The following is a 56,147-nucleotide window of genomic DNA, read 5'->3' as shown; positions in this document are numbered from 1 at the left end:
GGCCGGGGTCGTTCCTCCTCGGGCGGGTGCGGCTGCGCTGCCTACTCCTCCTCGGGCGGCGGCGAGATCGCGGCGCCGAGCCGGATGCGGGTGCCGAACGGATCGGCGATGAGCGAGGTGCGCTCGCCCCACGGCTGGTCGGTCGGTTCCTCCATGACGGATGCCCCCGAGCCGGCGAGCTGGGCCGTCACCCGGTCGACGTCGTCGACGTAGAACCAGAGCAGCACGTTGCCGGGGGGAGGCGGGTTCTCGGCGAGGCCGATGCCGAGCGACGAGGAGCCCACCGCCAGCGACGCGTAGACGACGTCGCCGCCTTCCGGCGGGACGGTGAAGGTGTAGGTGACGACTCCGCCGAGCGCGTCGCGGTAGAACGCGAGCGCCGCGTCGACATCGGGCACCTCGAGGATGGGGAACGCGGATTCGATCATGAGGCCTCCTCGACGCGAGGCTACGCCGCGGGTCGGGATGCCGCTACGGTGGCAGTCGTGAGCGACCAGATCTCGGTGAGCGTCGTCGACGGGCTCGGCCATGTGACGCTCGATCGACCCCAGGCGCTCAACGCCCTGAGCTACGCGATGATCCGTGAGCTCACCGGCGTCTTCGAGGCGTGGCGGCACGACAGCGAGGTCGGCGTGGTCGTGATCGACGGGGCGGGGGAGCGCGGCTTCTCCGCCGGCGGCGACATCCGCGAGCTCTACGGGTACGCCGTCGACGGCAATGCGGGGGAGGCCCGCGAGTTCTTCCGCGCAGAGTACCGCCTCGACGCCATGATCGCGCGCTACCCCAAGCCGGTCGTCGCGATCATGGACGGCATCACCATGGGCGGCGGAATCGGGCTCGCCGGCCACGCGGCGATCCGCATCGTGACCGAGCGCTCGCGCGTCGCGATGCCCGAGACGCGCATCGGCTTCACGCCCGACGTGGGCGGCTCGTGGCTGCTCGCCAAGGCGCCCGGCGAGCTCGGCGTGCACCTCGCCCTCAACTCGCGCACGATGGATGCCGCCGACGCGCTGCACGCCGGCTTCGCCGATTCGTTCGTCCCGTCCGAGCGGCTGCCGCACCTCATCCAGGCCCTCGCCGAGCGCGCCGACCCCGGCAGCCCGGCAGAGATCGTCATGCTGTTCGACGAGACGCCCGGACCGTCGGCGCTCGCGCTCGCTCGCGACTGGGTCGACGCCTGCTACTCCGCGCCGACGGTGCACGAGATCATCGCGCGGCTGCGGGCGTTCGCCGATGGGCGCGCCTTCCCGACGCATCCGCTCGACCCCGCGGCGTCCGCCTACGCAGCGGCGGCCGCCGACGAGCTCGAGACGCTCTCGCCGACGGCGCTCACGGTCACCCTCGAGGCGGTGCGCCGCGCCCGCACGCTGCCGAGCCTCGAGGACGCGCTCGAGCAGGAGTTCCGGCTCGTGTCGTGGTTCATCGAGCAGCACGACCTGCGCGAGGGGATCCGCGCCCAGGTCATCGACAAGGACCGATCGCCGAAGTGGAGCCCGGGCACGCTGGCCGGGGTCGATCCGCACCTCGCGGCCCGGGTCATCGAGGCGCAGGTGCACGAGCCCGTCTGGCCCGATCGCCCCGCGGCCTGACGCCCGCCTCGCACGCCGAAGGCACCGCCCGCCCCAGGGTGTCCCTCGCACGGCGCGCCCCGATCGGCAACCCCTGCCGCAGTTCGCGCGCCCCCGGGTATCCACAGGCCCCATTCGATACGGTGGGCTCGTGAAGACCCACCACCTGCGCACCCACCGAAGCGACGAGAACCTGGTCCGCGAGGGGCAGCTCGCCTGGCAGCTGGCCGGGGTCGCGACCGACCCGGTCGAGCTCGACGACGATGTCGTCGACATGGTCGTCAACCGGGTGATCGACAACGCGGCCGTCGCGGCCGCCTCGCTGGCCCGCAAGCCGGTCGTCTCCGCGCGCAGCCAGGCGCTCGCACATCCGGTGTCGATCGGCGGCGACGGCGCCACGGTCTTCGGCGCGGATGCCGCACGCCGCACGTCGCCCGAGTGGGCCGCGTGGGCCAACGGCGTGGCCGTGCGCGAGCTCGACTTCCACGACACCTTCCTCGCCGCAGAATACTCGCACCCGGGCGACAACATCCCGCCGATCGTGGCCGTGGCCCAGCACCTCGCCGCCGCCCGCGGCCTCACCGGCCGCGACATCGTGCGGGGCATCGCCACGGGCTACGAGATCCAGATCGACCTCGTCAAGGCGATCTCACTCCACAAGCACAAGATCGACCACGTCGCGCACCTCGGCCCGTCGGCTGCCGCCGGCATCGGCACCCTCCTCGGCCTCGACCAGGAGACGATCTTCCAGGCCATCGGCCAGGCCCTGCACACGACCACGGCCACGCGCCAGTCCCGCAAGGGCGAGATCTCCACGTGGAAGGCGCACGCCCCCGCCTTCGCCGGCAAGATGGCCGTCGAGGCGGTCGACCGCGCGATGCGCGGTGAGACCAGCCCCGTGCCGATCTACGAGGGCGAAGACGGCGTCATCGCGTGGCTCCTCGACGGGCCGGACGCCTCCTACGAGGTGACCATCCCCGAAGACGGCGAGTCCAAGCGCGCCATCCTCGACTCCTACACGAAGGAGCACTCGGCCGAGTACCAGGCCCAGGCGTGGATCGACCTCGCCCGCAAGCTCCACGACGAGTACCCGCTGATCCTCGACGACCCCGACCGCATCGAGTCGATCACCCTGCACACCTCGCACCATACGCACTACGTGATCGGCTCGGGCGCGAACGACCCCCAGAAGTACGACCCCGACGCCTCCCGCGAGACGCTCGACCACTCGATCCCGTACATCTTCACGGTCGCGCTGCAGGACGGCACCTGGCACCACGCCGACTCGTACTCGCCCGAGCGCGCGCACCGCGACGACACCGTGGCGCTGTGGAAGAAGGTCTCCACGGTCGAGGATCCCGAGTGGACGCGCCGCTATCACTCCAACGACATCGCCGAGAAGGCCTTCGGCGGCCGCGTGGTCATCAAGCTCAGCGACGGGGGCGAGATCGTCGACGAGATCGCGGTCGCCGACGCACATCCGCTCGGTGCCCGGCCCTTCGCCCGTGAGCAATATGTGCAGAAGTTCCGCACCCTCGCGGAGTGGGTGCTCGAGGAGGCCGAGATCGAGCGGTTCCTCGACCTCGCGCAGCGCCTTCCCGAGCTCGGCCCCGACGAGCTCGGCGGCCTCACCATCACCGCGGCGCCGGGCGCGCTCGTCGGCGTCGACATCCCCACGGGGCTGTTCTAGCCATGGCGCGTGCCGACGGCGCGGGACAGGTCGCGCTCATCACCGGCGCCTCGTCGGGCATCGGCGAGGCCACCGCGGTCGAGCTCACCCGTCGGGGGTTCGTCGTCTACGGCGCTGCGCGCCGGGTCGACCGCATGGCGGCGCTCGCCGGCCGCGGCGTGCACGTCATCGAGATGGATGTGACGGATGACGCGTCGATGACGTCGGGCGTCGAGCAGGTGCTGCGCGAGCAGGGCCGCATCGACGTACTCGTGAACAACGCGGGCTACGGGTCGTACGGCGCCCTCGAGGACGTGCCGCTCGAGGAGGCGCGCCGCCAGTTCGAGGTCAACGTCTTCGGTCTCGCGCGCCTCACCCAGCTCGTGCTCCCGCACCTGCGCGCGCAGCGGAGCGGACGCATCGTGAACGTGTCGTCGATCGGCGGCAAGATGTACGAGCCGCTCGGCGCGTGGTACCACGCCACGAAGTTCGCGGTCGAGGGCCTCAGCGACTCGCTGCGCGTGGAGCTCGAGCCCCACGGCGTGCACGTCATCGTCATCGAGCCCGGTGCGATCCGCACCGAGTGGGGCGGCATCTCCGCGGAGAGCGCGCTGACCCGCTCGGGCGACACCGCGTACTCCGCGCAGGCGCATGCGCTCGCGAGGATCTACGGCGTGGCCGACCGCCCCGGCGTCGGGGCCGACCCGCGCGTCGTCGCTGCGGCGATCGGCAAGGCGGTCACCGTCCGTCGGCCCCGCACCCGCTACGCGGTGCCTACGAGCGCGAAGGCCATCCTGCTCGCGCGTCGGCTCCTCAGCGACCGCGCCTTCGATGCCGTCATCACGCGCGCCTACGGCATGCGCTGACGCCCGTCGAGCGGATGCCGCGTGCGGGGCCTGCTGCGCTCTCCGCCCTGCCCGCTGCATCCGCTCCGCCCTGCGGCATCCGTTCGGCCCTGCGGCATCCGCTCGGCGCTGGGGCATCCGCTCGAAGCTAGGCTGGATCGGAGGAGGCCCACCATGCTCTACGCCCAGACTCCCGCCCACGAGAAGCGCCGGCTGTTCCGCGAGCGCCTCGCCAGCGGGGAGATCATGCGGTTCCCGGGTGCGTTCAACCCGCTCTCGGCGCGGCTGATCGAGCAGAAGGGCTTCGAGGGCGTCTACATCTCGGGCGCGGTGCTCTCGGCCGACCTGGGTCTGCCCGACATCGGCCTGACCACGCTCTCCGAGGTCGCCGGCCGGGCGAAGCAGATCGCGCGCATGACCGAGCTGCCCGCGATCGTCGACGCCGACACCGGCTTCGGCGAGCCGATGAACGTGGCGCGCACCGTGCAGGAGATGGAGGACGCCGGGCTCGCCGGCCTGCACATCGAGGACCAGGTGAACCCGAAGCGCTGCGGGCACCTCGACGGCAAGCAGGTCGTCGACGAGCACACGGCGCTGCAGCGCATCCGCGCCGCCGTCGACGCTCGCCGAGACGACAACTTCCTCATCATGGCGCGCACCGACATCCGGGCCGTCGACGGACTCGACGCCGCCGTCGACCGGGCGAAGAAGCTCGTCGACGCTGGCGCCGACGCGATCTTCCCCGAGGCGATGTCGTCGCTCGAGGAGTTCGGGGCGATCCGTGCCGCCGTCGACGTGCCGCTGCTCGCGAACATGACCGAGTTCGGCAAGAGCGAGCTGTTCACGGTGCGGCAGCTGGCGGACGTCGGCATGAACCTCGTGATCTGGCCCGTGTCGCTGCTGCGCCTCGCGATGGGCGCCGCGGTGCGCGGACTCGACGAGCTCGAGGAGACCGGCTCGCTCAACGGCATGCTCGGGCAGATGCAGCACCGTGCCGACCTCTACGAGCTCATCGACTACGAGGGCTACAACCACTTCGACACGTCGATCTTCAACTTCCGCGTCTCCCGCTGACCCCGCGGCATCCGGGACCGCGCCACCTGCACGGGTTGAGGACGTGTTCGGGGCATCCGGACCCGTGCAAATGCCCCGGACGCGTCCTCAATCGGCCGGAAACCACGGCGAGAATGACGGCCTGCCGTGCCAACCGCGCCGGTGGAGGTTCCTGACGATACGTTCGACGAGTCGGCGCGGCCTTCGCAGGTCGGAGTTCGTGATCTCCATCACGTGGAAGCCGAGCGACTCCAGATCGGACTCCCGGGTGCGATCGCGTCGCCATTGGACCAGATCCGTGCGGTGATGGTCGCCCTGGTACTCCAGCACCTCGGCGAAGTCACGGAACAGGAGGTCGACCCGCGCGACGAGTCGGCCGTGATCGAACACGACCGGGTTCACCGCCGGTCGGGGAAGGCCGCCGAGCACCACGATCGCGCGAAGCTCCGATTCCTTCGGCGACTCCGACGCTCCGTCGATCAGGGAGTGGGCAACATCGAGCTTGGCGCGCTGCCGGTGATCCGGATACCGCTCGACCGCCGAACGGAGGGCGGCGGTGCTCGCGGCTCGCGCCCGAACGGCCCAGTCCGCGGCGGCCACCAACTCGGGCACGGAGAGGATGACGGCGAGATCGCACCAGGTGCGGGCGACCGAGGTGACCGGCACGCCGCCGCGGTCGACGACGTCCTCCTCGTGGAGGCGGAGGCTTCGACCGCGAACGCCACGACGGCGCACGGCGCGTCCGGGGCCGGGCGTCCCGATGTCCAGTTCCGCGCGGGCTCGTGCACGGGCCCGAGGCGGGAGCGGCATGCCGTGCAGCTCCGCCGCGGTGGGTCCGCAGACGAACGCGCCCTCGCGGCACACGAGGAGCGCGCTGCGACAGCGCTCAGCGAGCGATGCTCCCAGGGGCATCCGGATTCCTCTGATCGATCGATCGAGGTCGCCGGCTCTGAGGCGGTCGACACTCACGCCGGCATCGAGCGCATCGGCAGTGGTGAATCCGCGGGCGGCCAGTTCAGGAGGCAGCGGGGTCGGGCGGGGCACGCACCGATGGTCCACCTCCGTACGGTTGACGGCGGTCGTCCGCTCGGCGCTGCGGCGGCGTACGCGACCCGCAGAGCTGTTGAGGGAGGGTGCGCGGCATCGGGGCCGGAGAGCGCACTCCGGAAACGAGTAGGCTGATCCGGCACGGCGACGAAGGGGACGCACTTGGAAGAGCGAGAGATCTACAAGGGCCTGGCCGGCGTGCCGGTCGACTACACGGCGGTCTCGAAGGTCAACCCCGAGACCAACTCGATGCTGTACCGCGGCTACCCGGTGCAGGAGCTCGCGGCATCCGTCACCTTCGAGGAGGTCGCCTACCTGCTCTGGTACGGCGAGCTTCCCGACGACCGTCAACTCGCCGAGTTCGAGGAGCGCGAGCGGTCGCACCGCGGCCTCGACCACGAGGTCAAGCGCATCATCGACGAGCTGCCCCTCACCGCGCACCCGATGGACGTCGTGCGCACTGCGGTCAGCGTGATCGGCGCGAGCGACCCCGAGACGCCCGACGACTCGCCCGAGGCCAACCTCGACAAGGCGATCCGGCTCTTCGCGAAGCTCCCGTCGATCGTCACCTACGACCAGCGCCGCCGGCACGAACTCGAGTTCGTCGAGCCGCGCGACGACCTCGGGTACTCGGCGAACTTCCTCTGGCAGGCGTTCGGCGAGGCGCCGGAGCTCGCGGTGGTGACGGCGTTCGACGTGTCGATGATCCTCTACGCCGAGCACTCGTTCAACGCCTCCACCTTCACCGCGCGCGTCATCACGTCGACCCTCGCCGACCTCTACTCCGCGGTCGTCGGCGCCATCGGCGCACTCAAGGGCCCGCTGCACGGCGGCGCCAACGAGGCGGTCATGCACGCGTTCGACGAGATCGGCATGGGCGAGGGCAGCGCCGAGCGCGCCATCGCCTGGCTCGACGACGCGCTCGCGAACAAGCGCAAGATCATGGGCTTCGGCCACCGCGTCTACAAGAACGGCGACTCGCGGGTGCCGACCATGCGCGATGCGCTCGAGCGCATCGTCGAGCACTACGACCGCCCCGACGTCCTCGACCTCTACGTGGCCCTCGAGACGGCCATGGGCGAGCGCAAGAACATCAAGCCGAACCTCGACTACCCCTCGGCGCCGGTCTACCACCTCATGGGCTGGGACACCGCGACGTTCACGCCGCTCTTCGTCGCCAGCCGCGTCACCGGCTGGACCGCGCACATCATGGAGCAGGCCGCGTCGAACGCGCTCATCCGCCCGCTGTCGGTCTACGACGGTCCCGACGAGCGGCACGTGCCCGCCAAGGGCTGAACGGATCGCACAACAGCAGCTCGCGGCATCCGCCCGCCCGCTGTGGCGACCCGCCAAGGTGGAGGTTCCGTGCGCGGATCCGGCCTACAGTCGTGGACTATGCACATGTTCTTCCGCACGCTGCTGCACGTGCTGTTCCTGTCCCGTCGCAAGCCCGACCTCGGCCACTACGACGTCGCGCGCACGAACTTCATCACGCTGCCGACCGACCTCGACATCAACCGGCACATGAACAACGGCGTGTACTTCTCGATCATGGATGTCGCGCGCTTCGACATGCTCGTGCGCAACGGCGTGTGGCGGGCGTTCCGCGCGAAGGGCTGGTACCCGGTGGTCGCCAGCGAGACGATCACGTTCCGCAAGTCGCTGAGTCTCTGGCAGCGGTTCACGATCGAGTCGAAGGTCGTCGGCTACGACGACAAGGCCGTCTACATGGAGCAGCGCTTCGTGCGCCCCGGCCCCGACGGCGAGGCCGAGGTCTACGCGCAGGGCTTCATCCGGGCGCGGTTCCTCCGCAAGGCCGGCGGCACCGTTCCCGTGTCCGAGCTCATGGCCGAGTTCGGCGCGATCGAGGGCCAGGGCATCCCCGAGTGGATCGAACGGTGGGGCGCGGATGTCGCACTGCCGGCGACGAAGGCCAAGGCGCCGTCGCTCTGGTGACGGCCGGCCCGCGGCATCCGCTGAACTAGGACCGCGCCTTCGCGGGCACGACCACTTCCTTGATGATGAGCAGGATGCCGGCGGCCACCGGGATCGCGACGAGCGCGCCGGGCAGGCCCGCGAGGGTGCCGCCGGCGAGGGCGGCGATGAGCACGATCGAGCCCGGCACCTGCACCGCCTTCGACATGACCCTCGGCGTGAGGATGTACGCCTCGACCTGCATGTAGACGAGCATCGCGGCGAGCACGATGATGCCCGACAGCGGCGAGACGAACAGCGCCAGCACGGTCATGACGATGGTGGTCAGCACCGTTCCGATGAGCGGGATGAGCGTGATGAAGAACGCGGCGACCGCGATCACGAGCGCGTACGGCACCTGCGCGATGGTCAGCACGATGAAGCTGAAGACCGCGTTGAAGAACGCGAGCACCACCATGCCGCTGAGATAGCGGCCGACGTTCTGCATGATCCGCTCGGCGTACCCGACCACGCGCTCGCGGTGCGAGGCCGAGATGAGCGTGTAGATGGCGGCCTTCGAGGAGTCGAGCGTCGCGATGAAGTAGATCGTGAGGATGAAGATGAAGAAGCCGGTCGAGATGCCGCCGACGATCGCCAGTCCCACGTTGAGCGCGCCGCCGCCGATCGTGGCCCACGTGTTCGGGTCGCTGATGAGGCCCACCACCCAGTTGTAGACGGTGCCGATGATGCCGCCGGTGCCCGCCTGGGCGTCCTGGAACCACTCCTGCGACTGCAGGTGCTTGTACATGTCGGGCACCTGCTCGACGAACGTGACCGCCTGCGTGATCACGAGCGGCAGCACGATCCAGAGCATGCCGGCGATCACGAGGATGAACAGGATGATCACGGTGAGGATCGCGACGCCGCGCTTCATCCCGCGCCGCTGGAACCACCGCACGAGCGGGTCGAGGCCGAGCGTGATGAACCCGGCCGCGAACACCGAGAAGAGCACGCCCCCGAGGCTGAGGAGCGTCCACGCAAGGGCGAGGCCGAGGAGCACGCCGATCGTGGCGATGAACGCCCAGACGAGGGGCCGTTCCGACATGAAGTTCCTGCCGCGGCCGCGGTCGGTGCTGCCTGCGCTGCCCGTGCTCTGCTCGCGGGCGCGCCGCTCGATGCTCTTCACGGCGTCAGTCTAGGGGCGCGGATGCCGCGGGCCGCCGAAGCGCGCAGGCCGCCGCCGGGGCTCCCGAGCTCCGTCGCTGCATCCGATCGCCGACGGCCCGCCGTCGTTCGCCGTCGCCGGCCGGCGCGGCGCTCAGCCGTGCGTCTCGGCCGGGACGTGCAGCCCCTTGTAGTGGTCGGCGAACGCCGGGTAGTACGTCTCCCAGTCGGGCAGGGGCCGGCCGGCCTTGGCGGCCATGAGCCGGTCGAGGTAGTAGTCCCAGCCGGGCCCCATCGTCGCGGCATCCGCGGTGTTGGAGAGCCGCTGCCCGAAGGTGAGCGTCGTCATGCCGGCGGCCTCACGCAGGTGTGCGAAGACGCGGATGCCGGTGGGCGCCGGCCCGGAGTCGGCGAGGAAGCGGTGCGGCGGGGCGCACTCGAGGATGCTCACGTTCTGCCACTCGGCGCCGTCGCCCTCGAACGTCATCTGGAAGCGGACGCCGCCCGTCTCGGGCCGCCCCGTGTAGGTGCCGATCCACGCGCGCATGGCGTTGGGATTGGTGAGGGCGTACCAGACCTCCTCGATGGGAGCGTGGAAGAGGCGGTCGAACTGGAGGTAGAGCCCGTCGGGCTTCAACGTGTAGTGGCCGGTCGGTTTCGCGGTCATGGCGCCCCCTGCTCGTCGTGGATCTCAGGCTAAACCCGGCGTGCGGCAAACCACTAGAGTTGCGCCATGGGATCAAGTGGGGGCGCCAAGCGCAAGCCGAATCATCCGTCGGGCGGGCAGTCGTCGAGCACGCGTCAGGCGACGACGACCGCGCAGCATGAGGAGGGCCTGAACATCACCGAGGGCAAGTCGGGCCTCTGGGGCTTCCTCGCCGGCGTCTTCGTCTTCGCGCTGATCGCCGTGCCGCTGTCGGCCTCGTTCGCGTTCGCGACGCATCCCAGCACCCAGCAGCTCTTCGCCGGCCGCCTCGACGAGATGTCGCCGGGCGGCTACATCGCGTTCTGGTGGGTCGTCACGATCTTCCTCGTGGCGCTGCCGTTCCTGGTGGGCTACGCCATCGCCCGGCTCTCGGGCCGCTCGGTCGCGATCGTCGGCGGCATCATCGCCGTCTTCGTCATCGCGATCCTCGTCATGGGGCAGATGTTCATCTTCTGATCGGCCCTCCGGCCGACTTCCCTGACCCGCCTGCGCCGTGCGCCGGCGGGTCAGTCCGTCTCGGCCTCGAGCACGGCCATGGCCGCATTGTGTCCGCCGATGCCGCTGACGGCGCCGCCGCGCACCGCGCCCGAGCCGCAGAGCAGGATGCGCGGATGGCCCGTCGCCACGCCCCATCGGTCGGCCGGCGTGGTGAGCGCGGCGCCGTCCTCGGCCCACGGCCACGACAGCGGTCCGTGGAAGATGTTGCCACCGGGCATGCGGAGCGCCTCCTCGAGGTCGAGGGTGGTCTTCGTCTCGATGCAGGGGCGGCCGGCGGCATCCGTCGCGATCACGTCGACGATCGGCTCGGCGAGCAGCGAGTCGAGCGAGGCGAGCACGGCGGCCTGCAGGCGATCGCGCAGCTCGTCGTTGGAGAACCGCTCGAGCAGCCGGTGCGGCACGTGCAGGCCGAACACCGTGAGGGTGTGGGCGCCCGACGCCGCGAGTTCGGGCGACAGGATCGAGGGGTCGCTCAGCGTGTGGCAGTACACCTCGCAGGGCAGGGGCGAGGGGATGCCGCCGCGCGACGCCGTGGCGAAGGCCGCGTCGAGCTGCGACTCGAGCTCGTTGATGTGGAACGTGCCCGCGAACGCGGCCTCGGGCGCGACCTCGGAGTCACGGAGTCGGGGCAGCCGGGTCAGCAGGAGGTTGACCTTGACCTGCGCGCCCTCGGGCTCGGCGAGGCGGCGCAGCCGCTCGCGCACGACGGGCGGCACCGGCAGCGGGTCGTTCGGGCGGAACGCCGCCTGGTCCCGCGGGGCGATCGTGGCGGCATCCGTCGCGGTGGCGGCCTCCGAGCGGCGTGCGGCGACATCCGTCGCCCCCGAAGCGAGCAGGCGATCGAGCACGACGGGCGCGACGTTGGCCAGGAGCACCTCGGCCTCGACGACGTGCTGAGCGCCGTCGAGCGAGTAGCGGACCCGGCCGTCGGGCTCGACCGCGAGCACCTCGGCGCCGGTCACGAGCTCTGCGCCGGCCCCACGCGCGGCCCGGGCGAGCTCGCCCGTCACCGAGCCCATGCCGCCGACCGGCACGTCCCAGTCGCCCGTGCCGCCGCCGATGACGTGGTACAGGAAACACCGGTTGGCGTCGAGCGACGGGTCGTCGAGGTCGGCGAACGTGCCGATGAGGCCGTCGGTCGCGACGACGCCGCGCACGAGGTCGCTCGCGAACCGCTCATCGATCGTGCGGCCGAGGGGCTGCTCGATCAGGGCCCGCCAGGCCTGGTCGTCACCGACCAGCTCGCGGGCCTCGGCGCGCGTGAGCAGCGGCTCGGTGAGCGTCGGGAAGAGGCGTTCGGCGATCCGGCTGGTCTGGTCGTAGAAGGCGTTCCACGCGTCGGCATCGGCTGCGGCGCCGACTCTGGCGAACGCGGCAGCGGATGCCTCGGGCGTCGCCTCGCGGTCGACGAGCAGGCCGCGCGACGGCTCGGCCGGATCGGGTGTGTACGAGGAGTAGCGGCGCCGCACGAGCCGGACGTCGAGGCCGAGGTCGTCGATGATGCGCTGCGGCAGCAGGCTCACGAGGTAGGAGTAGCGGGAGAGCCGTGCGTCGACCCCGTCGAACGCCTGCGCCGACACGGCGGCGCCGCCGAGGTGGTCGCCGCGCTCGAGGAGCAGCACGGAGCGTCCGGCGCGGGCGAGGTAGGCGGCGGCGGTGAGGCCGTTGTGTCCGCCGCCGAGGATCACGACGTCGTGGGGCATCCCACGAGCGTACGTGATGGTGCGAAGGGCGAGCGGATGCGGCATCCGCTCGCCCTTCGCCCGCTCGATCACCTCGGAAGGCGACTGCCTCAGGCGGCCCGGCGCATCGCCCGCACGCCGAGTCCGAGGCCGATCGCGCAGGTGGCGACCGCGGCGATCACGGCACCGACCACGGCCGGGGCGCCGAAGTCGCCCGCGAGGAGCGCCCGCTCGCCGGCGACGAGGTAGCTGAGCGGGTTCACCGCGGCGGCGACCTTCATCCAGTCGGGGCCGTCCTCGAGCGGCAGCAGCATGCCCGACAGGATCATCAGCGGGAACAGCAGCGTCTGGTGCACCATCCAGAACATCCAGTCGCGGTTCCGGCAGGCCAGCGCCAGCCGGTAGCTGAGGGCGCCGAAGCCGACGCCGAAGATCGCGAGCACGACGAGGCCCGCGACGAGGCCCGGCACGTCGAGCGAGAACCCGAACGGCACCGCGACGAGCACCACGATCGTGCCCTGGATCACGAGCGGCACGACCTCCTTGAGGGCGCGGCCGACGAGCAGGGCGCTGCGGGACAGCGGTGCGACGAGCGTGCGCTCGTGCGAGCCCGTCTGCATCTCGAACAGCAGGTTCGCGCCGGTCGAGGCCGTGCCGAACAGCGCGACCATGACGAGGATGCCCGGCACGAACCACTGCAGCGTGCCGGCGACGTCGCCGCCCGACGCGCCGATCAGCAGGGGACCGAACAGCCCGAGGAAGACGAGCGGCTGCACGAGCGAGAAGATCACGCTGAACGGGTCGCGCACGAGTGGCCGCGATTCGCGCGCGAACACCGTGGCGGTGTCGTGCACGAAGCCGGTCGGGCGAGCGGATGCCGCGGGCCGGCCGGTCTCGGTGACCGTGGCGGATGCGGCGGGGCTGATGGTGTTCATGAGCGGTTCCTTTCGGATCTGAGTTGAGTGCGCGCCGAAGAGCAGGAATATCTGGGCGACGCGCCGGCTGCGCCGGAGGAGTCCGGATGTCGCAACGGCGTGTCTTCCTGCATCTCGGTGGGCGGTGGTGGAATCAGGCGGCGGCGGCGGCGGGCTCGGCGGATGCGGCGGCGGCCTCCTCGCGGAGGCTCCGGCCCGTGAGCGCGAGGAACACGTCGTCGAGTGTGGGCTGGCGGTGGGTGGCGGCGACGACCTCGAGGCCGGCATCGGCGAGTTCCCGGATCCAATGTGGAAGCGCCCGGTCACCGTCCGAGACGGTCAGCGTCACCACCCTGGGGTCGGAGCCCGTCGCGCCGTCGACCGACCCGCCGATCCGCGCGGCCGCGGCCGCGGCATCCGTCGCCGAGGCGAAGGCGAGCGTCACCCGGTCGCCGGCGAGCGACTCCTTGAGCGCCCAGGCGGTGTCGTCGGCGATGACGGCACCGTGGTCCATGACCATCACGCGCTCGGCGAGCTGATCGGCCTCGTCGAGGTAGTGCGTGGTGAGGAAGATCGTGGTGCCCGTCGTGCGACGGAGGTCGACGATGTGCTCCCAGAGGTTGGCCCGGCTGTGCGGGTCGAGCCCCGTCGACGGCTCGTCGAGGAAGAGCAGTTCGGGGCGGTGGATGAGGCCGAGGGCGATGTCGAGCCGGCGCTTCTGGCCGCCCGAGAGCGACTGCACCTGCCGGTTCGCCACCTGGCCGAGCTCGAGCGACTCGACGAGTTCGGCGGCGCGGGCGCGGCGCTCACGGCGACCGAGTCCGTAGAACGCGCCCTGCGCGTGCAGCTCGTCGCGCACCCGCTGCGTGTGCCCGCCCGAACTGCCCTGGCCGACGTAGCCGATCCGGCGGCGCACGCCGGCCGGGTCTCGCCGGATGTCGCAGCCCGCGACGGTCGCCTCGCCCGCGGTGGGCGGCAGCAGCGTCGTCAGCATGCGGAGGGTCGTCGACTTTCCGGCGCCGTTCGGGCCGAGGAAGGCGACGAGCTCTCCGGCTCCGACGGAGAGGTCGACGGAGCGGACGGCCTCGACGACCTGCCCCTTGGAGCGGAACGTCTTGGTGAGGCCTCGGGCGGTGATCATCTCGTTCGTTCGGTTGTGGTTCGTCATGAGGCCAGTCTTCCGAGATATCCGGTCACTTCCTGTCCGCATTGCGGAGATACTTGGGACATGGCCGCGACCACCTCCAGGACGCTCGAACTCCTCTCCCTGCTGCAGAGCCACCGGCACTGGCCGGCGCACGAACTCGTCGACCGCCTCGGCGTCTCGGAGCGCACGCTGCGGCGCGACGTGGAGCGCCTGCGCGAGCTGGGGTACGCCATCGAGTCCATGCGGGGGAGCGCAGGCGGCTACCGACTCGAGGCCGGAACCGGGCTGCCGCCGCTGCTCCTCACCGACGACGAGGGCGTCGCGATCGCCGTCGGCCTGCGCTCGCAGGCGACGGCCGGGCTGCGCGGGGCCGAGCACACCACGCTCAGCGCGCTGGCGAAGATCGAGCAGGTGCTGCCGCCCGCCCTGCGCCGACGCATCGACGCGCTGCAGTCGCACGCCACCGTGGGCGCGGGCACGCGCGAGTCATCCGGCCGCCCGGCGCCCGAGATCGACACCGAGCTGCTCGGGCTGCTGGCGCTCGGGTGCCGTGACGCCGAACGACTGCGATTCAGCTACACGGATGCCGCGGGCGAGTCGACCTCGCGCGTCGTCGAGCCCTACCGGCTCGTGCCCGTGGCCCGGCGCTGGTACCTGCTCGCGTGGGATCGCCAGCGCGAGGACTGGCGCACCTTCCGGCTCGACCGCATCAGCGACGTCTTCCAGACGAGGGTGCGGTTCGAGCCGCGGCCGATGACCGACGAGGCGGCACGCCGACGGGTGGAGACCGCGCTGCGGTATCGCGACCGCAGCGTCCGTGCGCGCGTGATCGTCGACCTGCCGCGAGCCGAGTTGATGGAGCACCTCGGGCCGTATGGCCGCGACGTGGTGGCCGACGGTCCCGCCCGCTGCGTCTGGCCGCTCGAGGCGGACGGGCCCCAAGCCCTCGCGATGGCGCTCGTCTGGCTGCCGCCGGGGGCGGGCTATCGCGTGGAGGGGCCGCCCGAGCTGCTCGACTTCCTCACGGCGCACAGCGCCCGGCTCGTCGCCGCGGTCGAACCGACCGCCTGAGCCCCGATCGGGGTTGCGGATGCCGGTGATGCGGCGTTCCCTTGGCGCATGGACATCGCATTCGTGGCCGGCTTCGGCCCCATCGGCACCGCCGACTCCTCGTCGGCCGACTTCTGGCGCGGCGCGCTCGGCATCCCGTTGAGCGAGGACGAGGGGTACTTCCACACCGAGGAGTTGCCGGGCGTCAACGCGTTCGCGATCTGGCCGCTCAGCCAGGCGGCCCAGGCCACGTTCGGCACGACCGAGTGGCCGACCGATCGCCCCGTGCCGCAGGCATGGATCGAGTTCGACGTCGAGACGCCCACGGCCGTGGCTGAGGCGGTCGAGGAACTGCGCGCCGGAGGGCATGAGATCCTCGTCGGCGCGCACGAAGAGCCGTGGGGGCAGACGACGTCGCGCCTCCTGAGCCCCGAGGGCCTGCTCGTGGGCGTGAGCTACACGCCCTGGATGCACGAGCCGGCAGAGGTGGGCAACGCCGTGCTCGGCTACGACCCGGAGGTCGACGCGTTCGGCGCCGGAGGGCCGGGACCGGTGTAGCCCCCGCTACCCGTCGGCGCGTTCGAGGGTGCCGACCTTGCGGCCGGCCGGGCCGTATACGGTCATCGTCGACCCGTCCACCTTCGCGGTGTCGAGCCCTGCGAGCCACGTGTCGACCTCGGCGCACATCATCATGGTGGACGCCACGTTCGAGAACGTCACCGTGTCGCCCTCCTGCGTCCACCCGCCGTTGAGCTGATTGCAGCCGTCGGTGCCGGTGAGCGTGCCGTCCTTCGCGAGCACGAGCGACGGCTGCGTGGAGTCGTCCACGTCTCCCCACTCGCCCACCGCGCTCTCGCTGCTCGAGCCCTTGGCGCTCGCCGAGGCCGAGGCGCTCGCGCGGCCGCCGCCCGCCGCGACGACCCCGGCGCAGCCGGACAGCGCGAGCGCCGCCGCGAGGAGGATGGTTCCGGCCAGGGTGGTGGTGCGCAGCATCCGTCGCATGCGGCACATCGTACGCCCGGGTCGCTCAGCGTCCCGCCGGAATCGCCGAGGCGCGGGCGGCGCGGGCGAGGGCGTCGCGACAGGCCACGACGCCCGGTCGGTCGGCGGCAGCGAGCCTCGTCGAGCTGAAGACCTCGCGCTCGGGACGCCCGGGCAGGTCGACGAGCGTGACGCTCGGCGCCTCGCCCGCCCACACGAGGTCGGGCAGGAGCCCGACGGCGTTGCCCGAGCGGATGAGCCGGATGTGGGCCATCAGGTCGGCCGTCTCGAAGCGCACGTCGGGCTCGAAGCCCGCCTCCCGGCAGAGCTGCTCGGCCCATTCGCGCGACGCCGTGCCCTGGGGCTCGAGCACCCACGGGAGGCGCGCCGCGGCGTCGAGGGTCTGGGCGGGCGGCCGCGCCGGATGCGGCGGGAGGGCCAGCCGGATCGCGTCGGAGGCGAGGTGCACCCGATCGAGGTCGTCGCGGTGCGCGCGCGTGTGACCCGGGTATTGCTCGGCGATGACGAGGTCGAAGTCGCGAGCCGAGACCTCGAAGAGGCCGGCGTCGGGCTCGCGCTCCGTGACCTCCACGCGCAGGGCGGGATGCTCGGTGCGGAGGAGGGTGAGCGCCTGCGGCACCATGGCGTGCGCGGCCGACTGGAACACGGCGATGCGCACCGTGCCGCCGACGGCGGTGAGCGAGCGGGCGACATCCGCCTCGGCCTCCTCCAGCCGGTCGAGCACGGCCCGGGCGTGGCCGACGAGCAGCTGGGCCTGCGGGGTGAGCTGCACGCGCCGGCCGACCTGCTCGAGCAGCGGCACGCCGGCCTCCTTCTCGAGCTGGCTGAGCTGCTGCGACACCGACGAGGGGCTGTACGAGAGGGCGTCGGCCACGGCGGCGAGGGTGCCGCGCTGGCTGAGCTCCACGAGCAGTCGCAGCCGTCGAACGTCGAGCATGCCGTGGGCCTCCGTCTCGGTCAGGAATCATTCGACTTTACCGAATAGTATCCGTCAGATTCATTCGCTGTACTGAACGGATGCCGCGTCGCATACTGAACGCGACAGGCGCGCGCACCCGCCCGGCGCGCCCGAAGCAAAGGACACTAGCCTCGTGACCATGTCGAACGCCGCCACGGATCTGACGCCGAGCACCGACCACGTCGTCGCCCTCGTACGCCGCTGGCTCGCCGAGAGCGCCGACCACCCCGTCGATCCTGCCGCCGAGCGGCTGGCCGGCGTGCTGAAGGACCCCAACGGACTCGCCTTCACGGTCGGCTTCGTCGACGGCGTGATGCGCCCCGAGGACCTGGGCGTCGCCGGCCGCAACCTCGAGCACGTCGCGAAGCTCACCCCGAAGTTCCTGCCGTGGTACCTCCGCGGCGCCGTGCGCCTCGGCGGCTTCGTCGCGCCCGCGTTCCCGTGGCTCGTCATCCCCATCGCCCGCCGCGTGCTGCGCGCCATGGTCGGCCACCTCGTGCTCGACGCCACCCCGGCCAAGCTCGGTCCCGCCATCGCGAAGCTCCGCGAATCCGGCAACCGCCTGAACCTCAACCTCCTCGGCGAGGCCGTGCTCGGCGAGGACGAGGCCGACCGTCGCCTGCGCGGCACCTACGAGTTCCTCGCCCGCGACGACGTCGACTACGTGTCGATCAAGGTGTCGAGCGTCGTCAGCCAGCTCTCGATGTGGTCGTTCGACGAGGCCGTCGCCAAGGTCGTCTCCAAGCTCACCCCCCTCTACGAGCTCGCCGCGAAGGGCGAGGCGAAGGGCCGGCCGAAGTTCATCAACCTCGACATGGAGGAGTACCGCGACCTCGACCTCACGATCGCGGTGTTCACCACCCTGCTCGACCAGCCGCAGCTGCGCGGCCTCGAGGCCGGCATCGTGCTGCAGACCTACCTGCCCGACGCGCTCGGGGCGATGCAGGAGCTCACCGCGTGGGCCACCGCGCGCCGCCAGGCGGGTGGCGCGCCGATCAAGGTGCGCGTGGTGAAGGGCGCCAACCTCGCCATGGAGCACGTCGACGCGGCGATCCACGACTGGCCCGTCGCCACCTACGCCACCAAGCAGGACTCCGACACCAACTACAAGCGCGTGCTGCACTGGTCGATGACGCCCGAGCGCACCGACGCGGTGAAGCTCGGCATCGCCGGCCACAACCTCTTCGACGTCGCCCACGCCTGGCTCACCGCCCGGGAGCGCGGGGTCGAGTCGCGCGTCGAGTTCGAGATGCTCCTCGGCATGGCCACCGGCCAGGCCGAGGCCGTGCGCCGCGACGTCGGCAACCTCCTCCTCTACACGCCCGTCGTTAACCCGAGCGAGTTCGACGTGGCGATCGCCTACCTGATCCGCCGCCTCGAGGAGAACGCGAGCCAGGACAACTTCATGTCCGCCGTGTTCGAGCTCGCGAACGACCGCGGCCTGTTCCAGCGCGAGCAGGACCGCTACCTCCGCTCGCTCGCCGCGCTCGAGGCGGACGACGGTCGCACGCCCGCGCCGAACCGCACCCAGAACCGACGTACCGAGTGGACCGACGAGGCGCTCGCTGCCGCCATGGCGGTTCCGGATGCCCCGGCGCCGGGCACCGAGCACGAGGACGCGTCCCTCACCAGTACCGTGCTCGAGATCACGCGAGGCTCGGGCGGGCTCGATCTCGTCGCGCCGACGGATGCCGCGGCATCCGCTGCCCAGACCGCGCCGGCCGGACCCGGCGTCACCCCCGGCTTCCGCAACGAGCCCGACACCGACCCCGCGCTCGCCGCGAACCGCGAGTGGGGCCGCCGCATCCTCGCCCGGGTGCCCGAGTCGCGCCTCGGCCTCGACACCATCGCCGCCGCGCGCATCGACGACGAGGCCGCGCTCGAGCGCGTCGTCCAGACCGCCGCCGATCGCGGCCGCGCATGGGGCGAGCTGCCGGGCGCCGAGCGCGCCGCCGTGCTGCACCGCGCGGGCATCGCGCTCGCCGCGAACCGCGACCGCCTCATCGAGGTGATGGCGGCCGAGACGGGCAAGACCATCGCCGAGGCCGACCCCGAGATCAGCGAGGCGATCGACTTCGCCCACTACTACGCCGAGCGGGCCCGCGAGCTCGACCACGTGCAGGGCGCCGTGTTCGTTCCGCCGAAGCTCACCGTGGTCACCCCGCCGTGGAACTTCCCCGTCGCCATCCCCGCGGGCGGCGTGCTGGCCGCGCTCGCCGCGGGCTCGGGCGTCGTCATCAAGCCCGCGAAGCTGGCCCAGCGCTCGGGCGCCGTGATGGTCGAGGCGCTGTGGGAGGCGGGCATCCCCCGCGACCTGCTCGCCCTCGTCGACATCGGAGAACGCGAGCTCGGACGTCAGCTCGTCGCGCACCCCGCCGTCGACCGCGTCATCCTCACGGGCGCGTACGAGACCGCGCAGCTGTTCCGCTCGTTCCGCCCCGACCTGCCGCTCCTCGCCGAGACCAGCGGCAAGAACGCGATCATCGTGACGCCGTCGGCCGACCTCGACCTCGCGGCATCCGACGTCGTGAAGAGCGCCTTCGGCCACGCCGGCCAGAAGTGCTCGGCCGCGTCGCTCGTGATCCTCGTCGGTTCCGTGGCCAAGTCGGAGCGGTTCCGCCGCCAGCTCGTCGACGCCGCCACCTCGCTCCGGGTGGGCTACCCCGAGCACCCGCAGAGCCAGATGGGTCCGATCATCGAGCCCGCGAACGGCAAGCTGCTGCACGCGCTCACCCAGCTCGGCATCGGGGAGGAGTGGCTCGTCGAGCCGAAGCAGCTCGACGCGACGGGCCGCCTCTGGTCGCCGGGCATCCGCGCCGGCGTCGCTCCCGGCTCGTACTTCCACCTCACCGAGTTCTTCGGCCCGGTGCTCGGCGTCATGCACGCGAAGGACCTCGACGAGGCCATCCGGCTGCAGAACGCCGTCGACTACGGCCTCACCGCCGGCCTGCACTCGCTCGACTCCGACGAGGTCGCCACCTGGCTCGACCGGGTCGAGGCCGGCAACCTCTACGTCAACCGCGGCATCACCGGCGCCATCGTGCAGCGCCAGCCCTTCGGGGGCTGGAAGCGCTCGGCCGTCGGCGCCGGCGCGAAGGCGGGCGGACCGAACTACCTGTTCGGCCTCGGCGAGTGGATGCCCGAGCACGGCACCTCGTCGAGCACGCTCCACCTGCGCGGACTCGAGAAGCGCGTCTCGGAGCTCATCGAGGCGTCGCAGCCTGCGCTCGACTACGAGTCATTCGACCTGCTGCGCCGCTCGGCCCTCTCGGACGAGGTCGCCTGGGCCGAGGAGTACGGCGTGGTGAAGGACGTCTCGGGCGTCGGCGTCGAGCGGAACCTGTTCCGCTACCGGGCCCTGCCCGTCGCCGTGCGCATCGGCGAGGCGGCGACCCTCGGCGAGGGGCTGCGCGTCATCGCCGCGGGCCTGCTCGCGAAGGCGCCGCTCACCGTGTCCACCTCGGTCGAGCTGCCGAAGGCCGTGCGCACCATCCTCGGCGCCCGCGACATCCGCGTCGTCCGCGAAGGCGACGGCGAATGGCTCGCCCGCGTCGCGAAGCAGGGCGTCGGGGCATCCCGCGTGCGCCTCGTGGGCGGAGACGCCTCGGCACTCGCGCGCGCGCTCGGCGGAACTCCGGATGTCGCGGTGTGGTCGCACCCCGTGACGCCGTCGGGCCGGGTCGAGCTGCTGCCGTTCCTGCACGAGCAGGCGATCTCGATCACGAACCACCGGTTCGGCAACCCGACGACGATCTCCGACGGCGTGATCTAGGGCGTCCCGCGCCCGCGCGCGCCCGCGCCGCCCGCGCCCGCGGGCTGGAATCCCGGTTGCGCGGTGGAATCCACGACGAACGGGATTCCACCGCCAATCGGGGATTCCGCCGCGGGCGGGTGGTGCGTGCCGGGGCGGGCGGTGGGCGCCGGGCGCGCGGGGTGCCCGTGGGCGCTGGCCGGGTGGGTGCCGGGCTCGTGGGCGCGCGCTGGGCGGATCAGCGGCCGCGGTTGAGGCGGCGCACCGGCCGCGGGGCGCGGCCCCCGAGGAACGACTCTCCGGGCGAGACGAGGAACCCGTTGCGGAGCGCCTCGCGCCCGATGAGCATGCGGAAGCCCATCTCGTCGCGGTTGGTGAGCGTGATCTCGGCGCTCATCATGCGGCCGTGCAGCGTCACGTCCATGAGCACGACGACGCGCTCCTCGGTATGACCAGACGAGCTGCGCACCGTTCGACGGTCGTGCACGGGGCACTCGACGACCACGGCGTCCTCGTCGCTGTCCTGCCAGGGACGCACGCCGAAGCGCACCGCATCGGCGCCGTCGTCGCGCCGGAACTCCTCGACGTCGAACGCGTGCAGCGACGAGGTGCGCGCGCCGGTGTCGATCTTGGCCTTGATCCAGGGGACGCCCGCGCCGGGCAGGGTCACCCATTCGCGCCATCCGACGATGGTGCTTGAATAGGGGGGCTCTGTCACTCGACCATCTTCTCAGGGGCTCAACGATGAAACTTGCGATCCTCTCGCGCGCCCCGCAGGCGTACTCCACGCAGCGGCTGCGCACGGCGGCGCAGCAGCGCGGCCACGACGTGAAGGTCCTGAACACGTTGCGCTTCGGCATCGACCTGTCGGGCCTGGAGCCCGACCTGCAGTACCGCGGTCGCCGGCTGAGCGACTACGACGCGATCCTGCCGCGCATCGGCAACTCGATCACCTACTTCGGCACTGCCGTGGTGCGCCAGTTCGAGCAGATGGACGTCTACACGCCCAACACCGCGAACGGCATCACCAACGCGCGCGACAAGCTCCGCGCCAACCAGATCCTCTCGCGGCACAACATCGGCATGCCCGCGACCGCCTTCGTGCGCAACCGCGCCGACGTGCGCCCTGCGATCGAGCAGGTGGGCGGGGCGCCGGTCGTCATCAAGCTGCTCGAGGGCACGCAGGGCATCGGCGTCATCCTGGCTCCCGAGGTGAAGGTCGCCGAGGCCATCATCGAGACCCTGCACTCCACGAAGCAGAACGTGCTCATCCAGCGGTTCATCAAGGAGAGCCGCGGCCGCGACATCCGTGCCCTCGTGGTCGGCGACCGCGTCGTCGCGGCCATGCGGCGGGTGGCCAGCGGCGATGAATTCCGTTCGAACGTGCACCGCGGCGGCACCGTCGAGCCGGTCGAGCTCGCACCCGAGTACGAGCAGGCGGCGGTGCGCTCGGCGCAGATCATGGGACTGAAGGTCGCGGGCGTCGACATGCTCGAGGGCAACGAGGGGCCCCTCGTCATGGAGGTCAACTCGTCGCCGGGCCTGCAGGGCATCGAGACGGCCACCAAGCTCGACGTGGCGGGCGCCATCATCGACTACATCGCGAACCAGGTGGCGTTCCCCGAGATCGACGTGCGCCAGCGGCTCACCGTCTCGACGGGGTACGGCGTCGCCGAGCTCCTCGTGCACGGCAACGCCGACCTCGTGGGCACGACCCTCGGCGAGTCGGGCCTGTGGGAGCGCGACATCACGGTGCTCACGCTCCACCGCGGCACGACGGTCATCCCCAACCCGCGCAAGGGCGTGGTGCTCGAGGGCGAGGACCGGCTGCTCTGCTTCGGCCGCCTCGAGGAGATGCGTTCGATGATTCCTGAGCGGCGGCGACGTCGGGCGAAGGTCCGCAAGCTTCCGAAGGAGCCGATCCCCGAGGCGAGCTGACGGCCCGGGCGGGCCGACGGCAGTCGAGCGGATGCCGCGGGTCGGCGCCTCGTCGTCGAGCGGCCGCTGCGCGAGGTAACGTCGTGCGGTGCGCATCGCGATCGTCGGGGGAGTGCTGCTGGCGGTCGGGGCCGTGGCGGCGCTCGCCGGCGCGCTCACGCCCGAGGCGATCGCCGAGCTCGCCTCGCGCGTGCTGCCGATCCTCGGGTTCGTGGTGGCGGTCACCGTCGTGGCCGAGCTCGCCGCCGAGGCCGGCCTCTTCCGGGTGATCGCCGAGCGGCTCGCGGCACTCGCCCGGGGCCGGGCGATCGTGCTCTGGCTGCTCGTGCTGGTGCTTGCGACGGCCTCGACGATCTTCCTCTCGCTCGACACCACGGCCGTGCTGCTCACACCGGTCGTCGTGGCGCTCGCGGCCCACGCGCGCATCTCACCGATCCCGTTCGCGCTCACCACGGTGTGGATCGCGAACACGGGCTCGCTGTTGCTGCCCGTCTCGAACCTGACGAATCTCCTCGCCGCGGAGCAGCTCGACCTGCATCCCGTGCAGTTCGCCGCGCTGGCCGCCGCACCCGCGGCGGTGGCGATCGCCATCACCGCCCTCGTCATCTTCGCGACGCGGCCGCGACAACTGCTCGCCCGGTTCGAGCCCGAGACGGCGAGCCCACCCGACGACCGCGTGCTCTTCGGGGTCGCCGTGGCCACGCTCGCGCTGCTCGTGCCGCTGCTGGTCTCGGGTGTCGAGGTCTGGATCCCCGCGACCGTCGCCGCGGTCGTGCTCGTGATCGCGTTCGCCCTGCGGCGCCCGTCGGTGCTGCGGTTCCAGCTCGTGCCCTGGCAGCTCGTGGTGTTCGCGTCGGGACTCTTCCTCGCGGTCGAGGCGCTGCACGCGGTGCGAGCGACCGACGTGCTCGCCGTCATCGCGGGCACGGGTGACTCGCCGCTCGACCTGCTGCGCCTCGCGGGTGCGGGCGCGGTGTCGGCGAACCTCGCGAACAACCTGCCGGCCTACCTGGCGCTCGAGCCCTTCGCCGATGACCCCGTGCGGCTCATGGCGCTGCTCATCGGAGTGAACGCCGGCGCGATCATCACCCCGTGGGGCTCGCTCGCGACGCTGCTCTGGCATTCGCGCCTGGTGTCGACCGGCGTCGAGATCTCGTGGCCGAAGTTCATGCTGCTGGGACTCGTCGCCGCACCGCTGGTCGTCGTGTCGGCGACACTCGCGCTCGCCGCCACTGCCTGAGCCCGCGCGGCGGGCCGACCGCGCCGCCGGGCGCGCCTGCAGCCGGCCGCGCGTCAGCGCTCGATGCGGAGGGCGGCCGTGACGAGCGCGATCGCCTCGGCCTCGCCGAGGCCGAGGTGCCGCACCCGATCGGCGTAGGCGATGGCCGCGAGCTGCGCCTCGCGTGTCGCCGGGTCCCCCGTCGCGGAGACGAACGTGCCCGCGCGGCCACGGCCCTCGAGCACGTGGTCGTCCTCGAGGGCGCGATAGGCCTTCGCCACGGTGTTCACGGCGAGGTCGAGCTCCGCCGCGAGGGCGCGAACGGTCGGCATCCGAGCGCCGGGTGCGAGGGACCCGTCGGAGACCGCGTCGACGACCTGGCGGCGCAACTGCTCGAAGGGCGGGGCGGATGCGGCGGGGTCGATCGACAGCTTCATCCGTGCTGCTCCGCGCCCGCGGCATCCGTCATCGTCAGTCCCGGTTGCGGTTCACGAGGCGTGACAGCACGATCGCGCTGCGCGTGTGGTCGACGTTGGGGGCGATGCGCACGCGTTCGAGGGCGTCTTCGAGGGAGGTGATGTCGCGGGCGCGCATGTGCACGATCGCGTCGGCGCTGCCCGTGACCGTGCCGGCGTAGACCACCTCGGGCACTCCCTGGAGGATGCGCTGCAGCTCGTCGGGCGCGACCGTGCCCCGACAGAACAGCTCGACGTAGGCCTCGGTGCTCATGCCGTCGACGGTCGGATCGACCTGGATGGTGAACGACCGGATGACGCCGTCGGCGACGAGGCGGTCGACCCGCCGCTTGACCGCCGAGGCGGAGAGCCCCACGGAGGACCCGATGTCGCCGTAGCCCGCTCGCGCGTTCTGGCGGAGCAGGTCGAGGATGGCGCGATCGAGGTTGTCCATGCCGGGAGTCTACGCTCATTCGTTGCGTTGTCACAGTGGTGGACGCAGGTTTCATGCGTACGGGGCAACGCTTTCCATGCGCTGCCTAGGCTCGATGCATGACCTCTGCTTCTCCCGTGCGCCTCGGACTCCAGCTGCAACCCCAGCACGCCCACTATCCCGCCATGCGTGACGCGGTGCTTCGCGCCGAGGACCTCGGTGTCGACATCGTCTTCAACTGGGACCACTTCTTCCCGCTCACCGGCGACCGCGACGGACTCCACTTCGAGGCCTGGACCATGCTCGGCGCGTGGGCCGAGCAGACCGAGCGCATTGAATTCGGCACGCTCGTGAGTTGCAACTCTTACCGGAACGCCGACCTGCAGGCCGACATGGCCCGCACGCTCGACCACATCAGCGCGAAGGGCGGCGAGGGCCGGTTCATCTTCGGTACCGGGTCGGGCTGGTTCGAGCGCGACTACGACGAGTACGGCTACGACTTCGGCACGCCCGGCACCCGCCTGAACGCGCTCGCCGCCGCGCTGCCCCGCATCGAGGAGCGCTGGACGAAGCTGAACCCGCCGCCCACCCGCAAGATCCCCGTCATGATCGGCGGCAAGGGCGAGCAGAAGACCCTGAAGATCGTCGCGCGCCACGCCGACATCTGGCACTCGTTCGTGTCGCCCGCCGACCTGCCGCACAAGCTGAGCGTGCTCGCGCAGTGGGGCGAGGAGGTCGGCCGCGACGTGTCGGAGATCACCGTGTCGAACGAGCTCACCCGCGGCCGGGTCGACGTCGAGTACGCCGACGCCCTGTACGACGCCGGCGTGCGCCTCTTCACGCTCGGCCTCAGCGGGCCCGACTACGACTTCGCGACCGTGCCCGAGTGGCTCGCCTGGCGCGACGCCAAGAACGGGTAGCGGATGCCGCTACCGCGGCTGTTCGATATAGCCGAGCAGCCCGAGGTGGAGTGACCCGTCGGGGTACCAGAGCGCGACGATCGACGCCGTGGTGCCGCCGTCCGGGGTGGCCCGCGCGCCGTCGCTGAGCAGGAGGCCATCAGTGGGGAACCGGCCGTCGTCGGTGCAGGTGGCGCTGTACCCGGGCTCGGGGCTCGTCGGGATGAGCAGGCAGAGGTCGGCGCCGTGCCGTGCCGCGAAGACCTCGACGCCATCGGGCCGGGTGGCGAGCAGGCGGGTGTCGACCGGGTCGCCCCCGAAGGAGACCGGCATGCGTCCCATGCCGGCCATCTGGGGGAGGTCTTCGGGTGTCGCCGGGCGATCGAACACCGTGGCGGCAGGCGTCTCGAGCGCGACCGGCTTCGCGGCGAGCACGTCGGCCTGCAGCAACGGCTCGGGGTTCACCGTCGGTGCGGCGACGGGGCCACCCGTCTCGGCGCTTCCCGCGAGCCGGTCGAGCTGAGTTCCGGCGACCACGCCGAGCGCCAGGGCAGCCGCGCCGACGACGACGCCGACGCGCACGGCCACGCGCCGGCCGCCCTTGGGCACGGCGGCGTCGGCCGGTTCGTCGTCGGATGCCGCAACGCCCACGCTCTCGACGGGCCGCGGAACCGTGTCCGCTCCGTGGGCCTCCGCACTCGTGATCCCGAACTCGGCCTCGCGCAGCGACCGCAGTTCGACGGCGGCGCGCCGGCGTTCCTCCTCGGTCGACCCGGCGCCGAACGCGATGCGCTCCAGCCGCGCGATGTCGTCGACCTGCATCGGGCTCACCCCCTGGGAACCGTGACCTGCACGCTGCCGTCGGCGTGCCAGGTCGACGAGAGCAGCCCGACGCCCTCGACGTAGAGCGAGCTCTCGAGGCGGCCGTGCTCGAACATGCCGCCGTTCGTGCACGACGCGCCGCTCGCGCCCACGGGGTGCGTGATGACCACGCAGACGTCCTTCGTGGCGTCGGGCGACGCCATCGCCCCGTAGACGGCGGCGCCGTCGGGCGTCGAGGTGAGCAGTCGAAGCGTCGCGGGGTCGTACCGGTGCGGCGGAAGCGCGACGGCCGGCACGTCGGTGACAGCGGCCGGTCGGTCGAACACCTCGTAGGCCGTCGAGGCGATGACCGGGACGGAGGTGACCTCGCCCATTCCCAGCGTGATCGAGGCGGCACCGCCGAGGGCGACGTCGGCGGCCGAGGGCTCCGAGACGGTCGTGCGTGCACCCGCCTGCCACCCCACCGCGACGCCCACGACGAGTGTGGCGGCCCCGACCGCGATAGCCCACTTCAGCGACCTCGCCGCCGAAGTGACCGACGCCGCCCGGGGCACCGCGACGGCACCCGTGGTCACCGGAGGCACCGCGACGGGGCGCGTCGAGGCGGGGCCCGCGGCATCCGCTCGCTCGACCTCGTCAGCGGCTCGCGCCAGCTCGCGCCGCACCGCGTCGAGCTCCGCCAGCGCCGCCGTGCGCTCGGCTTCGCTCGCAACGGCGCCGTAGGCCGTGCGCTGCAGTCGGCGCATCCGCTCGTCGTGGTCGGGATCGTCCAAGAGCGGCCTCCGTCGGTCAGGGCCCGCCGGGAATCAGGCCCTGCAACAGGATGGACCACCGGTGGTGGCGTCGGCAAGGGGTTCCACGCGCACGGTCGCGGCTCCGCCGCGGCATCCGCGCACGAAACTGTCGGAAGCGGTGCGAACGAGCACGAAGATTGCGCACGACGCCGCGAAGTGCGAGCGCTCCGAGCCGCACACTGGGAGTGGCGTCCTGATGGCGGCGCCACCCGAAGCGCCGCCATCAGGGTTCGAAAGAGCGACCTGGTCCGCCGGCATTGCCAGCACGTGGATGTCGCGGGGCGCGGAGCGCCGTGGCATCCGCTGACCCATCGAGGAGTGAGATGTCGACCATGACCATGACCGACGAGCAGCCGGGCATCCGGCCCGAGCGCCGCCCCACCGGACGCAGCGTGCTCATGTGCCGCCCCGAGCACTTCACCGTCGTGTACCGGATCAACCCGTGGATGAACCCGGCCCAGCCCACCGACACGAGCCTCGCGGTGCAGCAGTGGCAGGCGCTGTACGACACCTACGTGCAGCTCGGGTACGACGTGCAGCTCATCGACCCGATCGCCGGGCTTCCCGACATGGTCTACGCCGCGAACGGCGGATTCGTCATCGACAACGTCGCCTACGGCGCGAAGTTCACGCACCCCGAGCGCCAGCCCGAGGGGCCGGCGTACATGGAGTGGTTCCGCGGTGCCGGGTTCGACGTGCGCGTGCCCGAGGAGGTCAACGAGGGTGAAGGCGACTTCCTGCTCGTCGGCGAGACCATCCTGGCCGGCACGGGGTTCCGCAGCGACTCCCTCTCGCACCAGGAGCTCGAGCGCATCTACGGCCGCGAGGTCGTGACGCTTCGGCTCGTCGACCCGAGCTTCTACCACCTCGACACCGCGATCGCCGTGCTCGACCCGACCCCCGGGCAGGAGCACATCGCCTACCTGCCGACCGCGTTCGACGCGGACTCGCTGGCGCTGCTGCGGGCGCGCTACCCCGACGCGATCATCGTGAACGAGACGGATGCCGCGGTGCTGGGCCTCAATTCGTTCAGCGACGGCTACCACGTGGTGATCGCGTCGCGCGCGACGGACTTCGAGCGGCAGCTGCGCGAGCACGGCTACGACCCGATCGGCGTCGACCTCTCGGAGCTGCTGCTCGGCGGTGGCGGCGTGAAGTGCTGCACCCTGGAGCTGCGCCGATGACCACGACGACCGACCGCACCGCTGCGGCCATCCACGACGAGGAGCTGCACGCGGCCCACAACTACCACCCGCTGCCGGTGGTCGTGGCGTCCGGTGACGGGGCGTGGGTGACGGATGTCGAGGGGAGGCGCTACCTCGACTGCCTCGCCGCCTACTCGGCCGTGAACTTCGGTCACGGCCACCCCGTGCTCGTCGCCGCGGCGCGCGAGCAGCTCGACCGCATCACGCTCACGAGCCGGGCGTTCCACAACGACCGGCTCGGAACCTTCGTGACCGAGCTCGCCGCGCTCTGCGGCAAGGACCTGGTGCTGCCGATGAACACCGGCGCCGAGGCCGTCGAGTCGGGCATCAAGGTGGCGCGCGCCTGGGGCTACCGGGTGAAGGGCGTGGCGCCGGATGCCGCGAACATCGTCGTCATGGCCGGGAACTTCCATGGGCGCACCACGACGATCGTGTCATTCAGCGACGACCCCGATGCGCGCGACGACTTCGGGCCCTACACGCCCGGCTTCCGCATGGTGCCCTACGGCGACGCCGGGGCCGTCGAGGCGGCGATGGACGAGAACACCGTCGCGGTGCTGGTCGAGCCGATCCAGGGCGAGGCCGGCGTCGTCGTGCCGCCCGCCGGATTCCTGCCCGCGCTGCGCACACTGACGCGCGAGCGGAACGTCCTGCTCATCGCCGACGAGATCCAGTCGGGGCTCGGCCGGGTCGGCGCCACGTTCGCGTGCGACCTCGTCGGCGTGGTGCCCGACCTCTACCTGCTGGGCAAGGCGCTCGGCGGCGGCATCGTGCCCGTCTCCGCGGTGGTCGGCGATCGCGACGTGCTCGGGGTGCTCCAGCCCGGCCAGCACGGCTCGACGTTCGGCGGCAACCCGCTGGCCGCTGCCGTGGGCACCGAGGTCGTGCGCATGCTCGCGTCGGGCGAGCCGCAGGAGCGCGCTCGCGTGCTGGGCGCGCACCTGCACGACCGGCTGGCCCGGCTCGTGGGCCACGGGGTCGTGGCCGTGCGTGGGGCCGGGCTGTGGGCCGGCATCGACATCGATCCCCGCATCGGCACCGGCCGCGCGGTGTGCGAGGCGCTCATGCGCCGGGGCGTGCTCGCGAAGGACACGCACGGCTCGACGATCCGGCTCGCGCCGCCCATCGTCGTGGAGTCGTCCGATCTCGACTGGGCGGTCGACCAGCTCGAGGCGGTGCTCGCCGAGGACCTCAGTCCTCGCTGACCGTGATCGCGCCGTTGGAGGTGCGCAGGTCGAGGGTGTGCTCACCGTCGGGGTCGTTCGCGATCCCGATGCGCTCCCGGCCGTTCGACGTCTCGGACCCGACGCGGTAGGAGCCGCCGGTGGGCACCTCGACGTCGATGGCGCCGTTCGACGTGCGCGCCTCGACGTCCTGCGCGACGCCGAGCTCCAGGTCGATCGCGCCGTTCGACGTGGTCGCACGCACGTCCGACCCCTGCAGGTCGCTGCCCTCGATACGGCCGTTCGACGTCTCGGCGACCACGTCGCCTGAGACGTCGTCGAGCTCGATGCGGCCGTTGCTCGTCTGCACGTCGACCTCGCCCACGTGCTCGAGCGTGATCGCGCCGTTGGAGGTCGAACCCTCGACGTCGACGCCCGCCGCCACGTCGATCTCGTAGGCCACGCTGCAGTTCCGACCGCAGCCGCGCAGCTCGAGGGTGTCGCCCGACACCTCGTGCGTCTCGTCGATCGTGCGCTCGGCGCCGCGGTACGACACCGTGCGGTGGACCACCGTCTCCGTCGCGTCTGCGTCGCCGCGCACCTCCACCGATCCCGACGAGTCGACGAGCTCGATGGTGCGGATGTCACCCGTCACCGTGGTCTCGTCGCTGACGCGATGCGGTGGCGCGAGCAGCGCGCACCCGCCGAGGGCGACCACGACCGTCGCGGTCGTCGCGAGGACCAACGCCGCCCGCGCGAACCTGCTCATGGTGTTCCTCCCGACGTGGGGGCCTCGACGCCATCGCGGCATCCGCTCGTCTCGCGCCGACCATACCGCCGCCACGTCGACGCCGCCAGCGGCGCGCGTCGCCCACCCGGGGCGCACGGGGACACCCGCGGTACGATGACGCCGAACCGTCGAACACGCGACGGGGATGCTCGGTCTGGGGTGCAGGATGGCGAAGAGCAAGAAGGAGAAGGCGGCCGCGAAGGCGCTCGATGCGGCGAAGGACGCGGTCGCCACGGCGAAGCGCCGCGCCGCGAAGGCCGGCAAGGCCGCCCGGAAGAAGGCGGCGAAGGTCGAGAAGAAGCTGGCGGCGGTCGTGGAGCAGACGCGGGCGACGAAGCTCCGGCGCGAGGCGACCGAAGCCGCCGAGCGCGCCGCCACCGCCATGGAGTCGAAGGATTCGGGCGCGCCGGCGCCCACCCCGGTCGCTCCGCGCGTCGGCACGCCGGCGAGCCCGTCCGCCGCCGCGCCGGCGGCTGCGCCGAAGGTCGCCGCCGCGCCGAAGCCAGCGCAGGTCGCCGCTGCCTCGAAGGTCGCCGCTGCGCCGAAGCCCGTGAAGGCCGCAGCGGCGGTGAAGACGACTCAGGCGAAGACGACTCCGGCGAAGCGCGCGGCGGCGAAGGCCGCACCAGCGGCGAAGTCCTCGGCCGCGAAGACGGCGCCGGCCGCGAAGTCGGCTCCTGCGGCGCCGGCCGCGAAGTCGGCTCCTGCGGCGCCGGCCGCCCCGTCCGACCTCGCTGCGAAGAACATCGTCGAGCTGCGACGGCTCGCGCGCGAGCGCGGCGTGACCGGCTACTCCCGGTTCACGAAGGCGCAACTGGTCGTTTCCCTCGGCGGCTGAGGCTTGGGATGCCGGGCGCGACCCGAGATCGTGACCCGCCCGGCATCCGTTCGAGCAGGAGGCCACGTGACCGCTGACGCCGCTGGGGTCCTCGACCGCTCGAGCTTCGCGCCCCCGGCGCGAACGCTGATCGACGTGCTGCGTGAGACGACCCATAACCACCCCGACGCCTCGGCGCTCGAGGACGCGGACGGAGCCCTCAGCTACCGGGAGCTCATGGCGCGCGTGGTGCGCACGGCGGCGCGGCTCCACGCTGCGGGCATCCGCCGCGGGGACCGGATCGGCATCCGGATGCCGTCGGGGTCGCGCGAGCTCTACATCGCGATCCTGGGGGTGATGGCGGCGGGTGCGGCGTACGTCCCGGTCGACGCCGACGATCCCGACGAGCGCGCGCAGCTCGTGTTCGGCGAGGCCGGCGTGCGGGGCGTGATCACGCGCGGCGGCGTGCTCGCCCGCGCACCGGGGGCACCGGGCGCGTCGAGTGAGGCGGGCGACGCGACGGCTGCACCGGATGCCGCACCGCCGGCCCTCTTCGACGGCGCGCCGCCGCACCCCAGCACGCACGCGATGCCGATCGCGTCGCCGCCCGAGCTCGACGATGACGCGTGGATCATCTTCACCTCGGGGTCGACGGGGACGCCGAAGGGCGTTGCGGTGACGCACCGTTCCGCGGCGGCATTCGTCGATGCCGAGGCCCGGCTGTTCCTGCAGCCCGCCCCGATCGGACCGGGCGATCGCGTGCTCGCCGGCCTGTCGGTCGCGTTCGACGCCTCGTGCGAGGAGATGTGGCTGGCCTGGCGCCACGGGGCCTGCCTCGTGCCGGCGCCACGCAGCCTCGTGCGCAGCGGCATGGACCTCGGCCCGTGGATGGTCGCCCACGGCATCACGGTCGTCTCGACCGTGCCAACGCTGGCCGCGCTGTGGCCCGCCGAGGCGATCGAGAACGTCCGCCTGCTGATCTTCGGCGGCGAGGCGGTGCCGCCCGAGCTCGCCGCACGGCTCGTCTCGCCCGATCGGGAGGTGTGGAACACGTACGGCCCCACCGAGGCGACCGTGGTCGCGTGCGCCGCGCTCCTCGATGGGATCGGGCCGGTGCGGATCGGCCTGCCGCTCGACGGGTGGGCGCTCGCCGTGGTGGACGCCCAGGGGCGGCCCGTCGGCGACGGCGAGGTCGGCGAGCTCATCATCGGCGGGGTCGGGCTGGCGCGCTACCTCGACCCGGAGAAGGACGCCGCCAAGTACTCCGCCATGCCGACACTGGGCTGGGACCGGGCGTACCGGTCGGGCGACCTCGTGACGTTCGACGCCGACGGCCTGCTGTTCCAGGGGCGCGCCGACGACCAGGTCAAGGTCGGGGGCCGTCGCATCGAGCTCGGCGAGATCGAGTCGGCGCTGCAGGCCCTGCCCGGCGTCTCGGGCGCCGCGGCGGCGGTGCGCCGCACCGAAGCGGGCAACCAGGTGCTCGTCGGCTACCTCGCCGTGACGGACGGGTTCGACGCCGCAGCGGCAAGGGCTCGACTCACCGCGGAGCTGCCGGCCGCCCTCGTCCCGCTCCTCGCCGTCGTCGACGACCTCCCGACGCGCACGTCGGGCAAGGTCGACCGCGCCGCACTGCCGTGGCCGCTCCCCGGGGTCGAGCCGGATGCCGCCGGGCTCGAGGCATCCGCCGCCTGGCTCGCCGAGCAGTGGCAGGCGGTGCTGGGCGTGCCCGTCTCCGACGCCGGAGCGAGCTTCTTCGACCTCGGCGGCGGGTCGCTCGCGGCGGCGCAGCTCGTCAGCCGGATCCGCACGCGCGACCCCGACTTCACCGTGGCCGACATCTACGACCATCCGAGGCTCGGTGCGATGGCCGACGAGGTCGACGCGCGCGCTCCCGACGGCGATCCCGGCGCCAGGTCGTTCCGCCAGCCGGTGCCGACGCCGCGCGGAACGCAGTGGCTGCAGACCCTCGTGGGCGCGCCGCTGTTCATCCTGAGCGGCGCGCGCTGGTTGCTCTACCTCCTCACGGCGACGGCGATCCTCGACGCGATCAGCCCCGACTTCGGCGCGTTGCCGACCGTGCCGCTGTGGCTCCTGCTCCTCGGCCTGGCGATCTTCGCCACGCCGTTCGGGCGCATGGGCATCGCCGTGGCCTGCGCCCGGCTCCTGCTCGCCGGCCTCGAGCCCGGCGACTACCCTCGAGGCGGCTCCGTGCACCTGCGCATGTGGCTCGCCGACCAGATCGCCCACCAGGTCGACGCCGTCGGGCTCTCGGGCGCGCCCTGGGTGACCAACTACGCGCGGGCGCTCGGCGCCCGCATCGGGCAGGACGTCGACCTGCACACCCTGCCGCCGGTCACGGGCATGCTCACCATCGGCGACGGTGCGGCCGTGGAGCCGGAGGTGGACCTCGCCGGCACCTGGATCGACGGCGACGTCGTGCGCATCGGTCGCATGCGGATCGGCGCCGGATCGACGGTCGGCGCGCGGAGCACGCTGCTGCCCGGCGCCCGCATCGGCCGGGGCGCCGAGATCGCGCCGGGGTCCGCCGTGTTCGGTCGCGTGCCGGCGGGTCAGCGCTGGGCGGGTTCGCCGGCCGAGCGGATCGGACCCGCCGAGCTGACGAGCGACGTCCCGCCGAGGCCGCGGCGGTGGCTCCTCGCCTACGGCCTCTCCTCGCTCTTCCTGGCCCTCCTGCCGATCGCGGCGTTCGCGACGGGCGGCGCCCTCATCGCCCTGGGCATCGCGGGCTCGTCCACGCTCGCCGAGGCGGCCCTCCGGGCGCTCGCCTGGCTCGTGCCGGCGACGCTCGTCGCGGGGGTGGTGTTCGCCGGACTGGTGGTCGTCTCGGTGCGGCTGCTCGCGATCGGGCTGCATGAGGGGAGGCATCCGGTGCGAAGCCGGGTGGGATGGCAGGCGTGGACGACCGAGCGCCTGATGGACGCCTCGCGCACGATCCTCTTCCCGCTGTACTCGAGCCTCTTCACGCCGGTGTGGCTGCGCATGCTCGGCGCCCAGGTGGGTCGCGGCGTCGAGGCGTCGACGGTGCTGCTCATCCCGTCGATGACGACCATCGACGACCACGCCTTCCTCGCCGACGACACGATGGTCGCCTCCTACGAGCTGCAGCGGGGGTGGATGCGCCTCGAGCGCGCCCGCATCGGCAAGCGCGCGTTCCTCGGCAACTCGGGCATCGCCTCCGCGGGCCACCGGATCGCCAAGGACGCGCTCGTCGCCGTGCTGTCGGTCGCCCCGGCCAAGTCGAAGGCCGGCACGTCGTGGCTCGGCTCGCCCCCCGTGCGACTGCGGCGCGCGGCGCTCGAGGGCGATGAGAGCCGCACCTACCGGCCGCCACGGCGCCTGCGCGTGGCCCGTGCGCTCTGGGAGCTCTGCCGCATCATCCCGGTGTTCGTCACCTGCGCGATCGGGCTCGGCGTGCTCTTCACCCTCGGCCTGCTCACCCTGGCGTGGGGCGCGTTCGCGGCGCTGCTCCTCAGCGGAGTCGTCATGCTCGTGGCCGGCGGCGTGGCCGCGCTCGTGTCGACCGTCGCGAAGTGGGTGTTCGTGGGGCGCATCCGACCGGGGGAGCATCCGCTCTGGTCGAGCTTCGTGTGGCGCACCGAGGTGTCGGACACGTTCGTCGAGATGGTGGCGGCGCCGTGGTTCGCCCGCGCCGCGGCCGGCACCCCGGCGCTCGCCGCCTGGTTGCGCACGCTCGGCGCTCGCATCGGCCGTGGCGTGTGGTGCGACAGCTACTGGCTGCCCGAGGCCGACCTGGTGACGCTGGGCGACGGGTCCACGGTGAACCGCGGCTGCGTGGTGCAGACGCACCTGTTCCATGATCGAATCATGAGCATGGACCGGGTCACGATCGAGCCGGGCGCCACGCTCGGGCCCCACAGCGTCATCCTGCCCGCGGCGCGCATCGGCGCCCATGCGACCGTCGGCCCCGCCTCGCTCGTGATGCGCGGCGAGGAGGTGCCGGTCGGCAGTCGTTGGAGCGGCAACCCCATCGGCCCGTGGCGCGCCGTGCGCATCGCCGACTACCGGGCGCCGGTGCGCTGATGCACGCCTCGGAGATCGGCGCCGACACGGCGGGCGACGCATACCTGCCGCAGAGCGGCAACGGGGGCTATCGCACCGTGTCGATCGCGCTCTCGCTGCGCTACCGCATCGCCCGCAACCGCCTCGACGGCACGGCCGAGCTGCTCCTGCACTCGAGCCAGCGGCTGGCGCGGTTCAGCCTCGACCTCGTGGGCCTCTCGGTGTCGGCCGTGCGGGTCGAGGGGCGCCGCGCCGACTTCCGGCAGGTGCAGGGCAAGCTGCGGATCACGCCGGAGCGACCGATCGAGGCCCGCACCGAGTTCCTCGTCGTCGTCGAGTACGGCGGAGCCCCGAAGCCGCGGCGCACGCGGGCCTGGGGCGCGATCGGCTGGGAGGAGCTCGACGACGGGGTGCTCGTGGCGTCGCAGCCGTCGGGTGCGCCGACGTGGTTCCCGTGCAACGACCACCCGTACGACAAGGCGAGCTACCGCATCCGCGTCGAGACGGATGCCGCGTACACCGTCGTGGCCAACGGCGAGCTCGAGGACCACCGGGTGGTCAGCGGGCAGGGGGTCTGGGTCTACGTGCAGCCCGAGCCGACGGCGAGCTACCTCGTGATGCTGCAGATCGGGCGGTACGTGACGCAGCGGCTCGTGTTCGACGGGGCCGAGGGCGCCGTGTACTTCCCCCGGCCGCTGGAGCGACGCGTCGCCGCCGACTTCGCGCCGGTGCCCCGGATGCTCGCGACGTTCGAGGCGGCGTTCGGCCCGTACCCCTTCGAGCGCTACGCCGTCGTCGTGACGGCCGACGCCCTCGAGATCCCACTCGAGGCGCAGGGGCTCGCGGTCTTCGGCGCGAACCACATCGATGGCCACGGCGGCGAGGAGCGCCTGATCGCCCACGAGCTCGCCCACCAGTGGTTCGGCAACAGCGTCGGCCTCGCCCGCTGGCAGGACATCTGGCTCAACGAGGGGTTCTGCTGCTACGCCGAGTGGCTGTGGGCGGATGCGTCGGGCGCGGCCCCGATCGACCGGATCGCGCGCGACCACCACGCCCGCCTCTCGCGGCTGCCCGAGGACCTGCTCATCGGCGATCCGGGCGCCGCGCGCATGTTCGACGACCGCCTCTACAAGCGCGGCGCCCTCACCCTGCACGCCCTGCGTCTCCTCGTCGGAGACGACGCCTTCTTCGCGGTGCTCCGCGAGTGGACGACGCGGTACCGGCACGCCACGGCCACCACCGCAGACTTCATCGCGCTCGTCTCCGAACTCACGGGGCGTCCGGTCGGCACCTTCTTCGAGACCTGGCTCCACCGTCCCGAACTGCCGCACCTGCCGCCGACCGCGCCCCTCAGCCCGGCGGTGGAACCGGACCCACCGCGACGCTGACGAGACACCCGGCGATCCGCCGATCGATCAGGCGATAGGGCGTCGGCTCGCCGGCGATGCGCGCGATGGTCCCGTGCACGACGACCGAGGCGGGATCCTCCCGCAGGCCGCGTCCGTCCGCCTTGAGCACGGCCTCGGCGCGCACCCAGCGGCGCACCACCGTGCGAGGTGAGCCGCCGAGGACGGCGGCGAGGTCGGCGCGCCGGGTGCGGTCGTCGCCGTGCGCCGCCGAGGGACGCTCCACGTCGACGCCGACGGGGACGCCGGCGGGTGCGAGCGCCGCGATCACGAGCCCCGGGCAGGACGCGAGGCCGACCTCGGGCGGCGGGCCTGCGGCATCCGGCCAGCGCAGCCGCGGTCGCCCGTGCTCGGCTCCGCAGCGATCGCACATGGCCGTGACGGTCACGTCCTCGGCGCGGACCCCGCCCGCTGCGGCGGCGAGGTCGCGCGCGAGCAGGCGACCCAGCAGGAAGCGGTCACGCCGTCCGGGCGCGACGATGCTCGCCGCGCGCTCGCGCTCGGCCGGCCCGAGCAGCCGCTCCGCGCGTGCGCGGTCGAACGAGCCCGGATCGCCCCACGCGAGGCGCACGATCCCGATCGTCGTCGTCCCAGCCGGCATGGCGCCAGTCCACCATCGCCGCCGCCACCGCGGCAAGCGGGTGGTCCGTGGTCGCGGCATCCGCTCGGGGAGGAGTACCCTTCCCCCCATGGGCAGCGTCATCGAACCTGCCCCGGGGGAGCACGGACCAGGCGAGCCGGTCGTCACCGTCGAGCGCGACACCTCGGGGGACCACGGATTCTTCGGGCAGCCACGGCCGCTCGTGCACATCTTCGGCGTCGAGATGTGGGAGCGGTTCAGCTTCTACGGCATGCAGGGCATCCTGCTGCTGTACCTCTACTACTCGCTCTCCGACGGCGGTCTCGGCGTCGACCAGGCCGTCGCCGCGGGCATCGTCGGGGCGTACGGCGGGGCGGTCTACCTCTCGACGATCCTCGGTGCGTGGATCGCCGACCGGCTGCTCGGCTCCGAGCGGGTGCTCTTCTACAGCGCCATAGTGATCATGGGCGGCCACATCGCGCTCGCCGCGCTGCCCGGGTTCCTCGGCGTCGGGGTGGGGCTCGTGCTCGTCGCGTTCGGCTCGGGCGGACTCAAGGCGAACGCGACGAGCGTGGTCGGCACGCTCTACTCCGAGCACGACCCGAGGCGCGACGCCGGGTTCTCGCTGTTCTACCTCGGCATCAACCTCGGCGCGTTCCTCGGCCCGCTGATCACCGGCCTCGTGCAGGACACCTGGGGATTCCACTGGGGCTTCGCCGTCGCCGCGATCGGCATGGCCATCGGCCTCACCCAGTACGCGTTCGGACGCAAGGGGCTGCCGGCCGTGGCATCCGTCGTGCCGAACCCGCTGCCGCGCTCGCGGCGTGGCCTCATGATCGGCGTCGCCGTCGCGGGGATCCTGCTCATCGTCGTGCTCGTGCTGACGGGCCTGCTGAACGCCGGCAACATCGCGACCTGGGTGGTCGGCGCCACGATCGTCGCCACGATCTCGTACTTCGTGGTGATCCTGCGCAGCCATCGCATCACCTCGGTCGAGCGCAGCCGCGTCTTCGCGTTCATCCCGCTCTTCATCGCGAGCGTCGCGTTCTGGTCGCTCTACCAGCAGCAGTTCACCGTGCTCACGATCTACGCCGACGAGCAGCTCGACCGGAGCATCTTCGGCTGGGTGATGCCGGTGCCGTGGGTGCAGTCGATCAACCCGATCTTCATCATCGTGCTGTCGGGCGTGTTCGCCGCGATGTGGACGAAGCTCGGCGAGCGCCAGCCGTCGACACCCGTGAAGTTCGCGCTCGGCACCGTGCTGATGGGCCTCGCCTTCCTGCTGTTCCTCCCGTTCGCCGACGGCGGCCCGAGCTCCACGCCGCTGCTCTGGATGGTGCTCATCCTGCTCGTGTTCACCGTGGCCGAGCTGCTGCTCTCCCCGGTCGGGCTGTCGGTCGCCACGAAGCTCGCGCCGCGGGTCTTCCACACCCAGATGGTCGCGTTGTTCTTCCTCTCGGTGGCGCTCGGCACGTCGATCGCCGGCGTGCTCGCCCAGCTCTACACGGTGGTGAACCAGACGACCTACTTCGCGGTCCTCGGCGGCATCGCGGTCGTGCTGGGTGCGGCGCTGTGGTTCGGCCGCAAGCCGGTGCTGCGGCTCATGGCCGGCGTGCGCTGAGGCTCGGTGCGCTGACGCTCCCTGCCGCACGCCTCCCACGGCGTGGGCGGTTACGATAGCGCGAACACGCCTGCGCGAGTGAGGGAGCGAATGGCCGGCACACTCGTCGTGATACCGACCTACAACGAGCGCGAGAACCTCGCCGACATGGTGGCCCGGCTACGCGCGGCGGTGCCCGCGGCATCCGTGCTCGTCGTCGACGACTCGTCGCCCGACGGCACCGGCGAGCTCGCCGACGAGCTCGCCGCGGCGGACGCCGCGGTGACCGTGCTGCACCGCACCTCGAAGGACGGCCTGGGCGCGGCCTATCTGGCGGCGTTCGGCTGGGCGCTCGAGCGCGGCTACGACCCCATCGTGCAGCTCGACGCCGACGGCTCGCACCTGCCCGAGCAGCTGCCCCGCCTGCTCGAGGCGCTCGAGCGCCCGGATGCCGCGGGCCGACGTCCCGACCTCGTGATCGGCTCGCGGTGGGTGCCGGGCGGCTCCATCGAGAACTGGCCGCGCCACCGGGAGCTGCTGTCGAAGTGGGGGAGCGCCTACGCCCGCATGGTGCTGCGGCTCGACACCCGCGACGCGACCGCGGGCTACCGGGCGTTCCGCGCGGCCGGACTGCGCCGCATCCGCCTCGAGGACGTGCACACCCGCGGCTACGGCTTCCAGGTCGACATGCTCTGGCACGCGCGGGAGGTCGGACTCACCGTCGTGGAGGTGCCGGTGACGTTCGTCGAGCGCGTGCGCGGCCACTCCAAGATGAGCCCGGCGATCGTGCTCGAGGCGATGGTGCGGGTCACCGTCTGGGGCGTGCGATCGCGCTTCGGCCCGCGGCGCCCGAAGGCGTCGGCGGCCGACGGCAGCGGGTCGGCAGCCGGCCACACCCGGGCCTGACCGCCGTTCGCCGCCGTGCGGCGTCGCTTCCCGGAGGAACGGTCGGGTCGTGGCGACGATCGGTCGGGTGCGAGCGCACGCCTCGCGCGAGGCTGGGACGCGAACCTGAAGGAGTCCCATGTCAACGAACACGCTGTCGACGCCGGTGCAGCCGGCGCCCGCCACGGTAGGCCGCCTGCCCCGGACGGCGTGGCTCGCCGTGGTCTCGCTCGGGCTCGGCATCTTCACGCTCGTGACGAGCGAGTTCCTGCCCGCCAGCCTGCTGTCACCGATCGCGGCCGACCTCGGCATCTCGGAGGGCGCGGCAGGCCAGCTGGTCACCGCGACCAGCATCAGCGGCATCATCGGCGGCCCGCTCATCGTGTCCGCCCTTCCCCGCGTCGACCGACGGTGGGTGATGACAGGCCTCACGACGCTCGCGATCCTGTCGAACGTGCTCGTCGCCCTCTCGCCGGCGTTCGGCCTGATGCTCGCGTCGCGGCTGCTGCTCGGCCTCGCGCTGTCGGGCTTCTGGGCGATGTCGCTCGCGGTCACCGCGCAGCTCGTGCCGGCCGACCGGCTCGGTCGTGCCATGACGATCGTGAACGCGGGGGTCTCGCTCGCCACGATCGCCGCCGTGCCTGCAGGCGCGTACTTCGGCGAGCTCCTCGGGTGGCGTGCGGTGTTCCTCCTCGCCGCGGCGGCCGGACTGGTGACCCTCGCCGCGCAGCTCGCCACGCTGCCGTCCATCCCGCCGAGTGGCGCCCCTGGCTTCCGTACCCTCCTGCAGACCGCCCGCATGCCCGTCGTCGCCACGGGCATCCTCGCCATCGTGCTCATCGCCGGCGGCCACTTCATGGGCTTCACCTACCTCCGCCCGGCATTCGAGGGCGTCAGCGGCCTCACGCCCGAGCTCCTGGCGCTCCTGCTCCTCGTCTACGGCGTCGCCAGCTTCGTGGGCAACGCCGTCGCGGGCCCGCTCGCCGATCGTCGGCTGCCCGTGCTGGTGATCGCCGCGCCCGTCGCGATCGGCACGGGCACGGTGGTCTTCGCCCTGCTCGGCTCCAGCCTGCCGCTCGCCTTCGTCACCGTGTTCGTGTGGGGCGTCGGGTTCGGCGCGGTGCCCACGATGGTGCAGACGTGGATGGCGCACGTCGCGCCCGAACGGCTCGAGAGCGCCGGCGGACTGGTGGTCGCGGCATTCCAGATCGCCATCACGATCGGCGCGGCCGTCGGCGGCCTGCTCATCGATTCCGTGGGCGTGCAGTCGGCGTTCCTGGGCGGTGGCATCGCGGCGGTGATCGGGGCGGCGGTGCTGAGCTCCGCCCGCCGGCGCGTGTAGGCGGCGCGGCCCGAGCGGCCCCCGGCGCTCGACCTCCGCTCATCCGGCTCGCTCGTATGCTGGGACGGCGGGGCAGCGAAACGGAGGAGATCGTCGTGGCGGTACCGTCGGCACCGGAGGTCACGGTCGGCCGGGTCATGGCCGACCTCGCCGCCCTCGAGGACCCGAAGGTCCGGGCGGTGAACGAGCGCCACGGCGACGACCACGGCGTCAACCTCACCAAGCTGCGGGCGGTGGCCAAGCGCCTGGGCACGCAGCCCGATCTCGCCGCCGAGCTCTGGGAGACCGAGGACACGCCCGCCCGTCTCGTCGCCATCCTGATCGGCCGGCCCAAGGCATACTCGGCGGCGGAGCTCGACGCCATGCTCCGCGACACGCGCGTGCCCAAGGTGCACGACTGGCTCGTCAGCTACGTGATCAAGAAGAACCCGCACGTCGAGGAGCTCCGCACCGCCTGGTTCTCCGATGCCGATCCGGTCGTCGCGAGCGCCGGATGGGCATTGACGAGCGACCGGGTCGCGAAGCGCCCCGACGGACTCGACCTGCCGGGGCTGCTCGACGTCATCGAGGCGCGGATGAAGGACGCACCCGACCGCCTGCAGTGGGCCATGAACGAGTGCCTCGCTGCCATCGGCATCCACCACCCCGAGTACCGCGCCCGGGCGATCGGCATCGGCGAGCGGCTGGAGGTGCTCAAGGACTACCCCACGCCGCCCGGATGCACGTCGCCGTTCGCGCCGATCTGGATCGCCGAGATCGTGCGCCGCCAGGACCCCGGTTCGGCGCGGGCCTAGGCGACCGTCGCCACGGCGCCGCGACGCCACCGGCTCGGCGCAATGCCCGCGTGGCGCCGGAACGCACGGCTGAATCCCGCGTCGCTCTCGTAGCCCAGCCGGTACGCGATGTCGGTCACCGGAACGCCGGCTCGCAGCATCCGCTCGGCGTGCTCCATGCGCACTCGAGTGAGGTAGCGCGCCGGGGTGTCGCCGACCGCGTCGCGGAACTGCTCCGCGAACTGCGAACGGGAGGCGCGTGCGAGCCGTGCCAGCGACTCGACCGTCCACGGCGAGCCGGGGTCGTCATGGATGGCCGCGATCGCCCGGCCGAGATGCGGGTCGGCCGGCGCGGCGAGCCAGTCGCGGGCGTCGCCGCAACCGCGTTCCAGCCAGATGCGCACGGCGGCGGAGGCCACGACGTCGGCGAGCCGCTCGATCACGGAGCCGCTGCCGGGGCGGTCGGCCGACGCCTCGCGGTGCATCGTCTCGAGGAGGGAGGCGAAGATCGGCTCGTCGACGCGGAACCCGCACGTGAACAGCACGTCGGGCATCACCCGAGGGTCGATGGCGTCGGCGCCCTCGAGGGCGAGCGCCCCGCTGAGCAGCCGCGTCTCCCGTTCGACGTGCACGTCGACGCCGCCGCCGTGCGGGAGCAGCACGAAGTCGCCGGCCTGCATGCGGAGCGGCTCCACGCCAGTGCGGCGGAGCTCCACGGCACCGGTCGCGACGTAGTGGAATCGGATGCCGCCGCCGCCGTCGTGCCGCACCGAGCCCGCGTCGAGCACCTCGTGTCCGAACTCGCGGACGCTCCAGTGCAGGCGCCGCAGCACCGCGTCGATCCCGTCCTGGGGATCGACGAACCCGACGGGCACCGGCCCGGCGTCGGTCGCACTCATGAGTGGTGCAAGCGCGCCGGCCGGGGAATCATTCCCCGTGTCAGCCGACGACGGGAGTACTGCGTCAGCCGGCGAGCAGGAGCGGTTGGGCGATGAGGCGGTCACGGGCGCGACGGCGCGCCCCGAGGAAGCCCGCGTCGGGCCCGATGCGCGCGGCGATGATGCTGGGGATCGGCTCGAGCGCGCCGCCGCCGATGGTCGGGCGGTTCGAACGGTAGGCGGTGTCGATGTCGCCGACGAACTGCGACCAGTACCCGCCGACAACGACGATCGCCGGGTCGAGGGTCGGCACCACGAGCTGCAGTGCCCGGCCGATCCAGAGCGCCGCATCGAGCCACGACCAGCGCGCCCGGTCCTCGGCCGCGGCGATGCGGACGGCGAGCTCCTCGAGGGCGGCGGTGTGACCGTGCTTCGCGGCGAAGGCGTCGAGGCCCGCCCGTTCGAGCACGATGCCCGGCGCCGCGACCGTGGCGAGGCATCCGCGCTGCCCGCACTCGCAACGCACCCCGCCCTGCACCACCGGCAGGTGGCCGAACGAGGCGGCGAGTCCGTGCGCCCCGACCAGGGCGCGGCCGCCCGAGACGGCGGCGGCCGTCACGCCCGTGTCGCCCTCGAGGTAGAGCACGTCGTGCACGCCCGGCAGTTCCGCGTATTCGGCCGCGGCCGCGGCGACCGCGGCGGGCTCGACGCTGAGCGGCAGGAGCAGCCGCGACTCCATGGCGACGAGCGCCGGCGTACGGGCGCGCAGCTCGCCGAGCACGTCGACCGGTTCGGCGCCGAGCCGGGCGTCGGTGATCACGACGGGGGGTGCGCCGGCGACCGCGCCGTCGACGAGCACGGTGATGTCGGCGATCGGATGCTGCGCCCGCTCCGCCCGGGCCAGTGCACGTGCGAGGGCGAGGCCGAGCGCGTCGAGTGCGACCGCGGCATCCGATCGTGCATCGTCGGCCTCGACGTCGATCGGCACTGCGAAGCGCGCGAGCTCCTCGCCCGAGAGGGCCGCGATGGTCGCGACCGCCTCGTCGGGTCGCAGGAGCGTGGTCACGATCACGTGGTCGGCGGCCGAGAGCGACAGCGGCGTCGCCCGGCCATCGCCCGACGGGTCGTGCTCGGCCGGCCGCAGCACCCCGGCATCGATGAGCCGCGCCGCGAGCCCGGCGATGGCGCCCCGGCCGAGGCCGGTCGCCGTGGCGAGTTCGCTGCGCGTCGCCGGCCCGTGGATCACGAGATGCTCGAGGAGGAGTGCGGAGTGTTCGGGCTGCGCGGCCAGGGGGCCGCCGGTGGTTGGAACGGATGTCTCGCCGACGTTCGTCATGCTCGCAAGCATGGTCGGCGTGTCGCTTCGGGTCACGTACCCCGTTCGGGGCACGCGCCCCGAACGGTCAGCGATCGACGAGCGGGCGGACGCCGGCGAACGCGTCGGCGGACACCACGGACGGCACGTCGTAGACCCGCGCTGCGGCCGCGGCATCCGTGACCCTCGGCCAGCCGGGATCGCCCTGCGCGATGAACGCGACCGCGGCGGAGTGGACCTCGTCGGCGAGCGCCTGCGGCGGCGCTTCCCCGCCGATCGCCGAGACACGGTCGGCGCCGAGGCAGTCGAAGAAGAAGGGCACATCGACGCAGTGCACCGCACGGCCGAAGTTCGGCGACCGCCAGGAGAAGCGGTAGAGCCAGGTCGGCGCGCCGCCCCGCGCGGTGGCGACGCGCAGCACGAGGGTGCGGAACATCCGGTCGGTGATGTACCGGCCGAGGACCGCGGCCGTGCCGAGCTGGCGCACGTCGGTGTTCGCACGGAGGTAGGCCGCGCGCTCGGCCCTGGCGAGGCCCACCTTGCCGAGGAGGAAGCCCGCGGGCACCCAGCGGAGCTTGTCCTTCGCGCCGTCGAGGATCATCGAGAACTCGTCGTCGGTGGCGCCCAGCACGAGCGGCTTGTCGGCGCCGACCCCCGCGGCGATCGCGTCGATGGTGCGGCGCGGGATGAGCTCGCCGTCGATCACGGGCCCGAGCGTCAGGCCGTTCTCGATGAAGCCGCGCAGCATGGTCATCGGGTTGCCGTCGGGCGCCGGATCGGTGAGCTGCTTCTGCAGCTCGAGCACGCGTTCCTCGGTGAGCGACGACAGCCCTTCCCGCGTCGGCTCCACGCCGCCCAGCGCGGCCAGCCTCCGGCCGAACTCCTCGGCCTCGGCGAGGGTGATGTCGGTGGCGACCCCCGACATGCTGTAGACACCCGAGATGAGCGGCTGCGCCGCCGGCATGCCGAGGAGGGTGAGCACCGCGCCGCCGCCGGCCGACTGCCCCGCGATCGTCACCCGCGCCGGGTCGCCGCCGAACGCCGCGATGTTGTCGCGCACCCACTCGAGGGCGAGCAGCCAGTCGAGCACGCCCCGGTTCATCGGGGCATCCGCGATCCAGCCGAAGCCGTCGAAGCCGAGGCGGTACGAGATCGACACGGTGACCACGCCGTCGCGGTTGAAGGACTGCCCGTCGTACCAGGGGCTGGCGGGGGAGCCGGCGAAGTAGCCGCCGCCGTGGATGTAGACGAGCACGGGGAGGCCGGAGCCGGTGGACGGCGCCGGCGAGGGCGTGAAGACGTTCACGTTCAGCGTGGACTCGCCCGGCACCGACGGCTCGGGGATGAGCGTCACGCCGGGGTCGCCGCGCTGCGCGGTCGCTCCGAACTCGGTGGCGTCGAGCACGGCGCCCCACGGGCGACGTGGCACGGGTGCGGCGAAGCGGTGCTCGCCGACCGGCGGCTCGGCGAAGGGGATGCCGAGGAAGGCCGCAGAACGGTTGCCCGCGGCATCCGTGCGCCAAAGGCCGCGCACGCGGCCCGCGATGGTGTCGACCTCGGGGTGGGTCTCGGTTCCGGCGACCGACATGACGGCAGCTCCTCACGCACGCTTCGTTGGGGCGGATGTCCCGGTTTGAAAACCGAGTGACGCTTGGGAATCAAGTATGGGAGATGCGGACCGCGAACTCAACCACGGGTATCGGATGCGGCCGCGCTCGCGTCGGGAGCTGCTGCCGCGTGGCATTCGCTCAGGCCTTCCGCGTGACGAGCTGCCAGAGATAGGCGACGTGATCGGCCATGTCGATCGACGGGTCGAGCATCCACTGGGTCTGCAGGCCGTCGGCCGCGGCGAGGAAGAGGTTGGCGATGCGGTCGGCGTCGAGGCTCGGGTCGACGTTGCCGGCGGCCTGCTCGTCGCGCACGAGCGTGCTGAACACGCCACGGAACTGGTTGTACCGGTCGACGAAGAACGCGTGCGCCGGATGGTCGGGATCACACGCCTCGGTGGACACCTGGGCGTAGAGCTGCACGAGGCCCGGCACCTCGGAGTTGTGCCGGATGACCCCGAAGAAGCCCTCGACCGGGTGCTCGAGGTCGTTGTCGACGAATCCGCCCGTGTCGACCTCGTCGCGCTTGCGGAGGATCTCCTGGAAGAGCTCCTCCTTCGACGAGAAGTAGTGCAGGAGGCCGGCCTGGCTGAGGCCGACCGCGTCGGCGAGCTCGCGCACCGAGGTGCGTCGATAGCCGTTGCGGGCGATGACGTCGAGCGCGGTCGTGAGGATCTCCTCGCGCTTCGCCACGCCCTTCGCGTACGAACCCCTGCGTGCCATACCTGCATGGTACGGAACCGCTGTTGCAAATGAAAACCGAGCGATGTATGGTTTTGCCCACTCAGTGCTGAGACCCGAGAGGATTCCCCCGATGGCGATGGCGTCGACCCCCCAACCCGCTGCCGATTCCCGCCCCGACGAGCTCGACGAGCCCGTCGCGTTCTTCGAGGAGGCCACGGGCAACGAGGATCCGCCCGCTCCGATCAAGGGCATCGGCCGCCTCCTCGGCTGGATCATCCCCGCGAACCTCGGCATCTTCCTCATCTGGGGAGCGGTGCCCGGCATCCTCCTCCCTGCGCAGATCACCGCGCAGTTCGGCGAGGCCGACAAGGTCGCGAACCTCGCCGTGGTGATGACGATCGGCGCGTTCTTCTCCATGCTCGCCCAGCCGATCGCCGGCCAGATCTCCGACCGCACGCGCTCCAGGTTCGGGCGCCGGGCGCCGTGGATCTTCCTCGGCTCGCTCGCCGGCGGCCTCGCGCTCGTCGGCCTCGCCTTCGCGAACAGCCTCGTCGGTGTCGTCATCGCGTGGACCCTCGTGCAGATCACGTACAACTTCGCGCAAGGCCCCCTCAGCGCGGTCATGCCCGACCGCGTGCCGCTCAAGCGGCGTGGCACCTTCGCCGCGCTCTCCGGCATCGGCCTGATGGTGGGCGCCCTCGGCGGCCAGATCGTCGCGTCCGTCTTCCTCGGCAGCATCGCCGCCGGCTACGTGACCTTCGCGGTGCTGTCGCTCGTCCTCCTCACGCTCTTCATCGTCTTCAACCCCGACTACTCGTCGAAGGAGCTCGAGCCCGAGCCCTTCCGCTTCGCCGACTTCCTCCGCACCTTCTGGGTCAGCCCGGTCAAGCACCCCGACTTCTTCTGGGCGTTCACGGGTCGCCTGCTGCTCTACACCGGTTACTTCGCGGTGACGGGCTACCAGTTCTTCCTGCTCACCGACTACTTCGGCGTCGCCGAGCCCGGCTCGGTCATCCCCGTGCTCGGCCTCATCAGCCTCGCCGGCATCCTCATCGCGACCGTCGCATCGGGCCCCATCTCCGACCGGGTCGGCCGCCGCAAGCCCTTCGTCTTCGCCTCGTCGGCCGTCACCGGCCTCGCGTTCCTGCTGCCGTGGGCCTGGCCCGACCTCACCGCCTGGATGATCATGACGTTCATCGCGGGCCTCGGCTTCGGCATGTTCCAGGCGGTCGACACGGCGCTCATGAGCGAGGTGCTGCCGTCGGCGAAGTCGTTCGCGAAGGACCTCGGCGTCGTCAACATCGCCGCCACCCTGCCCCAGACCCTCGCGCCCGGCGTCGCCGGCGCCATCGTGCTCTCGTTCGGGTACACCGGCCTGTTCCCCGTCGGCATCGTGCTCTCGGTGCTCGGGGCGTTCGCCGTCTGGCCGATCAAGGCGGTGAAGTAACGTGCCGGATGCCGCGGGGGCGCCCGCGCTGACCGAGGCCGCCGCGGCATCCGCACCGGCCGCCCCGCGGACCCGCCCGGCGAGGCCCCGCGCCCTGCTCGTCACCGGACTCGTCGGACTCGCGCTGTTCGTGGCCTTCGGGCTCACGGTGCTCCAGGACGTGGATGCGCCGCTCACCCAGCCGCTCGACGACGCGTGGCGCCGCCTCGTCGGCGCGAGCGCGCTCGAGCAGGTGTCGTGGGTCGTGCCCATGGCGTTCCAGCACCTCGGCGAGCTCCCCGGCGCGGTGCTCACGATCCTGCTCGTCCCGGCGTGGCTGTTCGCGATCCGTCGCTGGCGCTCCGCCCTGTTCTTCCTGGCCGCCGAGCTCGGCGGAACGCTGGTCGTCTCGCAGCTCACCAAGAACCTCGTCGACCGGCCGCGGCCGGCGGACGACCTCGGGAACGGCCTGTTCGGCCCGCTCTTCTCGGTCGACCACGGTTCATTCCCGTCGGGGCATGCGGTCAGCGCGGGCATCCTGCTCGTCGCGGTCGCCGCCGTGCTGCCGCCCTCGAAGCGGCTCGCGTGGTGGATCGTCGGCGGGCTCACCGCCCTCGGCATGGTCTGGCAGCGCACCCTCATCAACGCGCACTGGTTCTCGGACGCCGTGTTCGGCGTCATCGGCGGAGCATCCGCCACCCTGGTCCTCTGGTGGGCGTTCTCGACGCTCCTCGAGAAGGACTACGCGAAGCCCCTCTTCCGGCGGAGGATCGAATCACCGGCACACGAAGGAGCATCATGACCGACACCCTGAACCCGGCGACGGATGCCGCGGCATCCGCCATCGACCGAAGCGCCGCCGATCTCGTGGCCGACCTCACCCTCGAGGAGAAGGCCTCGCTCACGAGCGGCGCGAGCTTCTGGACCACGAAGCCCGTCGAGCGCGTCGGCCTGCCGGCCATCATGCTGACGGACGGGCCGCACGGCGTGCGCAAGCAGCGTGCCAGCAGCGACCACCTCGGCATCGGCGACAGCGTGCCCGCCACGTGCTTCCCGCCGGCCGTCGCGCTCGGCTCGTCGTTCGACCCCGAGCTGCTCGAGCGCGTCGGCGTCGCCCTCGGCGAGGAGTCACTGGCCGAGCAGGTGGGCGTGCTGCTCGGCCCCGGCATCAACATCAAGCGCTCGCCGCTGTGCGGTCGCAACTTCGAGTACCTCTCCGAGGACCCGATCGTGTCGGGCGTGCTCGGCTCCGCGCTCGTGCGCGGACTGCAGTCGCAGGGCATCGGCGCATCGCTGAAGCACTTCGCGGCGAACAACCAGGAGGCCGACCGCATGCGCGTCTCGGCCGACATCGACGAGCGTCCGCTCCGGGAGATCTACCTGCGTGGGTTCCAGCGCGTCGTCGAGGACGAGCAGCCCTGGACCGTGATGTGCTCCTACAACCGGCTCAACGGCGTGTACACCTCCGAGGACCCGTGGCTGCTCACGAAGGTGCTCCGCGACGAGTGGGGCTTCGAGGGCCTCGTCGTTTCGGACTGGGGCGCCGTGAACGACCGCGTCACCGGGCTCGCCGCCGGCCTCGACCTCGAGATGCCGTCGAGCGAGGGTCGCACGGATGCCCAGCTCGTTGCCGCCGTGCGGTCGGGCGTGCTCGACGAGCGCCTGCTCGACACGGCCGCCCGCCGCAACGTCGAGCTGGTGCAGAAGGCGGTGCGCGGTGCGAAGGCGGATGCCGCGTACGACGCCGACGCCCACCACGCGCTCGCCCGAGAGGTGGCCGCCGCATCGATCGTGCTGCTGAAGAACGACGACGGCGTGCTGCCGCTCACCCCCGGACCCGCAGGAGTGGGCACCGCCGTCGCCGTCATCGGCGAGCTCGCGCGCACGCCGCGCTACCAGGGCGCCGGATCGTCGCAGATCAACCCGACCCGCCTCGACAACGCGCTCGACGAGCTGCGCGCGGTCGCCGGCGCCGAGCTGCCGTTCGCGCCTGGCTACGGCGACGACGGCGCGATCTCCGAGGAGCTCACGGCCGAGGCCGTCGCCGCGGCATCCGCTGCCGAGACGGTGCTGCTCTTCCTCGGCGTGCCCGCCGCGCTCGAGTCCGAGGGCTTCGACCGCGACGACATCGAGCTGCCTGCCGCGCAGCTCGAGCTCGCCGACGCGGTCATCGCCGCGAACCCCCGCACCGTCGTGGTGCTGTCGAACGGCGGCGTGGTGCGCCTGTCGGGCCTCGCGGACCGGGTGCCCGCGATCGTCGAGGGGTGGCTACTCGGCCAGGCCGGCGGCGGGGCCGTGGCTGACGTGCTCTACGGCGTCGTGAACCCTTCGGCGCGGCTCGCCGAGACGATCCCGGTGCGGCTCGCCGACAGCCCCGCGTACCTCGACTTCCCGGGCGAGCACTCGCACGTGCGCTACGGCGAGGGGCTCTTCGTGGGGTACCGCTGGTACGACGCGCGCGACTTCGACGTGTCGTACCCGTTCGGGCACGGCCTCTCGTACACGACATTCGACTACTCGGATGCCTCGGTGTCAGCGGATGGCTCGGGGCTCACGATTCGCGTGACGGTGACGAACTCGGGCGACCGGGCCGGCGCCGAGGTCGTGCAGGTCTACACGTCGCTGCCCGGATCCGCGGTCGTGCGCGCGCCGCGCGAGCTCAAGGGGTTCGCGAAGGTGGCGCTCGACGTGGGCGAGTCCCGTGAGGTCGAGGTGCACGTGCGGCGCGCCGACCTCGCCTACTGGGACACGCGAGTGGACCGCTGGGTCGTCGAGGGCGGCGCCTACTCGGTCGACGTCGCGGCGTCGAGCCGCGACATCCGCGCGACCGTGTCGGTTGACGTCGAGGGCGACGCCGTGCGCGTGCCGCTCACCATGAACTCGTCGATCGGCGAGCTTCTCGCCCACCCGGTCGCGTCGCAGTACATCATGCAGGCCATGTCGGCGCTCGGCGACGGCGAGACCGCAGGGCTCATGGCCGACCCCGGCCTGTTCAAGATGATGGAGTCCTTCCCGATCGGGCGGCTCGCCTCGTTCCCCGGCATGGGCCTGGGCCGCGAGCAGGTCGAGCAGCTGCTGGCCGCGTCGAACGCGCAGGCGTAGCGCAAGGCGGACGGAGACACGGAGGGCCGGGAGCGATGCTCCCGGCCCTCCGTGCTGCCGTGCTGGTGGTGCCGTGCCGCTACTTCGTGAAGGTGAACTTCGCCGTGTGCGTCGTGCCGTCGTCGAGCGTCAGCGCGAAGGTGCCGCACTTGCCCGCCCACGTCTTCACCGTCTTCCAGACGTACACGTACTGGCCCGCCACCGCGTCGTAGGTGAGGGTGCTGCCGCCGGCCGTCACGGTCTCCTCGATCGCGTCGACCGAGGCGCCCGCCGTGCACGCGGTGAGCGTGAGCGTCGGCGAACCGGCGGCGATGATGTCGAGGCCCTGATTGCCGTGCAGGCTGAACTTGATCGGCACGGCACTGCCGGCCTTCACCGAATTCACGACGCCGCCCATGTCGACCGGCCGGAAGAATCCGGCGAAGTCGTACACGACCGAGTAGTCGCACTCGACGGCGAGCGACGTGTTGCCTGCGTTGTCCTGCACGGTGCCGGCCGCGACCGTGGCGGTCCTGGAGCCGACGCCCGAGGTGTCGAGCACGATCGAACCGCTCGTGGGGTACCCGTCGGCGATGCCGGATCCCGGCGTGGGATCGTAGGCGGTCCACGTCGCCTCGGCGACCGAGCCGAGCAGCAGCGGCGTTGCCGGGCAGACGAGGTCGACGACCGGGGGAGTGTGCTCGGTCACGAAGTAGTCGCACTCGACCGCGACCGACGCGTTGCCGGCGTTGTCGACGGCGGTGCCGGCGGGAGCCACCGCGGTGGCCGGGCCGTAGGCGTCGGTGTTCAACGGGACCGTGCCGCTCGCGCCGGTGGCCAGGCCGGATCCGCCCGCTTCGTCCGTCGCCACCCACGTCGCCTCGGCGACCGAGCCGAGCAGCACGTCATCGGTGGGGCAGGTGAGCACGACGACCGGGGGCGTGTGCTCGGTCACGAAGTAGTCGCAGGAGGCTTCGGCCGACGGGTTGTCGGCGAGGTCCTTCACCAAGCCCGCGACCGCGAGTGCGGTCCGGGCGCCGTAGATCGACGTGTCGAGCGCGAGCGTGCCGCTCGAGGCGCCGGCGAGGCCGGATCCCCCCGTGTCACTCGCCACCCAGGTGGCGACGGCGTTCGACCCACGTTCGACGAGCCCGCCGGGACAGGTGAGGACGACGACCGGCGCGATGGTGTCGACCGGGGTGGGGACGCCGCAGGAGAGGGTCGTCCAGGTCACGCCGACGCTGTCGGTGCGGGTGATGGTGTTGCCGTCGGTGTTCAGGCCGGCGGCTGAATACGTCACGGTGCCGCTGTGGGGGCCGGCGACGTTCGACGTCACGCTGATGGTGGACTTCACCGCGGCGCTCAGCACGTTGTTGCCCAGGGCTTCCCAGTTCGACGGCAGCACGAGCTGGCCGCCGCCGGCCGACAGGGCCGCCTCCGTCGTGGATGCAGAAAGCGTCACGACCGCGGAGTCCGCGAAGGCGTTCTTGCCCTCGTCGCTGCCGTTGCGCTTCATCCTGAGGTCGACCGAGGCGCTCGCCGGCGTGCCGCACGCGATGCTGCCGAGTGAGATGGAGCTCACGTCCGCCTGGAGCGAGTCGACGACGACGAGGTTGTCGGCATAGGCGATCCCGCCTCCTCCGACGATGAGTGCGGCCGCCGTGGCGGCGCCCGCAAGGGTGGATTGCCAACGCTTCATTGCGTTCTCCGATTCGGGTTCGGTGTCTGTTCGGTGCCGTGGGCGCGCGGGTACGGCCGACGGACTGTCCCGAACGTAGCGCCTCGACCTCGGCCGAAGTGAGCCCCAGTGCGGGTGGCAAGGTGCTGCAGAGCCTCCGTCAACCCCGGGCACGGGGCATCCGGACCCGCCTAGGCTGACGGCCGACGGGCGCCGGCCGACGGCCGACGGGCGATGGGAGGGGGATGCATGCAGACCTTCCTCCCGTTCGCCGACTTCGCCCGCAGCGCCGCCGCGCTCGACACCACGCGACTCGGGAAGCAGCGCGTGGAGACTCTGCAGGTGATGCGGGCGCTCACGGTGCCCGGGTACGGGTGGCGGCATCATCCGGTCGTGAAGATGTGGCGCGGGTTCCGGCCCGCGCTCATGGCCTACCAGGACGCGATCTGCGACGAGTGGATCGGTCGCGGCCATGCCGACACGTGCCGCATGAAGACGCTCGAGGCGCTCGACACGGTTCCCGACGACCGTGCGGCGTATCGGTCCGGTGCGTTCGTGCTGCCCCCGTGGATCGGGTCGGAGGAGTTCCACCGGTCGCACCGTTCGAACCTCCTCCGCAAGGATCCGGAGTACTACGGCTCGCTTGCCGCCGACGTGCCGCCGGACCTGCCCTACGTCTGGCCGTCAAGGGGGTGAGGCCGGATGCCGCATCCCCTACGCTGCCCGGAGGCGAGGGCCGCACCCCGCGGCCCCACAGGTCGAGAGGCGCAGGCATGGTCGCGGTGCACGATCGGGTGAGCTGGGCGACGTCTCAGGGACGCACCAGCGGACGCGTCGTCGAACGGCGCACGTCGGACTTCGAGTTCGCGGGGCAGAAGTTCACCGCGAGCGACGACGATCCCGCGTTCATCGTGGAGAGCGAGCAGACCGGCGCCAAGGCGGCCCACAAGGGTTCGGCACTGCGGGTGCTGAAGGGCTGAGCTCGACCCGGGCCCGATCGGAGGAGGACGACATGACCGTGAAGCTGCATCAGCCCGGGCTCCGTCAAGCGCGCTCGCTTGTGCGCGACGGCAAGGTGGTGCGCGATGAGCGCGACGACTGGAGTGAGGACGCGCCGAGCGCCGACGAGGAGAACGCATTCATCGAGGAGCACGGCTGGGCCGAGTACGGCCACTGGCACCTCGGCGTCGACGACGACGAGGATCGCGAGACCAAGGCGCATTACAAGTTTCCGTACGGCGACTTCAGGAAGGTGCACCGCTGCGGCGTGATCGCGCTCGAGAGCCGCGCCGGCCAGTTCGACCACGACGAGATCCGCGACGAGGCGAAGAAGCTGCTCGAGCTCATCGACGAGGGCTGACCGGGCCTGCCGCCCGCCCGCGGGCCCCACGCCCGCCCGCATCCTGTCACCCGCGCCGACTCGTGTCACCGGCGTCGAAACCTTGTGTTCGGTGTACCGCGCCCGTTGCAGGCGCACCGAACACAAGGTTTCGACGAGGATGCAGCGAGCGGATGCCGCACTGCGCGCTGCAGCGAGCGGATGCCGACGGCCGGGCGGGCGTGGCATGCTCGAATCGCCCCACCCACGAGTCGGAGGTCCATCATGCAGGAGGCCACGCCCGTCACGCCCCCCGAGCCCGACCCCGAGGCATTCGCCCCACCGACCGCGGCGATCGCCGATGCGGCGCTGCGCCTCGGCGTCGACGCGCGACTGGCCCCGGTCGGCCTCCGTGCGCTCGGGCCGGTCGCACCCCTCGCAGGGAGGGCACGCCCGGTGACCCACCTCGGCAGTGTCGACGTGCTGCTCGAGACGATCGACGACGCATCGCCCGGTGACGTGATGGTCGTCGACAACGGCGGCCGGCTCGACGAGGCCTGCGTCGGCGACCTCATGGTCCTCGAGGCGGAGCGGGCGGGCCTCGTCGCGCTGGTGATCTGGGGCCTGCACCGCGACACCGCCCAGCTGCGGGAGATCGGCCTCCCGGTGTTCAGCCTCGGCGCGTGCCCGTACGGTCCGCGCCGGGTGCCGCCGGCCGGCCGGCGCATGCGCTCGGCGTTCCTCGACGGCATCGCGGTCAGCGAGGCCGACCACGTCTTCGCCGACGACGACGGAGTGCTCGTCGTGGCATCCGACCGCGTCGACGAGGTCACCGACCTGGCTCGGCGGATCGTGCGCACCGAGACGGCCCAGGCCGATCGGATGCGCGCGGGCACGAGCCTGCGCGAGCAGCTCGACTTCACCGCCTATCGCCGACGGCAGGCGGCCGATCCCGAGCTGACCCTGCGTCGCCACCTCCTCGAGCACGGGGGCGCCATCGAGGTCTGAGCACCGGATGCCTCGTGGCGGCGCGCGATGCCGGTCGAGGCTGTGCGCGGCGCTCCCGCGGTGGAACACTGGTGGGGTAACCGGACGGGAGGGTGTCATGGCAGGCGCGACGACACGACGCAGGTCCCCGACCGATCGGGAGCGCGACCAACGACGCGCGGCCCGCAAGGCGGTCGCGGAGGCCAAGCGAGCGAGCCGCGAGGCGGAGAAGCTCGCGAAGACCCTCTCGCGCGACGCCCGGGCCAGTCTCGAGGCGCTCACCGCGACGGCCCGCGCCGACGTGCGCACGGCGAAGCGACAGCTCGCGGCAGATCCGCGACGCGCGAAGAGCACGGCGAAGCGCGCAGCGGCCGGGCTGGAGCTGGCCTCCCTCCGCGTGACCGCCTCGGGAGACGCGGAGCGGACGGCGCTCGCCAACTCGAACGCGAAGAAACGCGCCAAGACCATCAAGCGGCGTCGGAAGCAGGCGGAACAGGCGCGCAAGATGGCCGAGTTCGTGGCGCTGCACACCATCCTCGCCTCGGTGACCACGCCCACGGACCGCGAGCAGGCCGAGGCCGACCAGAAGCGCTGGCAGCAGATGGGCGATCGCGTGGCGCGATTCGCCCGCCGCTGACCCGGTCGCTCCAACGGCGGTCCATCCGGAGCCGGTCGCCGGTCAGTGCGGCCCCGGGCGCGGGCTCCGGGCGGCCGCCCTCCGATCGGAGCGCGAGGTGCATCCAGTCAGAGGCCGAAGATGGGCGATTCTGCGGATGTCGCGGACCGGCGGCATCCGTACCGTCGGTGTCATGGACCTCGCCGTGCTCGCCGGCGTCGCATCGACCGGCCTCTTCGCCATGAGCTACCTGCCCATGCTGATGAAGGCCGGGCGCACGAAGGACCTGTCGTCGTACAGCCTCGGCAACCTGGCGATCACGAACGCGGGCAACGCGTTGTACTCGGTGTACGTGTTCAGCCTGCCCATCGGGCCGATCTGGTTCCTGCACTCGTTCTATCTCGTGACCTCCGCGCTGATGCTC

The 56,147-nt window shown here is 72.1% G+C and carries 52 protein-coding genes (1 of these 52 running past the window's edge); 31 read left to right on the top strand and 21 right to left on the bottom strand.

Features of this window, described 5'->3' with window-relative positions; translation table 11 throughout:
* Positions 1-41 precede the first annotated feature (41 nt).
* Positions 42-428, bottom strand: a complete 387-nt coding sequence (locus J2X63_RS06520) for a VOC family protein (protein ID WP_309975311.1) — start codon at positions 426-428, stop codon at positions 42-44.
* A gap of 57 nt (positions 429-485) precedes the next feature.
* Here J2X63_RS06520 and J2X63_RS06515 point away from each other — a divergent pair, with 57 nt between their 5' ends.
* From J2X63_RS06515 to prpB, 4 genes are all read left to right on the top strand, one after another.
* Positions 486-1,589, top strand: a complete 1,104-nt coding sequence (locus J2X63_RS06515) for an enoyl-CoA hydratase/isomerase family protein (protein WP_309975309.1) — start codon at positions 486-488, stop codon at positions 1,587-1,589.
* 130 nt (positions 1,590-1,719) lie between these two features.
* The gene (locus J2X63_RS06510; protein WP_309975307.1) at positions 1,720-3,258 is read left to right on the top strand and encodes an MmgE/PrpD family protein; all 1,539 of its coding nucleotides are present in this window, start codon (positions 1,720-1,722) and stop codon (positions 3,256-3,258) included.
* Positions 3,259-3,260: 2 nt separating this feature from the next.
* Positions 3,261-4,103, top strand: a complete 843-nt coding sequence (locus tag J2X63_RS06505) for an oxidoreductase (RefSeq protein ID WP_309975305.1) — start codon at positions 3,261-3,263, stop codon at positions 4,101-4,103.
* Positions 4,104-4,256: 153 nt separating this feature from the next.
* Positions 4,257-5,156 carry a methylisocitrate lyase gene (prpB, locus tag J2X63_RS06500; RefSeq protein ID WP_309975304.1) on the top strand — a complete coding sequence of 300 codons (900 nt, stop codon included), beginning with the start codon at positions 4,257-4,259 and terminating at the stop codon, positions 5,154-5,156.
* An 87-nt stretch (positions 5,157-5,243) separates the two neighbouring features.
* Here the strand turns inward: prpB and J2X63_RS06495 are convergent, their stop codons facing one another.
* A complete protein-coding gene (locus tag J2X63_RS06495; protein ID WP_309975302.1) occupies positions 5,244-6,047 on the bottom strand; it encodes a hypothetical protein in 804 nt (267 codons plus the stop codon).
* A gap of 297 nt (positions 6,048-6,344) precedes the next feature.
* Here J2X63_RS06495 and J2X63_RS06490 point away from each other — a divergent pair, with 297 nt between their 5' ends.
* A complete protein-coding gene (locus J2X63_RS06490) occupies positions 6,345-7,478 on the top strand; it encodes a bifunctional 2-methylcitrate synthase/citrate synthase (RefSeq protein ID WP_309975300.1) in 1,134 nt (377 codons plus the stop codon).
* A gap of 105 nt (positions 7,479-7,583) precedes the next feature.
* Positions 7,584-8,138: a thioesterase family protein gene (locus tag J2X63_RS06485; protein WP_309975299.1), complete on the top strand. Its 555-nt coding sequence runs from the start codon at positions 7,584-7,586 to the stop codon at positions 8,136-8,138.
* Positions 8,139-8,163: 25 nt separating this feature from the next.
* On the opposite strand, the gene J2X63_RS06480 is transcribed toward J2X63_RS06485, so the two are convergent.
* Both J2X63_RS06480 and J2X63_RS06475 read right to left on the bottom strand, forming a co-directional pair.
* Entirely contained in the window at positions 8,164-9,282 is a 1,119-nt protein-coding gene (locus J2X63_RS06480) for an AI-2E family transporter (RefSeq protein WP_309975298.1), read from the bottom strand.
* 132 nt (positions 9,283-9,414) lie between these two features.
* Entirely contained in the window at positions 9,415-9,927 is a 513-nt protein-coding gene (locus J2X63_RS06475; protein WP_309975295.1) for an SRPBCC domain-containing protein, read from the bottom strand.
* A gap of 66 nt (positions 9,928-9,993) precedes the next feature.
* Between J2X63_RS06475 and J2X63_RS06470 the strand changes: the two genes are divergently transcribed.
* Positions 9,994-10,422 (top strand): hypothetical protein, encoded by a 429-nt coding sequence (locus J2X63_RS06470; protein ID WP_309975293.1) that lies wholly within the window; start codon positions 9,994-9,996, stop codon positions 10,420-10,422.
* A gap of 50 nt (positions 10,423-10,472) precedes the next feature.
* Here J2X63_RS06470 and J2X63_RS06465 read toward each other — a convergent pair whose 3' ends face one another.
* From J2X63_RS06465 to J2X63_RS06455, 3 genes are all read right to left on the bottom strand, one after another.
* On the bottom strand, positions 10,473-12,167 hold the full coding sequence (locus J2X63_RS06465; protein WP_309977835.1) for an NAD(P)/FAD-dependent oxidoreductase: 1,695 nt from the start codon (positions 12,165-12,167) through the stop codon (positions 10,473-10,475).
* 89 nt (positions 12,168-12,256) lie between these two features.
* Complete coding sequence (locus J2X63_RS06460; RefSeq protein ID WP_309975292.1) at positions 12,257-13,081, bottom strand: ABC transporter permease; 825 nt, start codon at positions 13,079-13,081, stop codon at positions 12,257-12,259.
* Between the two features lie 133 nt (positions 13,082-13,214).
* A complete protein-coding gene (locus J2X63_RS06455) occupies positions 13,215-14,228 on the bottom strand; it encodes an ATP-binding cassette domain-containing protein (RefSeq protein ID WP_309975290.1) in 1,014 nt (337 codons plus the stop codon).
* A 60-nt stretch (positions 14,229-14,288) separates the two neighbouring features.
* Here J2X63_RS06455 and J2X63_RS06450 point away from each other — a divergent pair, with 60 nt between their 5' ends.
* Positions 14,289-15,278 carry a transcriptional regulator gene (locus tag J2X63_RS06450; RefSeq protein ID WP_309975288.1) on the top strand — a complete coding sequence of 330 codons (990 nt, stop codon included), beginning with the start codon at positions 14,289-14,291 and terminating at the stop codon, positions 15,276-15,278.
* 48 nt (positions 15,279-15,326) lie between these two features.
* Positions 15,327-15,815 carry a VOC family protein gene (locus J2X63_RS06445; RefSeq protein ID WP_309975286.1) on the top strand — a complete coding sequence of 163 codons (489 nt, stop codon included), beginning with the start codon at positions 15,327-15,329 and terminating at the stop codon, positions 15,813-15,815.
* 6 nt (positions 15,816-15,821) lie between these two features.
* Here J2X63_RS06445 and J2X63_RS06440 read toward each other — a convergent pair whose 3' ends face one another.
* Together J2X63_RS06440 and J2X63_RS06435 are read right to left on the bottom strand one after the other, a co-directional pair.
* Positions 15,822-16,259, bottom strand: a complete 438-nt coding sequence (locus tag J2X63_RS06440) for an META domain-containing protein (protein WP_309975284.1) — start codon at positions 16,257-16,259, stop codon at positions 15,822-15,824.
* A gap of 25 nt (positions 16,260-16,284) precedes the next feature.
* Positions 16,285-17,196, bottom strand: coding sequence for a LysR family transcriptional regulator (locus J2X63_RS06435; RefSeq protein ID WP_309975282.1), 912 nt, complete (start codon positions 17,194-17,196; stop codon positions 16,285-16,287).
* 160 nt (positions 17,197-17,356) lie between these two features.
* Between J2X63_RS06435 and J2X63_RS06430 the strand changes: the two genes are divergently transcribed.
* A complete protein-coding gene (locus tag J2X63_RS06430; RefSeq protein ID WP_309975280.1) occupies positions 17,357-20,989 on the top strand; it encodes a bifunctional proline dehydrogenase/L-glutamate gamma-semialdehyde dehydrogenase in 3,633 nt (1,210 codons plus the stop codon).
* 217 nt (positions 20,990-21,206) lie between these two features.
* Here J2X63_RS06430 and J2X63_RS06425 read toward each other — a convergent pair whose 3' ends face one another.
* Complete coding sequence (locus tag J2X63_RS06425; RefSeq protein WP_309975278.1) at positions 21,207-21,686, bottom strand: RimK/LysX family protein; 480 nt, start codon at positions 21,684-21,686, stop codon at positions 21,207-21,209.
* 26 nt (positions 21,687-21,712) lie between these two features.
* On the opposite strand from J2X63_RS06425, the gene J2X63_RS06420 reads away from it, so the two are divergent.
* Both J2X63_RS06420 and J2X63_RS06415 read left to right on the top strand, forming a co-directional pair.
* On the top strand, positions 21,713-22,906 hold the full coding sequence (locus tag J2X63_RS06420; RefSeq protein WP_309975275.1) for a RimK family alpha-L-glutamate ligase: 1,194 nt from the start codon (positions 21,713-21,715) through the stop codon (positions 22,904-22,906).
* 88 nt (positions 22,907-22,994) lie between these two features.
* Entirely contained in the window at positions 22,995-24,146 is a 1,152-nt protein-coding gene (locus J2X63_RS06415) for an SLC13 family permease (RefSeq protein WP_309975273.1), read from the top strand.
* A gap of 53 nt (positions 24,147-24,199) precedes the next feature.
* Here the strand turns inward: J2X63_RS06415 and J2X63_RS06410 are convergent, their stop codons facing one another.
* Together J2X63_RS06410 and J2X63_RS06405 are read right to left on the bottom strand one after the other, a co-directional pair.
* Positions 24,200-24,562, bottom strand: coding sequence for a GntR family transcriptional regulator (locus J2X63_RS06410; protein ID WP_309975271.1), 363 nt, complete (start codon positions 24,560-24,562; stop codon positions 24,200-24,202).
* A gap of 34 nt (positions 24,563-24,596) precedes the next feature.
* A complete protein-coding gene (locus J2X63_RS06405) occupies positions 24,597-25,034 on the bottom strand; it encodes an Lrp/AsnC family transcriptional regulator (RefSeq protein WP_148732865.1) in 438 nt (145 codons plus the stop codon).
* 98 nt (positions 25,035-25,132) lie between these two features.
* Here J2X63_RS06405 and J2X63_RS06400 point away from each other — a divergent pair, with 98 nt between their 5' ends.
* The gene (locus J2X63_RS06400; protein WP_309975265.1) at positions 25,133-25,933 is read left to right on the top strand and encodes an LLM class F420-dependent oxidoreductase; all 801 of its coding nucleotides are present in this window, start codon (positions 25,133-25,135) and stop codon (positions 25,931-25,933) included.
* Positions 25,934-25,942: 9 nt separating this feature from the next.
* Here the strand turns inward: J2X63_RS06400 and J2X63_RS06395 are convergent, their stop codons facing one another.
* Positions 25,943-26,734 (bottom strand): hypothetical protein, encoded by a 792-nt coding sequence (locus tag J2X63_RS06395; RefSeq protein WP_309975263.1) that lies wholly within the window; start codon positions 26,732-26,734, stop codon positions 25,943-25,945.
* Between the two features lie 5 nt (positions 26,735-26,739).
* Entirely contained in the window at positions 26,740-27,507 is a 768-nt protein-coding gene (locus J2X63_RS06390) for a hypothetical protein (protein WP_309975261.1), read from the bottom strand.
* Positions 27,508-27,860: 353 nt separating this feature from the next.
* Between J2X63_RS06390 and ddaH the strand changes: the two genes are divergently transcribed.
* The gene (gene ddaH / locus J2X63_RS06385; RefSeq protein WP_396133146.1) at positions 27,861-28,712 is read left to right on the top strand and encodes a dimethylargininase; all 852 of its coding nucleotides are present in this window, start codon (positions 27,861-27,863) and stop codon (positions 28,710-28,712) included.
* Entirely contained in the window at positions 28,709-29,938 is a 1,230-nt protein-coding gene (rocD, locus tag J2X63_RS06380; RefSeq protein WP_309975259.1) for an ornithine--oxo-acid transaminase, read from the top strand. Before ddaH ends, rocD begins: the two co-directional genes overlap by 4 nt.
* Here rocD and J2X63_RS06375 read toward each other — a convergent pair.
* Positions 29,925-30,665 carry a DUF4097 family beta strand repeat-containing protein gene (locus J2X63_RS06375; protein WP_309975257.1) on the bottom strand — a complete coding sequence of 247 codons (741 nt, stop codon included), beginning with the start codon at positions 30,663-30,665 and terminating at the stop codon, positions 29,925-29,927. The two genes, rocD and J2X63_RS06375, sit on opposite strands and share 14 nt — an antisense overlap.
* 187 nt (positions 30,666-30,852) lie before the next feature.
* On the opposite strand from J2X63_RS06375, the gene J2X63_RS06370 reads away from it, so the two are divergent.
* From J2X63_RS06370 to J2X63_RS06360, 3 genes are all read left to right on the top strand, one after another.
* Positions 30,853-31,524 (top strand): Rho termination factor N-terminal domain-containing protein, encoded by a 672-nt coding sequence (locus J2X63_RS06370; protein ID WP_309975255.1) that lies wholly within the window; start codon positions 30,853-30,855, stop codon positions 31,522-31,524.
* Positions 31,525-31,590: 66 nt separating this feature from the next.
* The gene (locus J2X63_RS06365) at positions 31,591-35,568 is read left to right on the top strand and encodes a Pls/PosA family non-ribosomal peptide synthetase (protein ID WP_309975253.1); all 3,978 of its coding nucleotides are present in this window, start codon (positions 31,591-31,593) and stop codon (positions 35,566-35,568) included.
* Positions 35,568-36,935, top strand: a complete 1,368-nt coding sequence (locus tag J2X63_RS06360; RefSeq protein ID WP_309975251.1) for a M1 family metallopeptidase — start codon at positions 35,568-35,570, stop codon at positions 36,933-36,935. The genes J2X63_RS06365 and J2X63_RS06360 overlap by 1 nt, the downstream gene beginning before the upstream one ends.
* Here J2X63_RS06360 and J2X63_RS06355 read toward each other — a convergent pair.
* On the bottom strand, positions 36,898-37,554 hold the full coding sequence (locus J2X63_RS06355; protein WP_309975249.1) for a 4'-phosphopantetheinyl transferase superfamily protein: 657 nt from the start codon (positions 37,552-37,554) through the stop codon (positions 36,898-36,900). The genes J2X63_RS06360 and J2X63_RS06355 overlap by 38 nt on opposite strands.
* An 88-nt stretch (positions 37,555-37,642) precedes the next feature.
* Between J2X63_RS06355 and J2X63_RS06350 the strand changes: the two genes are divergently transcribed.
* The 4 genes from J2X63_RS06350 (at position 37,643) to J2X63_RS06335 (ending at position 42,154) form a co-directional block, all read left to right on the top strand.
* Positions 37,643-39,154, top strand: a complete 1,512-nt coding sequence (locus J2X63_RS06350; protein ID WP_309975248.1) for a peptide MFS transporter — start codon at positions 37,643-37,645, stop codon at positions 39,152-39,154.
* 90 nt (positions 39,155-39,244) lie between these two features.
* A complete protein-coding gene (locus J2X63_RS06345) occupies positions 39,245-40,039 on the top strand; it encodes a polyprenol monophosphomannose synthase (protein WP_309975246.1) in 795 nt (264 codons plus the stop codon).
* A gap of 118 nt (positions 40,040-40,157) precedes the next feature.
* A complete protein-coding gene (locus J2X63_RS06340; RefSeq protein ID WP_309975244.1) occupies positions 40,158-41,360 on the top strand; it encodes an MFS transporter in 1,203 nt (400 codons plus the stop codon).
* A gap of 137 nt (positions 41,361-41,497) precedes the next feature.
* On the top strand, positions 41,498-42,154 hold the full coding sequence (locus J2X63_RS06335; RefSeq protein WP_309977831.1) for a DNA alkylation repair protein: 657 nt from the start codon (positions 41,498-41,500) through the stop codon (positions 42,152-42,154).
* On the opposite strand, the gene J2X63_RS06330 is transcribed toward J2X63_RS06335, so the two are convergent.
* From J2X63_RS06330 to J2X63_RS06315, 4 genes are all read right to left on the bottom strand, one after another.
* Complete coding sequence (locus J2X63_RS06330) at positions 42,151-43,032, bottom strand: AraC family transcriptional regulator (RefSeq protein ID WP_309975243.1); 882 nt, start codon at positions 43,030-43,032, stop codon at positions 42,151-42,153. The two genes, J2X63_RS06335 and J2X63_RS06330, sit on opposite strands and share 4 nt — an antisense overlap.
* Before the next feature lie 64 nt (positions 43,033-43,096).
* Complete coding sequence (locus tag J2X63_RS06325) at positions 43,097-44,347, bottom strand: ROK family transcriptional regulator (RefSeq protein WP_309975241.1); 1,251 nt, start codon at positions 44,345-44,347, stop codon at positions 43,097-43,099.
* A 67-nt stretch (positions 44,348-44,414) separates the two neighbouring features.
* Positions 44,415-45,914, bottom strand: a complete 1,500-nt coding sequence (locus tag J2X63_RS06320; protein WP_309975239.1) for a carboxylesterase family protein — start codon at positions 45,912-45,914, stop codon at positions 44,415-44,417.
* Positions 45,915-46,074: 160 nt separating this feature from the next.
* Positions 46,075-46,656, bottom strand: coding sequence for a TetR/AcrR family transcriptional regulator (locus J2X63_RS06315; protein WP_309975237.1), 582 nt, complete (start codon positions 46,654-46,656; stop codon positions 46,075-46,077).
* 91 nt (positions 46,657-46,747) lie between these two features.
* Here J2X63_RS06315 and J2X63_RS06310 point away from each other — a divergent pair, with 91 nt between their 5' ends.
* Genes J2X63_RS06310 through J2X63_RS06300 form a run of 3 tightly spaced genes read left to right on the top strand, consistent with a single transcriptional unit; the run spans position 46,748 to position 51,145 of the window.
* The gene (locus J2X63_RS06310) at positions 46,748-48,064 is read left to right on the top strand and encodes an MFS transporter (protein ID WP_309975235.1); all 1,317 of its coding nucleotides are present in this window, start codon (positions 46,748-46,750) and stop codon (positions 48,062-48,064) included.
* 1 nt (position 48,065) lies between these two features.
* A complete protein-coding gene (locus J2X63_RS06305) occupies positions 48,066-48,845 on the top strand; it encodes a phosphatase PAP2 family protein (RefSeq protein WP_309975233.1) in 780 nt (259 codons plus the stop codon).
* The gene (locus tag J2X63_RS06300) at positions 48,842-51,145 is read left to right on the top strand and encodes a glycoside hydrolase family 3 C-terminal domain-containing protein (protein ID WP_309975231.1); all 2,304 of its coding nucleotides are present in this window, start codon (positions 48,842-48,844) and stop codon (positions 51,143-51,145) included. Before J2X63_RS06305 ends, J2X63_RS06300 begins: the two co-directional genes overlap by 4 nt.
* A gap of 79 nt (positions 51,146-51,224) precedes the next feature.
* Here the strand turns inward: J2X63_RS06300 and J2X63_RS06295 are convergent, their stop codons facing one another.
* Positions 51,225-52,823 carry a PxKF domain-containing protein gene (locus tag J2X63_RS06295; protein ID WP_309975229.1) on the bottom strand — a complete coding sequence of 533 codons (1,599 nt, stop codon included), beginning with the start codon at positions 52,821-52,823 and terminating at the stop codon, positions 51,225-51,227.
* A 228-nt stretch (positions 52,824-53,051) separates the two neighbouring features.
* Here J2X63_RS06295 and J2X63_RS06290 point away from each other — a divergent pair, with 228 nt between their 5' ends.
* The 6 genes from J2X63_RS06290 to J2X63_RS06265 all read left to right on the top strand — a co-directional run.
* Complete coding sequence (locus J2X63_RS06290; protein ID WP_309975227.1) at positions 53,052-53,498, top strand: MSMEG_6728 family protein; 447 nt, start codon at positions 53,052-53,054, stop codon at positions 53,496-53,498.
* A 77-nt stretch (positions 53,499-53,575) separates the two neighbouring features.
* On the top strand, positions 53,576-53,782 hold the full coding sequence (locus J2X63_RS06285; protein WP_309975225.1) for a DUF2945 domain-containing protein: 207 nt from the start codon (positions 53,576-53,578) through the stop codon (positions 53,780-53,782).
* A gap of 32 nt (positions 53,783-53,814) precedes the next feature.
* Positions 53,815-54,162 carry a hypothetical protein gene (locus tag J2X63_RS06280; protein WP_309975223.1) on the top strand — a complete coding sequence of 116 codons (348 nt, stop codon included), beginning with the start codon at positions 53,815-53,817 and terminating at the stop codon, positions 54,160-54,162.
* Between the two features lie 243 nt (positions 54,163-54,405).
* The gene (locus J2X63_RS06275; RefSeq protein ID WP_309975221.1) at positions 54,406-55,128 is read left to right on the top strand and encodes an RraA family protein; all 723 of its coding nucleotides are present in this window, start codon (positions 54,406-54,408) and stop codon (positions 55,126-55,128) included.
* Positions 55,129-55,225: 97 nt separating this feature from the next.
* Positions 55,226-55,744, top strand: coding sequence for a hypothetical protein (locus tag J2X63_RS06270; protein WP_309975219.1), 519 nt, complete (start codon positions 55,226-55,228; stop codon positions 55,742-55,744).
* A 172-nt stretch (positions 55,745-55,916) separates the two neighbouring features.
* Positions 55,917-56,147, top strand: the 5' portion of a protein-coding gene (locus J2X63_RS06265; RefSeq protein WP_309975217.1) for a hypothetical protein. The gene runs 123 nt beyond the window's last position; 231 of the gene's 354 nt are visible here — the first part of the coding sequence; it begins with the start codon at positions 55,917-55,919; its stop codon lies beyond the right edge, outside the window.

This window comes from Agromyces sp. 3263 (assembly GCF_031456545.1).
In the GTDB taxonomy this organism is placed as follows: Bacteria; Actinomycetota; Actinomycetes; order Actinomycetales; family Microbacteriaceae; genus Agromyces.
This window is presented reverse-complemented; position numbering and strand designations above follow the sequence as displayed.

Coding starts and splice junctions, on each gene's coding strand:
- J2X63_RS06325 (WP_309975241.1), bottom strand. CDS start 44,347: ATGACGAACGTCGGCGAGACATCCGTTCCAACCACCGGCGGCCCCCTG.
- J2X63_RS06360 (WP_309975251.1), top strand. CDS start 35,568: ATGCACGCCTCGGAGATCGGCGCCGACACGGCGGGCGACGCATACCTG.
- J2X63_RS06285 (WP_309975225.1), top strand. CDS start 53,576: ATGGTCGCGGTGCACGATCGGGTGAGCTGGGCGACGTCTCAGGGACGC.
- J2X63_RS06440 (WP_309975284.1), bottom strand. CDS start 16,259: ATGCGACGGATGCTGCGCACCACCACCCTGGCCGGAACCATCCTCCTC.
- J2X63_RS06290 (WP_309975227.1), top strand. CDS start 53,052: ATGCAGACCTTCCTCCCGTTCGCCGACTTCGCCCGCAGCGCCGCCGCG.
- J2X63_RS06405 (WP_148732865.1), bottom strand. CDS start 25,034: ATGGACAACCTCGATCGCGCCATCCTCGACCTGCTCCGCCAGAACGCG.
- J2X63_RS06320 (WP_309975239.1), bottom strand. CDS start 45,914: ATGTCGGTCGCCGGAACCGAGACCCACCCCGAGGTCGACACCATCGCG.
- J2X63_RS06300 (WP_309975231.1), top strand. CDS start 48,842: ATGACCGACACCCTGAACCCGGCGACGGATGCCGCGGCATCCGCCATC.
- J2X63_RS06475 (WP_309975295.1), bottom strand. CDS start 9,927: ATGACCGCGAAACCGACCGGCCACTACACGTTGAAGCCCGACGGGCTC.
- J2X63_RS06330 (WP_309975243.1), bottom strand. CDS start 43,032: ATGAGTGCGACCGACGCCGGGCCGGTGCCCGTCGGGTTCGTCGATCCC.
- J2X63_RS06435 (WP_309975282.1), bottom strand. CDS start 17,196: ATGCTCGACGTTCGACGGCTGCGACTGCTCGTGGAGCTCAGCCAGCGC.
- J2X63_RS06355 (WP_309975249.1), bottom strand. CDS start 37,554: ATGCCGGCTGGGACGACGACGATCGGGATCGTGCGCCTCGCGTGGGGC.
- J2X63_RS06420 (WP_309975275.1), top strand. CDS start 21,713: ATGAAACTTGCGATCCTCTCGCGCGCCCCGCAGGCGTACTCCACGCAG.
- J2X63_RS06465 (WP_309977835.1), bottom strand. CDS start 12,167: ATGCCCCACGACGTCGTGATCCTCGGCGGCGGACACAACGGCCTCACC.
- J2X63_RS06310 (WP_309975235.1), top strand. CDS start 46,748: ATGGCGATGGCGTCGACCCCCCAACCCGCTGCCGATTCCCGCCCCGAC.
- ddaH (WP_396133146.1), top strand. CDS start 27,861: ATGACCATGACCGACGAGCAGCCGGGCATCCGGCCCGAGCGCCGCCCC.
- J2X63_RS06295 (WP_309975229.1), bottom strand. CDS start 52,823: ATGAAGCGTTGGCAATCCACCCTTGCGGGCGCCGCCACGGCGGCCGCA.
- prpB (WP_309975304.1), top strand. CDS start 4,257: ATGCTCTACGCCCAGACTCCCGCCCACGAGAAGCGCCGGCTGTTCCGC.
- J2X63_RS06430 (WP_309975280.1), top strand. CDS start 17,357: ATGTCGAACGCCGCCACGGATCTGACGCCGAGCACCGACCACGTCGTC.
- J2X63_RS06350 (WP_309975248.1), top strand. CDS start 37,643: ATGGGCAGCGTCATCGAACCTGCCCCGGGGGAGCACGGACCAGGCGAG.
- J2X63_RS06455 (WP_309975290.1), bottom strand. CDS start 14,228: ATGACGAACCACAACCGAACGAACGAGATGATCACCGCCCGAGGCCTC.
- J2X63_RS06460 (WP_309975292.1), bottom strand. CDS start 13,081: ATGAACACCATCAGCCCCGCCGCATCCGCCACGGTCACCGAGACCGGC.
- J2X63_RS06280 (WP_309975223.1), top strand. CDS start 53,815: ATGACCGTGAAGCTGCATCAGCCCGGGCTCCGTCAAGCGCGCTCGCTT.
- J2X63_RS06315 (WP_309975237.1), bottom strand. CDS start 46,656: ATGGCACGCAGGGGTTCGTACGCGAAGGGCGTGGCGAAGCGCGAGGAG.
- J2X63_RS06400 (WP_309975265.1), top strand. CDS start 25,133: ATGACCTCTGCTTCTCCCGTGCGCCTCGGACTCCAGCTGCAACCCCAG.
- J2X63_RS06505 (WP_309975305.1), top strand. CDS start 3,261: ATGGCGCGTGCCGACGGCGCGGGACAGGTCGCGCTCATCACCGGCGCC.
- J2X63_RS06340 (WP_309975244.1), top strand. CDS start 40,158: ATGTCAACGAACACGCTGTCGACGCCGGTGCAGCCGGCGCCCGCCACG.
- J2X63_RS06270 (WP_309975219.1), top strand. CDS start 55,226: ATGGCAGGCGCGACGACACGACGCAGGTCCCCGACCGATCGGGAGCGC.
- J2X63_RS06495 (WP_309975302.1), bottom strand. CDS start 6,047: ATGCCCCTGGGAGCATCGCTCGCTGAGCGCTGTCGCAGCGCGCTCCTC.
- J2X63_RS06445 (WP_309975286.1), top strand. CDS start 15,327: ATGGACATCGCATTCGTGGCCGGCTTCGGCCCCATCGGCACCGCCGAC.
- J2X63_RS06370 (WP_309975255.1), top strand. CDS start 30,853: ATGGCGAAGAGCAAGAAGGAGAAGGCGGCCGCGAAGGCGCTCGATGCG.
- J2X63_RS06410 (WP_309975271.1), bottom strand. CDS start 24,562: ATGAAGCTGTCGATCGACCCCGCCGCATCCGCCCCGCCCTTCGAGCAG.
- J2X63_RS06520 (WP_309975311.1), bottom strand. CDS start 428: ATGATCGAATCCGCGTTCCCCATCCTCGAGGTGCCCGATGTCGACGCG.
- J2X63_RS06375 (WP_309975257.1), bottom strand. CDS start 30,665: ATGAGCAGGTTCGCGCGGGCGGCGTTGGTCCTCGCGACGACCGCGACG.
- J2X63_RS06345 (WP_309975246.1), top strand. CDS start 39,245: ATGGCCGGCACACTCGTCGTGATACCGACCTACAACGAGCGCGAGAAC.
- J2X63_RS06275 (WP_309975221.1), top strand. CDS start 54,406: ATGCAGGAGGCCACGCCCGTCACGCCCCCCGAGCCCGACCCCGAGGCA.
- J2X63_RS06470 (WP_309975293.1), top strand. CDS start 9,994: ATGGGATCAAGTGGGGGCGCCAAGCGCAAGCCGAATCATCCGTCGGGC.
- J2X63_RS06395 (WP_309975263.1), bottom strand. CDS start 26,734: ATGCAGGTCGACGACATCGCGCGGCTGGAGCGCATCGCGTTCGGCGCC.
- J2X63_RS06450 (WP_309975288.1), top strand. CDS start 14,289: ATGGCCGCGACCACCTCCAGGACGCTCGAACTCCTCTCCCTGCTGCAG.
- rocD (WP_309975259.1), top strand. CDS start 28,709: ATGACCACGACGACCGACCGCACCGCTGCGGCCATCCACGACGAGGAG.
- J2X63_RS06485 (WP_309975299.1), top strand. CDS start 7,584: ATGTTCTTCCGCACGCTGCTGCACGTGCTGTTCCTGTCCCGTCGCAAG.
- J2X63_RS06335 (WP_309977831.1), top strand. CDS start 41,498: ATGGCCGACCTCGCCGCCCTCGAGGACCCGAAGGTCCGGGCGGTGAAC.